The 57514-nt window shown below is 70.6% G+C and carries 46 protein-coding genes (2 of these 46 running past the window's edge); 23 read left to right on the top strand and 23 right to left on the bottom strand.

The genetic code is table 11. The features are described 5' to 3' along the window. The 6 genes from pglW to pglX all read left to right on the top strand — a co-directional run. A protein-coding gene (pglW, locus tag ACWD5O_RS16460) for a BREX system serine/threonine kinase PglW (protein ID WP_450085824.1) crosses the window boundary here: on the top strand, nucleotides 1–4091 show its 3' portion. The gene continues 37 nt to the left of window position 1, outside the view; 4091 of the gene's 4128 nt are visible here — the last part of the coding sequence; its start codon lies off the left edge, out of view; it ends in the stop codon at nucleotides 4089–4091. Then, on the top strand, nucleotides 4084–6165 hold the full coding sequence (locus ACWD5O_RS16455; RefSeq protein WP_450085823.1) for a prolyl oligopeptidase family serine peptidase: 2082 nt from the start codon (nucleotides 4084–4086) through the stop codon (nucleotides 6163–6165). The genes pglW and ACWD5O_RS16455 overlap by 8 nt, the downstream gene beginning before the upstream one ends. Before the next feature lie 70 nt (nucleotides 6166–6235). Next, nucleotides 6236–7495, top strand: a complete 1260-nt coding sequence (locus ACWD5O_RS16450) for an AAA family ATPase (RefSeq protein ID WP_450085822.1) — start codon at nucleotides 6236–6238, stop codon at nucleotides 7493–7495. Beyond that, a complete protein-coding gene (locus ACWD5O_RS16445; RefSeq protein WP_450085821.1) occupies nucleotides 7485–8342 on the top strand; it encodes a hypothetical protein in 858 nt (285 codons plus the stop codon). The genes ACWD5O_RS16450 and ACWD5O_RS16445 overlap by 11 nt, the downstream gene beginning before the upstream one ends. 13 nt (nucleotides 8343–8355) lie before the next feature. After that, nucleotides 8356–10062, top strand: coding sequence for a DUF262 domain-containing protein (locus ACWD5O_RS16440; protein ID WP_450085820.1), 1707 nt, complete (start codon nucleotides 8356–8358; stop codon nucleotides 10060–10062). Nucleotides 10063–10096: 34 nt separating this feature from the next. Beyond that, nucleotides 10097–13633 (top strand): BREX-2 system adenine-specific DNA-methyltransferase PglX, encoded by a 3537-nt coding sequence (pglX, locus tag ACWD5O_RS16435; RefSeq protein ID WP_450085819.1) that lies wholly within the window; start codon nucleotides 10097–10099, stop codon nucleotides 13631–13633. A gap of 46 nt (nucleotides 13634–13679) precedes the next feature. On the opposite strand, the gene ACWD5O_RS16430 is transcribed toward pglX, so the two are convergent. From ACWD5O_RS16430 to ACWD5O_RS16415, 4 genes are all read right to left on the bottom strand, one after another. Further along, nucleotides 13680–14960 carry a hypothetical protein gene (locus ACWD5O_RS16430; RefSeq protein WP_450085818.1) on the bottom strand — a complete coding sequence of 427 codons (1281 nt, stop codon included), beginning with the start codon at nucleotides 14958–14960 and terminating at the stop codon, nucleotides 13680–13682. Then, complete coding sequence (locus tag ACWD5O_RS16425; protein WP_450085817.1) at nucleotides 14957–15430, bottom strand: hypothetical protein; 474 nt, start codon at nucleotides 15428–15430, stop codon at nucleotides 14957–14959. Before ACWD5O_RS16425 ends, ACWD5O_RS16430 begins: the two co-directional genes overlap by 4 nt. Before the next feature lie 433 nt (nucleotides 15431–15863). Continuing rightward, a complete protein-coding gene (locus tag ACWD5O_RS16420) occupies nucleotides 15864–16064 on the bottom strand; it encodes a DUF397 domain-containing protein (RefSeq protein ID WP_450085816.1) in 201 nt (66 codons plus the stop codon). Next, entirely contained in the window at nucleotides 16057–16935 is an 879-nt protein-coding gene (locus ACWD5O_RS16415) for a helix-turn-helix domain-containing protein (protein ID WP_450085815.1), read from the bottom strand. Before ACWD5O_RS16415 ends, ACWD5O_RS16420 begins: the two co-directional genes overlap by 8 nt. A 368-nt stretch (nucleotides 16936–17303) precedes the next feature. Between ACWD5O_RS16415 and ACWD5O_RS16410 the strand changes: the two genes are divergently transcribed. The 6 genes from ACWD5O_RS16410 to ACWD5O_RS16385 all read left to right on the top strand — a co-directional run bounded on the left by ACWD5O_RS16410 (nucleotide 17304) and on the right by ACWD5O_RS16385 (nucleotide 28009). After that, nucleotides 17304–17618, top strand: coding sequence for a DivIVA domain-containing protein (locus tag ACWD5O_RS16410; RefSeq protein WP_450085814.1), 315 nt, complete (start codon nucleotides 17304–17306; stop codon nucleotides 17616–17618). Next, the gene (locus tag ACWD5O_RS16405) at nucleotides 17615–17869 is read left to right on the top strand and encodes a hypothetical protein (RefSeq protein ID WP_450085813.1); all 255 of its coding nucleotides are present in this window, start codon (nucleotides 17615–17617) and stop codon (nucleotides 17867–17869) included. Before ACWD5O_RS16410 ends, ACWD5O_RS16405 begins: the two co-directional genes overlap by 4 nt. A gap of 131 nt (nucleotides 17870–18000) precedes the next feature. Beyond that, nucleotides 18001–21846, top strand: coding sequence for a phage resistance protein (locus ACWD5O_RS16400; RefSeq protein WP_450085812.1), 3846 nt, complete (start codon nucleotides 18001–18003; stop codon nucleotides 21844–21846). Nucleotides 21847–21898: 52 nt separating this feature from the next. Next, entirely contained in the window at nucleotides 21899–24604 is a 2706-nt protein-coding gene (gene pglZ, locus ACWD5O_RS16395; RefSeq protein ID WP_450085811.1) for a BREX-2 system phosphatase PglZ, read from the top strand. Continuing rightward, the gene (gene brxD, locus ACWD5O_RS16390; RefSeq protein ID WP_450085810.1) at nucleotides 24601–25905 is read left to right on the top strand and encodes a BREX system ATP-binding protein BrxD; all 1305 of its coding nucleotides are present in this window, start codon (nucleotides 24601–24603) and stop codon (nucleotides 25903–25905) included. Before pglZ ends, brxD begins: the two co-directional genes overlap by 4 nt. A gap of 1 nt (nucleotide 25906) precedes the next feature. Further along, nucleotides 25907–28009, top strand: coding sequence for a DEAD/DEAH box helicase (locus ACWD5O_RS16385; RefSeq protein ID WP_450085809.1), 2103 nt, complete (start codon nucleotides 25907–25909; stop codon nucleotides 28007–28009). Nucleotides 28010–28286: 277 nt separating this feature from the next. Here ACWD5O_RS16385 and ACWD5O_RS16380 read toward each other — a convergent pair whose 3' ends face one another. Together ACWD5O_RS16380 and ACWD5O_RS16375 are read right to left on the bottom strand one after the other, a co-directional pair. Continuing rightward, nucleotides 28287–29351: a nucleotidyl transferase AbiEii/AbiGii toxin family protein gene (locus tag ACWD5O_RS16380; RefSeq protein ID WP_450085808.1), complete on the bottom strand. Its 1065-nt coding sequence runs from the start codon at nucleotides 29349–29351 to the stop codon at nucleotides 28287–28289. Beyond that, nucleotides 29348–29842, bottom strand: coding sequence for a type IV toxin-antitoxin system AbiEi family antitoxin domain-containing protein (locus ACWD5O_RS16375; protein WP_450085807.1), 495 nt, complete (start codon nucleotides 29840–29842; stop codon nucleotides 29348–29350). The genes ACWD5O_RS16380 and ACWD5O_RS16375 overlap by 4 nt, the downstream gene beginning before the upstream one ends. Nucleotides 29843–30161: 319 nt before the next feature. Here ACWD5O_RS16375 and ACWD5O_RS16370 point away from each other — a divergent pair, with 319 nt between their 5' ends. Then, nucleotides 30162–31067 (top strand): hypothetical protein, encoded by a 906-nt coding sequence (locus ACWD5O_RS16370; protein WP_450085806.1) that lies wholly within the window; start codon nucleotides 30162–30164, stop codon nucleotides 31065–31067. 65 nt (nucleotides 31068–31132) lie between these two features. Here ACWD5O_RS16370 and ACWD5O_RS16365 read toward each other — a convergent pair whose 3' ends face one another. Together ACWD5O_RS16365 and ACWD5O_RS16360 are read right to left on the bottom strand one after the other, a co-directional pair. Then, on the bottom strand, nucleotides 31133–31354 hold the full coding sequence (locus tag ACWD5O_RS16365; protein WP_450085805.1) for a hypothetical protein: 222 nt from the start codon (nucleotides 31352–31354) through the stop codon (nucleotides 31133–31135). Nucleotides 31355–31407: 53 nt separating this feature from the next. Next, the gene (locus ACWD5O_RS16360) at nucleotides 31408–32190 is read right to left on the bottom strand and encodes a hypothetical protein (protein WP_450085804.1); all 783 of its coding nucleotides are present in this window, start codon (nucleotides 32188–32190) and stop codon (nucleotides 31408–31410) included. 191 nt (nucleotides 32191–32381) lie between these two features. Between ACWD5O_RS16360 and ACWD5O_RS16355 the strand changes: the two genes are divergently transcribed. Then, nucleotides 32382–33020, top strand: coding sequence for an 8-oxoguanine DNA glycosylase OGG fold protein (locus ACWD5O_RS16355; protein ID WP_450085803.1), 639 nt, complete (start codon nucleotides 32382–32384; stop codon nucleotides 33018–33020). On the opposite strand, the gene ACWD5O_RS16350 is transcribed toward ACWD5O_RS16355, so the two are convergent. The 3 genes from ACWD5O_RS16350 to ACWD5O_RS16340 all read right to left on the bottom strand — a co-directional run bounded on the left by ACWD5O_RS16350 (nucleotide 33010) and on the right by ACWD5O_RS16340 (nucleotide 34080). After that, nucleotides 33010–33378, bottom strand: a complete 369-nt coding sequence (locus ACWD5O_RS16350) for a DUF4180 domain-containing protein (protein WP_450085802.1) — start codon at nucleotides 33376–33378, stop codon at nucleotides 33010–33012. The genes ACWD5O_RS16355 and ACWD5O_RS16350 overlap by 11 nt on opposite strands. Then, nucleotides 33371–33826, bottom strand: a complete 456-nt coding sequence (locus ACWD5O_RS16345; protein ID WP_450085801.1) for a helix-turn-helix domain-containing protein — start codon at nucleotides 33824–33826, stop codon at nucleotides 33371–33373. Before ACWD5O_RS16345 ends, ACWD5O_RS16350 begins: the two co-directional genes overlap by 8 nt. Before the next feature lie 74 nt (nucleotides 33827–33900). Continuing rightward, complete coding sequence (locus ACWD5O_RS16340) at nucleotides 33901–34080, bottom strand: hypothetical protein (protein WP_450085800.1); 180 nt, start codon at nucleotides 34078–34080, stop codon at nucleotides 33901–33903. Between the two features lie 185 nt (nucleotides 34081–34265). On the opposite strand from ACWD5O_RS16340, the gene ACWD5O_RS16335 reads away from it, so the two are divergent. Both ACWD5O_RS16335 and ACWD5O_RS16330 read left to right on the top strand, forming a co-directional pair. Continuing rightward, nucleotides 34266–35162 carry an aldo/keto reductase gene (locus ACWD5O_RS16335; protein WP_450085799.1) on the top strand — a complete coding sequence of 299 codons (897 nt, stop codon included), beginning with the start codon at nucleotides 34266–34268 and terminating at the stop codon, nucleotides 35160–35162. Nucleotides 35163–35458: 296 nt separating this feature from the next. After that, nucleotides 35459–38695 carry an ATP-binding protein gene (locus ACWD5O_RS16330; RefSeq protein ID WP_450085798.1) on the top strand — a complete coding sequence of 1079 codons (3237 nt, stop codon included), beginning with the start codon at nucleotides 35459–35461 and terminating at the stop codon, nucleotides 38693–38695. A gap of 114 nt (nucleotides 38696–38809) precedes the next feature. Here ACWD5O_RS16330 and ACWD5O_RS16325 read toward each other — a convergent pair whose 3' ends face one another. Continuing rightward, nucleotides 38810–39874: a glycoside hydrolase family 26 protein gene (locus tag ACWD5O_RS16325; RefSeq protein WP_450085797.1), complete on the bottom strand. Its 1065-nt coding sequence runs from the start codon at nucleotides 39872–39874 to the stop codon at nucleotides 38810–38812. Continuing rightward, nucleotides 39861–42866, bottom strand: coding sequence for a glycosyl hydrolase family 28-related protein (locus tag ACWD5O_RS16320; RefSeq protein WP_450085796.1), 3006 nt, complete (start codon nucleotides 42864–42866; stop codon nucleotides 39861–39863). The genes ACWD5O_RS16325 and ACWD5O_RS16320 overlap by 14 nt, the downstream gene beginning before the upstream one ends. A gap of 277 nt (nucleotides 42867–43143) precedes the next feature. On the opposite strand from ACWD5O_RS16320, the gene ACWD5O_RS16315 reads away from it, so the two are divergent. Beyond that, the gene (locus tag ACWD5O_RS16315; protein WP_450085831.1) at nucleotides 43144–44223 is read left to right on the top strand and encodes a LacI family DNA-binding transcriptional regulator; all 1080 of its coding nucleotides are present in this window, start codon (nucleotides 43144–43146) and stop codon (nucleotides 44221–44223) included. 64 nt (nucleotides 44224–44287) lie between these two features. Beyond that, nucleotides 44288–44530 carry a hypothetical protein gene (locus ACWD5O_RS16310; protein ID WP_450085795.1) on the top strand — a complete coding sequence of 81 codons (243 nt, stop codon included), beginning with the start codon at nucleotides 44288–44290 and terminating at the stop codon, nucleotides 44528–44530. A gap of 64 nt (nucleotides 44531–44594) precedes the next feature. On the opposite strand, the gene ACWD5O_RS16305 is transcribed toward ACWD5O_RS16310, so the two are convergent. Genes ACWD5O_RS16305 through ACWD5O_RS16295 form a run of 3 tightly spaced genes read right to left on the bottom strand, consistent with a single transcriptional unit; the run spans nucleotide 44595 to nucleotide 47048 of the window. Next, nucleotides 44595–45455, bottom strand: coding sequence for an ABC transporter permease (locus tag ACWD5O_RS16305; protein WP_450085794.1), 861 nt, complete (start codon nucleotides 45453–45455; stop codon nucleotides 44595–44597). Next, a complete protein-coding gene (locus tag ACWD5O_RS16300) occupies nucleotides 45452–46465 on the bottom strand; it encodes an ATP-binding cassette domain-containing protein (protein WP_449937936.1) in 1014 nt (337 codons plus the stop codon). The genes ACWD5O_RS16305 and ACWD5O_RS16300 overlap by 4 nt, the downstream gene beginning before the upstream one ends. A 28-nt stretch (nucleotides 46466–46493) precedes the next feature. Next, nucleotides 46494–47048, bottom strand: a complete 555-nt coding sequence (locus tag ACWD5O_RS16295; RefSeq protein ID WP_450085793.1) for an NADPH-dependent FMN reductase — start codon at nucleotides 47046–47048, stop codon at nucleotides 46494–46496. A 151-nt stretch (nucleotides 47049–47199) separates the two neighbouring features. Here ACWD5O_RS16295 and ACWD5O_RS16290 point away from each other — a divergent pair, with 151 nt between their 5' ends. Then, nucleotides 47200–47715, top strand: a complete 516-nt coding sequence (locus ACWD5O_RS16290; protein WP_450085792.1) for a GNAT family N-acetyltransferase — start codon at nucleotides 47200–47202, stop codon at nucleotides 47713–47715. 25 nt (nucleotides 47716–47740) lie between these two features. Here the strand turns inward: ACWD5O_RS16290 and ACWD5O_RS16285 are convergent, their stop codons facing one another. Then, complete coding sequence (locus ACWD5O_RS16285) at nucleotides 47741–48727, bottom strand: aldo/keto reductase (RefSeq protein WP_450085791.1); 987 nt, start codon at nucleotides 48725–48727, stop codon at nucleotides 47741–47743. An 80-nt stretch (nucleotides 48728–48807) separates the two neighbouring features. Then, the gene (locus ACWD5O_RS16280; protein ID WP_450085790.1) at nucleotides 48808–49563 is read right to left on the bottom strand and encodes an SDR family oxidoreductase; all 756 of its coding nucleotides are present in this window, start codon (nucleotides 49561–49563) and stop codon (nucleotides 48808–48810) included. Between the two features lie 102 nt (nucleotides 49564–49665). Between ACWD5O_RS16280 and ACWD5O_RS16275 the strand changes: the two genes are divergently transcribed. Next, nucleotides 49666–50502: a helix-turn-helix transcriptional regulator gene (locus ACWD5O_RS16275; protein WP_387329626.1), complete on the top strand. Its 837-nt coding sequence runs from the start codon at nucleotides 49666–49668 to the stop codon at nucleotides 50500–50502. Here the strand turns inward: ACWD5O_RS16275 and ACWD5O_RS16270 are convergent. Continuing rightward, nucleotides 50433–51467: a winged helix-turn-helix domain-containing protein gene (locus ACWD5O_RS16270; protein WP_450085830.1), complete on the bottom strand. Its 1035-nt coding sequence runs from the start codon at nucleotides 51465–51467 to the stop codon at nucleotides 50433–50435. The genes ACWD5O_RS16275 and ACWD5O_RS16270 overlap by 70 nt on opposite strands. A 130-nt stretch (nucleotides 51468–51597) precedes the next feature. On the opposite strand from ACWD5O_RS16270, the gene ACWD5O_RS16265 reads away from it, so the two are divergent. Continuing rightward, complete coding sequence (locus tag ACWD5O_RS16265; RefSeq protein WP_450085789.1) at nucleotides 51598–52128, top strand: nuclear transport factor 2 family protein; 531 nt, start codon at nucleotides 51598–51600, stop codon at nucleotides 52126–52128. A 78-nt stretch (nucleotides 52129–52206) separates the two neighbouring features. Here ACWD5O_RS16265 and ACWD5O_RS16260 read toward each other — a convergent pair whose 3' ends face one another. From ACWD5O_RS16260 to ACWD5O_RS16250, 3 genes are all read right to left on the bottom strand, one after another. After that, nucleotides 52207–52902, bottom strand: coding sequence for a hypothetical protein (locus tag ACWD5O_RS16260; RefSeq protein WP_450085788.1), 696 nt, complete (start codon nucleotides 52900–52902; stop codon nucleotides 52207–52209). A gap of 80 nt (nucleotides 52903–52982) precedes the next feature. Beyond that, nucleotides 52983–53834 (bottom strand): aldo/keto reductase, encoded by an 852-nt coding sequence (locus ACWD5O_RS16255; RefSeq protein WP_450085787.1) that lies wholly within the window; start codon nucleotides 53832–53834, stop codon nucleotides 52983–52985. A 133-nt stretch (nucleotides 53835–53967) separates the two neighbouring features. Continuing rightward, on the bottom strand, nucleotides 53968–54936 hold the full coding sequence (locus ACWD5O_RS16250; RefSeq protein ID WP_450085786.1) for a LysR family transcriptional regulator: 969 nt from the start codon (nucleotides 54934–54936) through the stop codon (nucleotides 53968–53970). A gap of 52 nt (nucleotides 54937–54988) precedes the next feature. On the opposite strand from ACWD5O_RS16250, the gene ACWD5O_RS16245 reads away from it, so the two are divergent. Continuing rightward, a complete protein-coding gene (locus ACWD5O_RS16245; RefSeq protein ID WP_450085785.1) occupies nucleotides 54989–55912 on the top strand; it encodes a serine hydrolase in 924 nt (307 codons plus the stop codon). Between the two features lie 154 nt (nucleotides 55913–56066). After that, nucleotides 56067–57044: an MBL fold metallo-hydrolase gene (locus ACWD5O_RS16240; protein ID WP_450085784.1), complete on the top strand. Its 978-nt coding sequence runs from the start codon at nucleotides 56067–56069 to the stop codon at nucleotides 57042–57044. 43 nt (nucleotides 57045–57087) lie between these two features. Here the strand turns inward: ACWD5O_RS16240 and ACWD5O_RS16235 are convergent, their stop codons facing one another. Next, nucleotides 57088–57514, bottom strand: partial view of a DUF1697 domain-containing protein gene (locus tag ACWD5O_RS16235; RefSeq protein ID WP_450085783.1) — the 3' portion only. Its footprint extends 113 nt past the window's final position; 427 of the gene's 540 nt are visible here — the last part of the coding sequence; the start codon falls outside the window, past its right edge; its stop codon occupies nucleotides 57088–57090.

Genomic DNA, 57514 nt, shown 5'->3' with positions numbered 1-57514 from the left:
CCAGCTCCTACACCTGGGAACAGGATGGGCTGCGCGAGCTGGCCAGCTACCTGCCCGACTCCGACCCTTACCACGTCTGGGCGAACGTCGAGTTCGTCGGCGCCGACGGCTCGATCAACGAGGTCGACGCCCTGGTGCTCACCCCCAGCGGGCTCTACGTGCTGGAGCTGAAGCACTGGCAGGGCGAGATCCGTGGCGACGGCACCCAGTGGGCGCGCCGGGCACCCAACTCCCGGCTCATCCCCGAGGACAACCCGTACATCCTGGCCAACCGGAAGGCGAAGCGGCTGGCCAGCCTGATCCGCTACTACGCCCGGCAGAACGGCCGCGAGGGTCAGTCCCCCTACGTCGGCGCAGCGGTGTTCCTGCACGCGCGAGGGATGCGGGCGAGCCTGGACGCAATCGGCAGCCAGCACGTCTACGGCCTGGAGGGGCACGACTCCGGGCTGCTCGGCCTCAAGGATCTGCTGCTCACTCCGCCCCGCAACCCGGCGCACCGGGTGGACGAGGTGCGCGGGCGGCAGATCGTCGAGCTGGTCCGCGGGGCCAAGATCCGGCCGTCGGTGGCGGACCGGAAAATTGGCCAACTGCTGCTGCACCCGAAGCCGTTCGCCGAGGGGCTCGGCTGGCAGGACTTCCTCGCCGGGCACGCGCTGGATACCTCGCTGGTGCGTCGGGTGCGGTTCTATCTGACCAGTCGGGCTGCCGAGCACGAGGTGCCGGCGATCCGCAAGGCGGCAGAGCGGGAGTTCCGCCTGCTGCAGGGCATCCACCACCCGGGGGTGGCCCGGGCGCACGACCTGGTCGAGCACGCCTGGGGTCCCGCAGTCATCTTCGACCACCAGCCGGACTGGGTACGCCTCGACCAGTGGCTGCTGCGTCGAGGTGACTCGCTGACCCTGGCCCAGCGGCTGCAACTGGTGCAGGATCTCGCCGAGATCATCGACTATGCGCACTCCCGCCGGCTGGCCCACCGCGCGCTGTCGCCCCGGGCGGTCTACGTCGGTGACCCGGACGGGCCGCGCCCGACGCTGGTGGTGACCGACTGGCAGACCGGCGGGCGACTGGCGGGCACCACCCAGCTCACCCGGCTCGGCCCGTCGAGCGATCCGGCCAGCCTGGAGCTGTTCTTCGACGACGAGGTCCGCCGCTACCAGGCGCCGGAGGCCGAGAACGCCGCCCGGCTGCCTGGCCACCAGCTCGACGTGTTCTCCCTCGGGGTGCTGGCGTACCGGATCTTCGCCGGGACGGCGCCGGCCGCCACGCCGGAGGAGTTGGTCAGCGCGGTCCGGGACAGCGGGCTGCACGTGGACGCGGCGGTTGACGGCATGCCGCACACCCTGGTCACCCTGGTCTACGACGCGACCCGTGGCGATCCGGCGCAACGGCTGCCCAGCGTCTCCCGGTTCCACAAGGATCTGGAGAAGGTCTGGGATGAACTGACCGCTCCGGAGCCGGAACCGGTGGCCGATCCGCTCTCGGCTCACCGGGGTGACCTGCTCGACGGTGGCCTGGAAGTGAAGGACCGGCTCGGTTCCGGTGCCACCGCAGTCGCCCTGTTGGTGACCCGGGCGGGGGAGTCCCGCGAGCTGGTTTTAAAGGTGGCCCGCGACGAGCAGCACGAGGAACGGCTGACCGCGGAGGCGCGTACCCTCGCGCAGTTGAAGCACCCCCAGGTGGCCGCTCTGGTCGACGGCCCGGTGCGCGTCGGCGGCCGCACCGCCCTGCTGATGGAGAGCGCCGGGCAACGGACCCTCGCCGAAGAGCTGCGCGGCGGCCGGCTCGCGCTGGACCTGCTGGAGCGGTACGGGCGGGACCTGCTCGACATCGTCAACTACCTCGACGGCCAGGGTGTCTGGCACCGTGACCTGAAGCCGGCCAACCTGGCGGCCCGGCCGAGACCGAAGGACAAGCAGCCACACCTGTGCGTCTTCGACTTCTCGCTCTCCTCCGCTCCCGCGGACCAACTCGGCGCGGGCACCGTCGGCTACCTCGACCCGTTCCTCGGGCCGCCGCGCCGGCTGCGCTACGACGCGGCGGCGGAGCGGTTCGCAGCGGCGGTCGTCCTCTACGAGATGGCGACGGGCATTTTGCCCCGGTGGGGCGACAACGCCAACCCGGCTGCCGTCAGCGATGAGGTGAGCCTCGACCCGGCGGTGTTCGACCCGGCGGTCGCCGACCGGCTGGTGGAGTTTTTCGGCCGCGCGCTCGCCCGGGACGCGGCGGCCCGGTTCGACACGGTCGACGAGATGACCGACGCCTGGCGGGCCATCTTCCAGCAGGTCCCGCAGCCGGCCGTGACTCCGGTCGGCCCGGTGCCGGCGGTGGGGCTGACCCGCGAGTCGCCGTTGGAGGTCACCGAGCTGACCGCCCGGGCGCGCTCGGCGCTGGAGCGACTCGGCATGCACACCGTCGGCGAGCTGCTGGACGCGGAGCCGTCGGCGCTGACCCGGGCCAAGGGGGTGCCGGACGCCACCCGCAAGGAGATCCTCGCCCAGGCGCGAGCGTTGCGCGCCGTGCTGCCCGGCGGCAGCGAAGCGGTCGCTCTCGAGGAGCAGCCGCAGGCCCAGGGCGTGGAAACCCTCTGCGCGACCCTGCTGCCCGCCTCGACCTCCCGCAACCACCGGACCCTCGCCGTGCTGCTCGGGCAGACGCCCACCGACGACGGCACGTTCCTGTGCTGGCCGGCGCAGAGTGAGGCGGCCCGGGCCACCGGCCGGAGCCAGCCGCAGATCTCCAAGCTGCTCGCTGCCCAGGCCAGAAACTGGCTGGGCGAGCCGGCGCTGGAGGCGGTGCGCAACGAGATCGTGGCGCTGCTCGACGCCCGCGGCGCCGTGATGTCCGCCGAGGAACTGGCCCAGGCGCTGATCGCCGCCCGCGGCTCCTACACGCCCGCCCCGAAGCGGCTGCCACAGGCGATCGGGCTGGTCCGCGCCGCCGTCGAGGCCGAGCTGAGCACCGGCGGGGACGCCCGGGTGGCCATCCACCGGTTCCGCACCTCCGGCACCGTCCTGGTCGGCCGGGAACCGGACGATCCGGCGTCCGATGTCACCGCCGCGGACTTCCTCGGGTACGTGGTGGAGCTGGGCGGCCGGGCCGCCGAGCTGGCCGCCGCCGATCCGCTGCCGACCCGGAAACGTGCCGTCGAGGAGCTGCGCCGGCTGCCAGTGCCGGCCGGGATGCCGGCCGTGGCCGACCTGCGGCTGTTGCAGCTCGCGGCGGCGGCCCGCAACGATCGGGTCGACGTCAACGCGCAGGGGCAGCTGTACCCGGTGGGGATGCCGGCGGAGCGGGCGCTGCGGTTGTCGGTGGGCAGCCTGATCGGCCAGCGGCTCAGCGAGGACCAGATCCGCGACCGGGTGCAGAGCCGCTTCCCCCGCGCCGAGCGGCTGCCGAAGCGGCCCACGCTGAACGGCCTGCTCGCAGCGGCCGAGGTACCGCTGACCTGGCATCCGCACGACCGGGTGTACGGGCCGGCGACCACGACGGCGTCGGTGACCGGTACCCGAATGGCCACCACCCACGCACCGCTGCTCGGGCTCACCGCCGCCGACGAGGTGGGGGACAAGCTCGCCTCCGCCATCGATCGGCGGGCCTTCCTCGCGGTGCTGGCGCCGCTGCGCCGGCTCGGGCCGGCCCGGCGGGCGCTGTTGGCCCGGCTGCGGCTGACCGAAGTGGACGTCACGGCGATCCTGCTGGACCGGCTGCGTGCGCTGGGCTTCCCGTGGGAGACGATCATGGCGGCCGACAACGGCTCGGCGCTGGACGCGGACTTCCGCAGCCTGATGGACCTGGTCCGACACCAGGTGGTCCCGGCGGTCAGTGTAGCGATCACCGCCGCTGACGGGCCGGTGCTGATCACCGAGGCGGCGCCGCTGGCCCGGTACGGGCAGCTCGGGCTGTTTCAGGAGTTGGCCGATCCGACCCGACCTCGGCCGGCGGCCCGGCTGCTGCTGGTGCCGGCTCGCCGGCCTGACCCGGCGGTGCTGGACGGGGTGCAGTTGCCGCTGACCTCACCGGCCAGCCAGTCGCTGTGGCTCGCCGACGACTGGATCGAGGCAGCCGGCGTGCCGGGTAGTCGCCGTGCATGATCCGTACCTGTGGTTGGAGGACCTTGAGGGGGCGGACGCTGGGGAGTGGGTGCGGGACCGCAACGCGGAGACAATCGCGGCGCTGACCGGCGATGAGACGTTCGCCGGTCAGCGGGCCGAGATCCGGCAGGTGCTCGACGCCGAGGATCGGATTCCCTATCCGGGCTGGCGCGGGGACGGCTTCTACTACGGCTTCTGGCGGGACGGGGCGCATCCTCGTGGGATCTGGCGGCGGACGACGCTCGACCAGTACCGCCGCCCCGAGCCGGAGTGGGATGTGCTGCTCGACGTCGACGTGTTGGCCGCCGAGGACGGCGAGAACTGGATCTGGAGTGGCGTGACGGTGCTGCGGCCCGGGTACGATCGCTGCCTGATCAGCCTCTCCCGAGGTGGCGCGGACGCGGTCGTGGTGCGCGAGTTCGACCTGGGCCGCCGTGCCTTCATCGCGGACGGCTTCACGCTTCCCGAGGCGAAGAGCAGAGTCTGCTGGATCGACGTCGACACCATCTACGTCGCCACCGACTTCGGGCCTGGCACCCTGACCACCTCCGGATACCCCCGCGTGGTGAAGCGCTGGCGGCGCGGCACCGCGCTGGCCGAGGCCACCGCCGTCCACGAGGCGCGAACGGACGACATCGCCGTGTACGCCTCGCACGACCCGACGCCTGGGTTCGAGCGCGACTTCGTGGGCCGCTTCCTGGACTTCTACCGCAGCGAGAACTACCTGCTGACGGGGGCGGGCGAGCTGACCCGGATCGCGGTGCCGGAGGACGCCCGCTGGGACGTACACCGGGATTGGTTGTTGATCCGGTTGCGGTCGGCGTGGGCGGCTGGAGGGATGACGTATCCGGCTGGCGCCCTGCTGGCGACTCGGATCGACGCGTTCCTGGCCGGCGACCGGGAGATGACGGTGTTGTTCCGGCCGGACGGTCACACGGCTCTGAGCTACCACTACTGGACCCGGAACCATCTGATCCTGGCCACCCTCGCCGACGTGAAGAGCCGGCTGGACGTGCTGACGCCTGGCGGGACTGGCTGGCAGCGGGAACCGCTCGCGGGGGTGCCCGAGTTCGACCACAGCCGGATCGTGGCGACCGACCCGGATCACAGCGACGACTACCTGCTCGCCTCGGAAGGGTTTCTTCAACCGGCGACGTTGCGGTTCGGACAGATCGGCGGGGCGATCGAGATCCTCAAGCGGGAACCGGCCATGTTCGACGCGGAGGGCTTGACCGTTCGTCAGTTCTTCGCCACCTCGACAGACGGCACGCGGGTGCCGTACTTCGTCGTGGGCGACCTGGACGCGCCCAGCACCCCGACGCTGCTCACCGGCTACGGCGGTTATGAGCATCCGATGACCCCGCACTACGGCGGTGTCATCGGGCGGGGGTGGCTGGCCAGGGGCGGCATGTATGCGGTGGCGAACATCCGCGGTGGCGGGGAGTACGGCCCCGAGTGGCACCGGGCCGCGCTGCGGGAGAACCGGCCCAGGGCATTCGAGGACTTCGCGGCGGTGGCGGCCGATCTGGTGACGCGCGGCATCACCACACCGGCACAGCTCGGCATCGAAGGCGGCAGCAACGGCGGGTTGCTGATGGGGGTGATGCTGACCCGCTATCCGTCGCTCTTCGGCGCGGTCGTCGCGCAGGTGCCGGTGCTGGACATGCGGCGGTACCACCGGCTGTTCGCCGGCGCATCGTGGATGGCCGAGTACGGTGACCCGGATCGAGAGGCGGACTGGGCGTACCTGCGCGGCTATTCGCCGTACCACAACATCCGCAGTGGCCAGTCGTACCCGCCGGCCCTGCTCATCACCTCGACCCGCGACGACCGGGTGCATCCCGGGCACGCCCGCAAGATGGCGGCCCGGCTGCGCGAGCACGGCCACGAGGTGGCCTACTACGAGAACGTCGACGGTGGGCACGGCGCAGCGGCGAACAACGAGCAGCGAGCCTTTCTCTGGGCGCTGACGCTGGGGTTCCTCTGGCGGAAGCTCTGCGGGCCGCAACCCGGGACCGCGGTGACCCCACGCCAGCAATCCCACACCAGAGAGCCGATCACCGAGGGACGCTGACCGTCCACGTGTCCAGGATGGCCATTCGGAGGGCACCAGCATAGTCACGCACTGTGGTAAGAAATTAGGAATGCCGCTGAGCAAGATCGTGCTGGAGAACTACCGCTGCTTCCGGGATCGGCAGGAGGTGGAGCTGGCCCCGGTGACGGTGGTCCTCGGTAAGAACAACTCCGGCAAAAGCGTGCTGACCCGCGCGCCGCTGGTGATCGCAACGGGCTTCGACACCACCAGCACCGCCCCACTCGACCTGGACCGGCTGGTGCCACAGCCGGTGGACGGCTTCCCCGACCTCATCTTCGAGCAGAGCCCGCACGGAAAGTTTTCGCTCGGGTTCACGGTGGACGGGCCGAGCCCTTTCGAGATGGCGGCCACGATCCGCTATGTCGACGAGGATCGCCGAGCCTACGTGTCCAGCCTGCACCTCGCCAGTCAGGGTGACACTATCGATTTCGAGCTGCTGCCGACGATCGAGACGACCGAGCACGGCGTCCTCTATGAGATCAGTTCGAAAGTCCACCCCCGCACGGTCACTCGACCGGTGGTCTTCAACGGCTTGTTGCCACGGGTGGCGGATGTCGCCGAGCTCTGGCCGTTCGACGGTCCGGTGACTTCGCTGGGGCCGATCCGCTTCCTCAGCGCCTACCGCGACCGGCCGGAGCGCCAGCACCGACTGCCACTGGGCACACCCCGTGCCGTCGGCGAGCGGGGGCAGGGCACCTCCGGCATCCTCGCCCACGACCAGGCGCGCGGGGACGGCGAGCTGCTGGGCCGGGTCAACGAGCGGCTTGCGGTGATCGTGCCGGGTTGGCGCATCGAGGAGATCGAGGCGGGTCCGCTCTGGTCGACGGTGCTGACCAGGAAGGGCAGCGGAGTCCGGGTCAACCTGGCCGACGCCGGCACCGGCCTGTCGCAGGTCCTGCCGATCCTGGTGCAGTGTGCGCTGGACGAGCGGCGTGGGGTCGACTCATCGCCGGCACTGCAGATCATCGAGGAACCGGAGATGCACCTGCACCCCGGCGCGCATGCCGAGCTCGCCGACCTCTATCTGAGTACGGCGCAGGCCACCGACACCCGGTTCCTGATCGAAACCCACAGTGAGACGCTGCTGCTGCGGTTGCGGCGACGGATCGCCGAGCAGCAATTCCCCGCGGAGATGCTCGCCGTTTACGTGGTGGAGCAGGCCGACGGCGTGTCGGTGATTCGCCGGGTCGGGGTCAACGAGCTGGGTGATCTGGGCGATGAGTGGCCGGAGGGCTACTTCTCGCAGGACTACCACGAGGTGCGGGCCCTCGCTTCCGCCCAGCTCAACCGGAGTGGCTATGCATCTTGACATCAAGGCGGACGTGTTCCACTCGGGTGACCAGCTCACCGTGGCCAAGCTGCTCGATCTGGCCATGTCGGGGCGGCACCGGTGGCGCCCCGATCGTGCCGTCGCGGAGAGCGCGGCGCGCTTCGCGGAGACGCTGCCGTTCAAGGCGGTGAAGACCTTTGTGGAGCACGCTCTGGTCGAGGCGTTCAAGCCGACGACGGCGGAGGACACCAGCGCGGTGGTCACCGCTGCCCGACTCAAGGACCTGGTGGAAGACCTCAGCCGCCCGGCCGTGCTGGTCGTCGAGGACGAGATCACCGAGGAGTCCTTCCTGCTGGCCGTCGCCGAGGCGTTTGGCGAGCACGCCATCGTGCAGGCCCTCGGCGCGCACTGGCTGCGGCTCAGCCACGCCGGCGGCAAGGACCGGATGGTGCAGTTCGTCGAGCGGCGGCGCCGCGAATTCTCCGTCCTGATCAGAGTGGCGGCCCTGATGGACAGCGACCGCGGGAGCGCCGGCCAGCGCACCAAGAACGACACCTACGCCCTGCAGATCCGCGCCCTGGACGGGGTCAGCGAGGTGCACGTGTGGCACTGCCGTGAGCTGGAAAACTACGTGCCGTGCCGGGTGTGGGAGGAAGCCTTCGTCGGCCGGGAGGCCGGCGAGCGGGACGCCAAGCTGGCGAGCCTTCGGCGCATGGCACACGAGACCCGGCACTACGTCGACGTGAAGAAGCACTTCGGCGGGTCGATGCCCAAGCCGCTGATCCCGCCGGACCTGCGGCTCACCGAGGAAGACTTCGACGAGCTCGGCCCGGTCGCCGTGGCGGACCTGCGGGAGCTGCTAGCCATGATTCGTCGGATCCTGTAGGACACTGACTTCCATGCGCACCGACCAGGCCGAGATCCGGCCCGACCCGACCATCGCGCTCGTCGCCGACCTGTTGGCGGACATCGGGCGGGGCACGATCCGGGTGCCGGCGTTTCAGCGCCCCTTCGTCTGGCGGCCGGCGCAGATGCTCGAGCTCTTCGACAGCATCGAACGCGGCTACCCGATCGGCAGCCTGCTGCTCTGGCAGACCGAGCTGCCGATCCCTTCGCTGGAGCGGATCGGTGGACTGCCGATCCCGTCGCCGCCCGCAGGGCAGCAAATCTCCTACCTGCTCGACGGCCACCAGCGAGTCTCCACTCTCTTCGGCGTGCTGAACCGGTCGCCGCGCCGTGGCCCGGCTGAGGACGACGGGGACTGGATCTGGCAGGTCTACCGGGACCTGCGCGCTGACCGGCACGGCTCGGAGCGCTACCGACACCATCGCTCGGGTCGCTGGTTGCCTCACCTGTTGCCGTTGGCGGCGGTGATGCGCACCCGGGACTTCCTCGGGCACTTCCGCGAGGTCGAGCTTGCCACCCGGGACATCGACCAGCTTGACTCGCTCACCCGCGAGGCCGAGGCGGTCGTGCAGCGGATCAAAAGCTACAAACTCACCGTCGTACGCCTCCAGGGTGCAAGCCTTGACCAGGCGGTCAACGTCTACGCCCGCCTCAACCGCACCGGCACCCGGATGGACCCGGACCAGATGGTCTCGGCGTTGACCTACCGGGAGGAGCAGCCGTCGCTGGCGAGCCGGATCGACGACATTGTCACCTCGATCGCCGAGTCCGGCTTCGGCGAGTTGCCTCGGCTCGCTGTCTTTCGCTCGTTGCTGGCGATCGCCGGCGAGTCGGACATCATGTCGCCGCGCTGGAGTCTGGTCGCCGACTATGTGCAGAACCGGTTGCACGACGACCTGCCACGCACCGCCCGAGCGGTGCGACTGGCAGCGGAGTTCCTGCGTAACGGAATCGGGATGCCGCACTTCCGGTTCCTGCCGTATTCACACCAGTTGGTCCTGCTGGCGATGTTCTTCCACACCTGCCGGGAGCCGAGCGGCCGGCAGTATGACGGGCTGCGGCGGTGGTTCTGGGTGACCTCCTGGTCGAGCGCGTTCGCCGGGGCGACCTCAACCATGCTGCGCCGCGCGCTGGCCGAGATGCGGCGTTTCGCCACCGGCGAGGCCGACCTATCGCTGGACGTAGCCGATTTGCGGCCGATGCCGGATTCGTTCAACCTCAACAGCGCGCGGACGAAGGCGTACGTGATCTGGGAGGCGTTGGAGTTTCCCCGGCGCTTCGACATGCTCGGCCAGCCTTTCGAGGTGGCGAACGTGCTCGCGACGGCGGACAACCAGATCTTCCGGCACGTGGTGCCGCGAGACACTCGCCCAGCCAACCGCTTGATCTTCCCCACCACGCCGAACACCAGCGTCCTCATGGCGCTCAAGGGGCTCGACATGCCCGTCGGGCCGGGTCTCTTTGACGGCAACCCGGAGCTCCGTCGGCTGGTGGGCCAATCGAAGACCGAGCAGATCCTGGAGAGCCATGGCATCCCGCTCAAGGCGTGGCGGCGGCTCTGCGACGGGGGCAACGGTGGGCAGATTTTCGTCGAGGATCGCACCGAGCTGCTGGAGCAACGGCTCCGCGCCTTCGCCGATCATCTGGACGTGCATGTGGGTGGTCAGGTGGCTGGTGCCGCCGATGACGATTCGGAGTAGTGGCAGCCGGGGCGACAGACCTTAGGATCTAGCGGTGATCGAGCTGAAGGCGTTGCAAGCGCAGGTCAAGACCCTGGTGGAGGATCTGCGTCGGCAGGTCGCGGAGGCGCCGGGCCTGCGGGCGGAGCTGCGCCAGGAGTACGCGGCGGCACAGGCCGCCCAGCGGGTCGGCGGCAGCTTCGAAACCTGGCTCGATGATGTGCTCGACCAGGCGGCGGTGGCCTGGGTGCTCGGCTGCGTGTTCGTCCGGTTTTGCGAGGACAACGGGCTGGTCGAGAAGCTCTGGATCGGCGGCGCTGACCCGGCCGCGCCGGCCGAGCGGGCCGTGCAGCACCGGCAGGCGTACCTGATCGCCAACCCGCGGCACAACGACCGGCACTGGCTGCGAGAGGCGTTCAGCTACCTGGCCGAGCTGAAGGCCACCGGCAAGATCTTCGACCAGCACAACCCGCTCTGGCGCTTCGACATCTCCGGCCCGGCAGCCGAGGAGTTGAGCGACTTCTTCCGGCGCGGCGCGGGCCAGGAGTCACTGCGCCGCGACGACCTGAACACTCGCTTCCTGGGCGACCTCTACCAGGACATGTCGACGCACGCGAAGAAGACGTACGCGCTGTTGCAGACCCCGGAGTTCGTGGAGGAGTTCATCCTCGACCGCACGTTCGAGCCGGCGGTCAAGGAGTTCGGCCTCGCCGCGACTAGCGTCATCGACCCGACTTGCGGCTCCGGTCACTTCCTGCTCGGCGCGTTCCACCGGCTGGTGGCTAAGTGGCGGGACCGGGAGCCGGCCACTGACCTGAAGGTGCTCGCCGAGAGGGCGCTCGGCCAGGTGACCGGGGTCGACATCAACGGATTCGCGGTGGCCATCGCGCGCTTCCGGCTGCTGATCGCCGCCATGAAGGTCTGTGGGCTGACCAAGCTGGAACGCACACCTGCCTTCCCGGTTCGAGTGGCAACCGGCGACTCGCTGCTGCCGTGGGGCCCGTTGTACTCCCGAGCTCAGGGTGACCTACTCAAGGTGTTGGAGAGCCAGGCGCAGGAGAACGACGAGGCTGAGGCTCCGAAGAAGAAAATCTTCGCGTATGAGAGCGAAGACGCCGACCTGCTCAAGGACTACCTCGCCGAGAATCAGTACACAGTGGTGGTCGGCAACCCGCCCTACATCACCGTCGCCGACTCGGCCCGCAACCAGCTCTACCGCAGCATTTACCCGACCGTCTGCCACCGGCAATACGCGCTTACCGTGCCGTTTGCGAAGCGCTTCTTCGACCTGGCTAAGTGGTCCGACGAGCACGGCGAGGGCGCCGGTCACGTCGGCCAGATCACTGGCAACGCCTTCATGAAGCGCGAGTTTGGTAAGAAGCTCATCGAGAGCTATTTCGCGCACGACGTCGAGTTGACCGAAGTCATCGACACCTCGGGCGCATACATCCCTGGCCACGGAACACCGACAGTGATCCTGGTCGGCCGCGCCAACAAACGCCGCCGTTCACCTGCTGTTCGTGCTGTACTTGGTGTCCGCGGCGAACCGTCCGCCCCGGATGACCCCGGTGAGGGGCTTGTGTGGCGGGCGATCGTTGCGCAGATTGAACGGCCAGGCTCTGAGTCTTTATGGGCGAGCGCAACGGATATGCCTCGTGGTCAATTTGCGGCTCATCCATGGAGCCTTTCTGGTGGTGGCGCTGTCGGGTTGATGACGATGGTCAATAACGCGTCGACGAGTGGTTTGCGTGAAATCGCGGACGCGATCGGCTTCTACGTAATTACAGGCGAAGATGACGCCTATCTGCTGAACGGTGAGACGACGGCTGTCCGACGGGGAGGGGTGCCCGTTAGGTCAATGGTCGAGGGAGATGAAGTTCGAGACTTCATTATTTCGCCGGAGACTGTGGCTGCGTGGCCTTATGGCGATGATCTGCAGCCCATTGACCTGGAATCCTCGAGCCTCAATCATTTCATGTGGCCCAACCGGAAACTACTTCTTACACGCAAGCGATTCGGAGTGGCTGTCGAGACCATCTCAGGATTCGCTTGGCATGAATATCGCGAGTTCTATCGCCGGCGGGTCGCTACCCCCTTGTCGATCGTCTTTTCTGACATTTCTACCCACAACCATTTTGTGCTTGATCGAGGCGAAAAGCTTTTCAATCGTCACGCGCCGGTGATCAAGTTGCCGGAGGGGGCCACGGAGGACGAGCACCTGCGGCTGCTCGGAGTGCTGAACAGCTCGACCGCCTGCTTTTGGCTGAAGCAGGTGAGCCACGACAAGGGCATCCGAGGTGAGGGCGGCGGTTTCACCAGCGACGACTGGGAACGGTTTTTTGAGTTCACCAGTACTAAACTTCAGGAGTTTCCGCTACCCGCAACGTACCCGTTCGGGCGGGCTCGGGAGATTGATCAGCTGGCGCAGCGGCTCTTCGGCTTGGCCCCGGCGGCGGTGGCCGCGTCGGGGGTGCCGAGCCGGCAGCGGCTCGTGGAGGCTGAGGCGGAGTACCACTCGGTGCGGGCGCGAATGATCGCCTTGCAGGAGGAGTTGGACTGGGAGGTCTACCGGCTCTACGGGCTGATCGACGAGGATCTGACCTGCGCCGATCCGCCGGAGCTGGCGTTGGGGGAGCGGGCCTTCGAAATCGTGTTGCACACCAGCGGGGCGCAGACCGAGTGGTTCAACCGGCATAGATCCAAGCCGATTGACCGGCCGCAGTCGCACTGGCCGGCGGAGTACCGGTCCCTTGTCGAGCGGCGGATCGCCACCATCGAGTCCAACCGGCACATCGGGCTGATCGAGCGGCCGGAGTGCAAACGGCGCTGGTCCACCGACGGGTGGGAGAAGATGCAGTCGGCCGCGCTGCGGGACTGGCTGCTCGACCGGTTGGAGTCGTCGGCGCTGTGGGCTGGGCAGCCGAAGCCCTTGTCGGTGGCGCAGCTCGCCGACCGAATTAGTGGCGATCAGGACTTCCGGGCGGTGCTGGACCTGTGGGTCGGGCACGACAGCTACGACCTGACCCGCACGCTGGGGCAGTTGCTCGCAGACGAGCATGTGCCGTACCTGCCGGCGCAGCGGTACAAGCCGGCCGGGCTGCGCAAGCGCGCTCAGTGGGAGCGGACCTGGGCGTTGCAGCGTCGGGAGGACGCGGGGGAGACGGTCACCATCGAGGTGCCGCCGAAGTACACGTCGGCGGACTTTGCCCGGCCGTCGTACTGGAAGGCGCGCGGCAAGCTCGATGTGCCGAAGGAGCGGTTTATCTCGTACCCGCAGGCGGGGCGGGACAACGACGGCAGCGAACTGCTCGGTTGGGCTGGGTGGGATCACCTGGAGCAGGCGCAGGCGCTAGCCACCGTCTACCTTGACCGGAAGACGCAGGAGGCGTGGCCGGCACACCGGCTGCTGCCGCTGCTCGCCGGGCTGGTCGAGATCGAGCCGTGGCTGCACCAGTGGCACTCGGGTGAGCAGGCCGGGTTCCCCGGGTCGCCCGCTGAGTTCTTCACCGACTTCATCAACGCTGAGCTGTCCCAGCTCAGCTCGGACCGCTCGGCGCTGACCCTCCTTCGCGGCGTGCCGGAGCTGCCCTAACCAACCGCAGAAGCAGGTTGAGCGGGCGGCAAGCCGGTACGGGCGTTCAGACGAGCGAGACGGACAGCATGCAACCGTCTGCCGACGTGACAACGGTGAGAGGCTCGTCCCGGCGACCTCGGGGACTGCCCGGCACCGGGATGTAGATCCCCGTCTCGTACTGTGCGCGGTAGTGCTCTCGACGGGGAGATGTCGCCTGACGGCTCAACAGGTCAAGGAACTCCTCGGCGACGCCCGTCCTGAGGTTCAGGCTCCGGGGGCCAACCGGAATTCGCGTGGTCTCACAGCGGAAAGCGCCGCGAGCGGTGTCGATCACCTCCAGTTGGCTGACCGCCTCCATGATCTCTCCAGGGCTCTCTCGGATGCCGGCAAGGGTGGACGGAATCCCGGCGAATGCGAGCAACCGCGCCTGGTCGAGGTCCTCCACCTCCACGGTCAGCCGTTCATGACTGACCTCGGTGTTGAAGTAGTCGTCGGCTTCGTCAATGTCGGCAAGTGTCTCGGGCGACGATCCCTCGTCTTCGGCCAGGCTCTCGAGGGCAACACGACGTGTCCGCGTGTCTGGGTCCGGGACCTCTACTGCAAATGCCTCAAGCGCGTCTCCTCGCAAGCACGCGCCGATGACGATGCGGCGCATGGTCGCCCCAGGAACGTTGACCGGCACGAGCACCTGCTGAACGCCGCGTGCGAGTTGTCGTACGGTCGTTTGCCTGCTGGAGCTGTTCCCCTTCACCTCGACCACGACCACGTCCGATACGCGGCCCGCATGGGTGTCGTACCAGAAGTAGTCGGGCTTGTGTGCCTTCAGGTTCCGCATCGCCTCGGCAAGTACGGGATCGAAGGTCACGGCGTCCGCGTCGACGACCTTTGCCGGGCGTCTGAGAATGAACTGTTCGACCAGATCCGTCGCTACGGCGATGCCGAAGTGCTCCGAGAGAAGCGTCCGCTGGTGGAACCTCACCTGCTCGGTCAGTTCGGACAGGTAGATTTCTGGCCGGTATTCGTGAAATGCCCAGAGGTAGCGAATGATGGCCCACCGGCTCGCGGTGCGGAGGGCAACAAGCCCCGGAAGCCCTGCAGCACCCGGCGAGTGAAGGCCGGGAAGGGCGCTGGTGGTCCTGCCGAGCCCGAACAACAGATCGAAGGGCCTAACGTTGGAGCGGACGGGCATGCCTGCCAGCTCAGGGACTGGGCGCACGTCGACGTCCAGCCAGGTCTTCTCATAAAGCGCGCGACGTACGGCCGTCGCCAATTCCTTGTCCGACCTCACGGCGTAGTCGCCCGGGTCGGTGAGTGCCGCTAACAGGCTGGCAGGAGAGGTCGTCATTGAGGTGACCTGTCTGGACAAGGGGATAGATCTGTCGTCAGCGAACCCTGGAGCTGTCCGCGCCGGCTTTTGATGCCCCATCGCGTGCACTCGTCGCGCTGCATCTCCCAGAATCGGGTGCAGGCGACCTGCGCCTCAGGTGTAACCCGCTCGCCGTGCGGATCGGCCTTGCCGTTGACACGGAAGTAGCCGGCACCGGGGAACCCTGCGCGCGGCCCGGCGACGTGGACCACGAGGGCATCCAAGGGCGGCAGCTGCCGTTCCTGGCAGCGGTGATGAAAGGCCGCCATGAACTGGGTGACTCGGTGTGACTCGCCGCTCTCGTGCAGATTCTGAGGATTCGGAAGGCCGGCTGCCTGGAAAACCCGTGCGTAGGAGATTGTCTGTCCACGGTCCTCCGCGCCGTTGCTGATTACGAAGTCGATCGCCGCATCGACATGGTCCATGGTGAACTCGTGTGAGGGGCTCATGAGCGGAACATACTGGTGTCCGACTCGTCTCAGCAGGGCCACAGGGCCAGATCTGTAGGCCGCGTGGGACGAATGATGAGGTCAGGTACGCGGCCAGCAGCGGCGGCACGCCCCTTTGCCCCGGACGCGAGCGGTGGCGGCCCTAACGTGCTCGACCTTGTTGATGGTGCGACCCTTCTTCTCCGCTTGGCGCACACCCTGCCGGTAACCGGGACAGTCGGTGTTCTTGTGGAAGGTCCTCCCCCCGATCGTGACCACGCCGGGAGTCCCACCCGGCGGCCAAGGATTCTCTAGCTGTACCTGCACAGCTTGGGCATCCTTACCCTGTTCTCCACGCCGTCCGCCGTTGCGTCGATCGCTGAGCCCCATGGGTCGATTGTTGCGACCGACGTGGACGCCGTCGAGCCCTTACCGGAGGCTGCACGGTCAGCCGTCAGTGGCGCACGAGGTCGGCCTTCGTGGCTCGAACAAAGGTGGCCCAGGCCACCGGGGTGAATGTCAGCATCGGGCCGGACGGGTCCTTGCTGTCCCGCAGCCCCACGATGCCGGGGAGGTTGTCGGCGACCTCGACACAGTCGCCGCCGTTGTTGCTGCGAGTCGACTTGCGCCAGACGGCACCGGTCAGGTCAGGCACGGGAGTACTCCTCTGCGACTTGCTGGATCAGGTTCTTCGATCGGGACTCGTTGAGGGCTCGGCCCGCCATATCGGCCCAGATGGCATCGTAGGCAGCGATCTCGTGCGGCTTGTCGAGGTAGATCGCCCCGGTCGCCGCCTCCAGGTACGCCACCGGCGGCTCCACCTCCTTGCCGCTGCTATCCCGGGGGAACTCCATGATCGAGAAGGCTCCGGCCATCGCCCCGGCATGCAGCCCGGCAGAAAAAGCCAGCACCTGCACGGTTACGTTGGGTAGTTCGGCGGCCTTCAGGATCTGATGTAGCTGTTCCGCCATGATCGTGGCGTTGCCGACTGGACGGCGCAACACCGCCTCGTTGATTATCACGCTGAGTTGCGGAGCCGAGAATCGGGTGAGAAGCGCCTGCCGCTCGATCCGGAGCTGGACGGCACGCTGCCGCTCGTCGTTGTCTTCGGCGTCGATCGAGCCGCCAGGCATGTCGAAGACCTGCTCAGCGTAGGCGCGGGTCTGAAACAGGCCGGGGACTAGTTCAGGCTGGTACTTGCGGATATTGGAGGCGGCTGCTTCGAGCCCAATGTAGAGCTGGAACCAGCGCGGCAGGCCGGAGCCGACGTAGTCGTGCCACCAGTTCTTGTTATCCCGGGTGGCTGCCGCCATCGCGAGGACCAGCTCGACGTCTTCATCCGAAGCGCCGTAGAGCTGGAGCATCTCCTTGACGTCCGCCGCGCGGAAGCGGACGTTCTCAGCGCCGCTTTCGATTCGGTAGAGGGTCGCTCGCGCTCGGTCCAGTTCCTCGGCCGCCTTCTCCATCGTCAGACCGGCGGCCTTACGAAGTGCTTCGAGCTTCCTGCCGAGCTGCCGCCGAAGCATGGTCGATCCCGTTACGGCCTGTGACACCCCTGCCTCCGATGGTCAGGTCGCGGTTGACACGCGTCTGTCCAATTTAACGCCTCCGATGTATCAGAAACAATAGACACGTCACGCTGCGTTCTTCTAGCAATATCTGATGCCCCTAAGACAGCGATTGTTAGACGTTGCATATAGCCCGATGCGGTGCTTGACTGCTCATGCGGCCACTTTGGAGTTCCTGCTGCTCAGCGGCTATGTGTGCCCTGCTGTCGTACCGCTGATTGAAGGCTGCGGGGGCAGGTGCCGGGGTGGGTCCGCCGGTGCGGGGCGGGCCGGTGGGCCCACCCCCTCCCACAGGTCAATCTCGACGGTGAGAGGCAGGTCCTGTCATGCGCGTCTTCTTCCGGCGTGCCCGGCGTCGCCAGCGGTCGGTCAGCGGTCCGACCTGCTACCGCTCGGCGGCCTACCATCCGCTGCGGCCGTGGCAGGTGCGCGAGCGGGGTTTCCGGCCGACCCCGCTGGGCCGGCGTGGGCTCGACCCGCAGGAGGTGCGGGAGTTCCTCGACCGGGTCGCCGGTGACCTGGCCGTCGTCTACGACGCGCTCGCGCAGAGTCGCCAGGAGACCGACCGGGTCAAGGACGCGCTGCGCCGATGGCAGTCCGAGCAGGCCCGCGCCCGCAACGAGCGGGGGTACGACCGGTGACCGAGCGCTGGGTCATCCACCTGCCCGTGGTCGCCAACGACCTGCTCTCCGCTCAGCGGCTCGCCCGGGTGGTGGCGCACTGGACGCACGTCCTGCCGCAGACCGACCCGGGCGGCACCACCGTGTCGGCCGAGGACGAGCAGAACGTACGCCACTGGGTCTTCTGCGATCGGCTCCTGCCCGGCGGCCGGCGCTGCCTGCTCCGGCCCGACCACGACGGCGGGTGTTCCCGGCGGTTCCGGCAGCGGTGAGCGCGGCGGTGGCGCTCCCGTGATACCTGCGGTCACGGGACCGGCGGGCTGGGACCTGCGGCGATGACACCTTAGGATCGGCGGGTTGCCGGTGACTCCGGCCTCACGGGGCGCAAGTGCGAGGAGCGGTGATGACCCTGCTACGGGACGTGATCGACATTCCGGCCTCGGTCGGGGACGGTGACTTCGTCGTCCGCGCCGCCGAGGGCGCCGACCTGCATCGGTACGTGCTCACCGACCAGCTCCGGGACAACTTCGCGGAGGCGCTGCGCCGGATCGGGCACGCCGTCACCACCGGCCGCTCCCAGGCGATGTTCCTGCACGGCTCGTTCGGCTCCGGCAAGTCGCACTTCATGGCGGTGCTGCGGGAGGTCCTCCAGCACAACCCGGCGGCCCGGGAGGTGCGCGGCCTGGCCGAGCCGGTCCTCGCCGCCGACCCGTGGCTGCGCGACCGGAAGCTGCTCACCCTCACCTTCCACATGCTCGACGCGCGCTCCGTCGAGCAAGCGGTCCTGGAGGGCTACCTCAACCAAATCACCAGGCTGCACCCGGAGGCGCCCGTCCCCGCCGTACACCGGTCAGACGCGCTGCTCGACGACGCCGCGCGGCTGCGCGAGCGGATGGGCGACGAGGCCTTCTTCGCCGCGCTGCGCGACGGCGGCGGTGCCCCCGCGGCGCCCGGCGAGGGCCTCGCCGCACGCGTCGCCCGGGCCGCCGGCTGGACCTCCGACATGTACGCCGCCGCTGCGGCGGCACCCCCCGGCACCGAACAGCGGGACCGGCTGGTCAGCGGCCTGACCAGCACATTCTTCACGGGCGCGGTCCGCAGCGGGGAATACCTCGACCTGGACACCGGCCTCGCCGTGATCACCCGGCACGCCAAGACCCTCGGGTACGACGCGCTGGTGCTCTTCCTCGACGAGCTGATCCTCTGGCTCTCCACGAAGATCAGCGACCACACCTTCGTCAACACCGAGGGCGCCAAGCTCAACAAGCTCGTCGAGTCGGCCGACGCCACCCGGCCGCTGCCGCTGATCTCGTTCGTGGCCAGGCAGCGCAACCTGGAGGACTTCCTCGGCCCGCAGGTCGGCGGCACCGAGCGCGAGGCGCTGGCGCACGTGATGCGCAGCGTCCAGGGCCGGTTCGGCGAGATCGCCCTCGCCGACACCAACCTGCCCGAGATCACCGAGAAGCGGCTGCTCAAGCCGCTCACCGACGAGGCTCGGGCGGTGATCGACAACGCTTTTGCCGCCGTCCGGGGTAACCGGGAGGTCTGGGACGCCCTGCTGCTCGGCGCCCAGTACGGCGACGCCGGCATCGGCTCCGACGCCGCCGCCTTCCGTAAGCTCTACCCGTTCTCGCCCGCGCTGGTCGCCACCCTGGTCGCGCTCTCGCAGGCGTTGCAGCGCGAGCGCACCGCGCTGAAGGTGATGACCGAGCTGCTCGTCGACCGCCGGGACACCCTCAAGGTCAACGACCTGATCGGGGTCGCTGCACTCTTCGACCCGCTGGTGCTGCATGGCGAGCTGCCCGACCGGCCCAAGCTCAAGCAGCTCTTCCAGGCCGCCCGCACTCTCTATACCCAGAAGCTGCGGCCGATCCTGCTCAACCTCAACGGCATCAGCGAGGAGCAGGCCGCCGGGCACCAGCAGTTCCAGCTCGACGACAAGCTGGTCAAGACGGTGCTGCTCGGCGCGCTGGTCCCCGAAGTGCCGGCCCTGCACAACCTCACCGCCGCCAAGCTGCACGCGCTGAACTTCGGCTCGATCACCTCGCCGATCCCCGGCTACGAGCGGCAGATCGTGCTCAACCGGCTAAACCGTGTCGCCGACGGCGCCGGTGAGCTGCACCTGACCAAGACCCCCGACCCGGTGGTCAGCCTCAAGCTGCATACCGTTGACTACGACAAGCTGCTCGACCTGGTGCCCGAGCGCGAGGCCACCACCACCGGCGTCCGGCAGCAGCTCATCCGGGAGTTGGTCACCGCCGAGATGGGCATCGCCGGCAGCGAGGGGCAGCTCGGCGAGCTGCTGCACGCCCGGGCCTGGCGCGGTCGGTCCCACACCATCCAGGTGAAGTTCGGCAACGTCCGCGACCCCGACACCATGCCGGCCTCCGCCCTGATCACCACCGGCGAGGCGTGGCGCGTCATCATCGACTACCCGTTCGACCCCGAGAGCTACGAACGCAGCGCCGACCGCGCCCGGATCGAGAGCCTAGAACGCGGCTCGCGGACCGTCTTCTGGCTGCCCTTCTACCTCACCGACGAGCTGCTGGGGAAGGTCGGTCAGCTCCTGAAGATCAACTATCTACTCGGCAACGGCACCGGCGACCGGCTCAACTCGTTGGCCGCCGACTGGCCCCTCGTTGACCGGCAACAGGGCCGGGTCTACCTCCAGCAGCGCCAGACCCAGCTGCGCGGCACGCTGATCAGCGCCATGATGCAGGCGTACGGGTCGGCCACATCGCGCGGCTCGGACGTGCAGGACGACACCATCGGGGTGTTCCACACCCTCGCCGAGGGCCTGCACGTCGGCGACCCCCGGGGCGGCACCCTCGCCGAGGCGTTCACCAACCTGACCGGGGAACTCCTGGCCTGGTCCTACCCGGGCCGGCCTGCCATGCCGGACGACGAGAAGCCCGTCACCCGCGGCGAGATGACCAAGATCCTCGAGTACGCCCGGCTGGCCGCCGCCGACCCCGCCCGCGGTGTCAGCGTGCCCAACCCGGTCGACCAGCGCATCCTCCGCCGCGTCTGCAACAACCTGCGCCTCGGCGAGCTGATCGAAGGCCGCTATGTGCTCAACATGAGCACCTGCCGGTGGAGTCAACACCTGCTCCAGGCCGCCGCCAACGAGGGCTACACCGACCATTTCCCGGTGCACGTGCTGCGCCGGCTCATCGACGAGCCCGCCGCGTTCGGCTTCGACCGCGAGCTGCAAAATCTGATCATCGTCGTCTTCGGGCTGGAACAGCAGCTCGCCTGGTACCAGCACGGCGGCAAGGTCGACGTGACCAACTTGGCTGCCGTGCGTGACGACCTGGAGCTGCGGCACCCGCCGATGCCCGACGAGAAGGCCTGGGCAGATGCTGTGCGTCGGGGCTCGGCGATCTTCGGCGGGGCCCTGCCCGTCTGGCGTACGCCGGCCAACCTCGGCGAACTCGCCGGCACGCTGCGCGAGGCAGCGCGCGCCCGGAAGAAGGGGGCAGGCGATCTCGTCGACGCACTGACCGCGCACGCCGACGTGCTTGGCCTGGACATTTCGGCCCCGACCGGTCGGCTCGCCACTGCGCGGCGGGCAGCCCGGTTCGTGACCGAACTGACCGCCGAGCGCGACGACGTGGTGCTGGTCGAGACGGTGGCCCGTGCCGATCTCGGCGAGGTCGACGACCAGGCCGTCGGCGAGGTGCTCAGCCAGGCGGGCAGGATCAGCGCCGAGTTGGCCCAGGCGCACCAGTGGCCCCTGCTCCAGGCGATAGCCGCCCGGGCCGCCCACGACGCGCGGGCAGAGGCGATCATTGGGCAGCTCCGGGACGTCGCCCGGCACGATCAGCACGGACAGGACCTGGTCGGCGCCCTCCAAACGGCGGCGGCGGCGTCGGCTGCACTGCTCGCCGCCGAGCAGCCGACGAAGCCCGTCCCGGTCGACCCGCTCGTGACGCCTCCGGTCGTCACGCCGCCTGGGGGGCACACGCCCCTGGCGAATCCTCCGGTCATCCCTCCGGCCAGGCCGCCGGGCGACTCCGATCCCGCTCTCGTGCCGGTCGGTGACGGCAAGGGTCCCGGGCCAGGTGGTGACGGGTCGGGCCCGCCTCGGGGTAGCGACGGCTCGGAGTCGGGGGGCGGCGGGGCGGTCGCTGTCGTTTCGCAGCGCCGTGAGGTCGCCGACGCGGCCAGCTGGGAGAAGGTCGCCGCCGAGATCGAGGCCGAGGTCACCGCCGGACGGCGGGTCACCGTCACCTGGGAGATCCGGTGACTGCCCGGGTCGCCAGGCCCGGGGCCAAGACCACGCCGAATCGGGCGGGATCGTGAGCGCGCCGGTCAGCGCGGCTCAGCCGGACGCCGTCCGCCGAAAGGTCGAGGCGTGGCTGGCCGAGGACGACTCGGCCTACGCCATCGCGCTTGCGGCCCGCCCGGAGCCACTGGCCGAGCCGGTGCTCACCGTCGGCGGCACCAGTGTCCGGGTCGTCCCCTGCCCCACCCCGCTGGCCGCCCGCGCGGCCCTGCACGACCGGGCCGACGGCGAGCGGCTGGTGCTGCTGACCGAGCTGACCGACAGCGAGCTGGGCGACGGGCTCCTTGCCCACCTCAGCAGGCAGACCGTGCGCAAGATCGACCCGTGGGATCTGGTCCGTCAGATGTTCGGCGGGGTCAAGGATCTCGATCCCACCCTGGTCCGGGTCGGACGCTGGGTGGCCAACGCGCTCAGCGACCACGCCCCGTCGGACGGCTGGCCCGCCCCGCCCGGTGCGATCCTCACCCGCGACCACGCGCTGCGCAGCCTCACCTCCGAACTGCTCGACCTGCCACCCGCCGAACTCGACGACAGCGGCCTGGTGCAGTGGAGCACCGACGCCAGCCGGCAACTGCGCTTCACCACCGTGCCCGACGTCGTCGCCGAGGGCGTCACGGCGTACTTGACTGGGACCGCCGGTCGCGCCGCCGTCCCGATAATGGCGGCCGTACGGGCCGGGCACGGGGTGGACGTAATCCCGTTGGGGCTGCTGGCCGGGCTCCTCTGGCCCGCAGGCAGCGAGCGGGCCGCCGAGGTGGAGGCCGCCGTCGGCCGGACCCGGCTGGAACCCCGCTTCGGCGGGTCCCGGCTCACCCCACAGCAGGCCGAGGCGCTGCACCAGGCCGCCGAGGCGTGGGTCTACCGGACGGTCGACTCCGGTGACGACGGCCGGGCCGAGGCGATGCGGATGCTGCGCCGGGCCGAGGCCATCGCCGCCGAGATCGGCATCACTGGGCTGCTCGGTGCATCGACGGTCCTGCCCAGCGGATTCGTCCAGCGGCTACGGGCCTTCGCCGACGCCGTACGACTCGCGGTGCCGGCCGGCGGGTCGGCGCTGCCGGCCGCGGTGACCCGGGCGCAGTCGGCACTCGCCACCGTGGAGGCGCATCGGGCCGCCGAGCCGCGCCGGGTGGAAACCGCCCGAATGGCCGTACGGCTGCTGCGCTGGCTCCACACCACCGACGGCCCACCGCCCGCCACCCTGCTCGACGCGCTGCACCGGCAGGTCCGTCAGGACGGGTGGGTCGACCGGGCCCGGCTCGACGTCTTCGCTGGCGATCCCGACCAGAAGGTCGCCGATGCGTACCGGCTGCTGCATTGCGCCGTGGACGCCCGCCGTGCCCGGCACGACCAACAGTTCGCCACGCTGCTCGCCGCCGCAACCAGCGCCGAGACCGAGCCGGGCGCCCTGCTGCTCGTCGAGGACCTGCTCGACCGGGTAGTTCAGCCGATCGTCGACCAGGGCCGCCGCATGCTGCTGCTCGTGATGGACGGGATGAGCGTCGCGGCGGCCACCGAGCTGGCCGAGTCGGTCACCCGCACCGGCGCCTGGGTGGAACTCACCCCCGACGGTGGGCCCCGTACCGGCGTGCTGGCGGCCCTGCCGACCGTTACCGAGGCCAGCCGGTGCAGCCTGCTGAGCGGGCGGATCATTGCTGGCGGCCAGCAGGCCGAGCGGAAGGCGTTCAGCGAGCGGTTTCCCAGCGGGCGGCTGCTGCACAAGGCGGCCTTGCGGGCCGGCGCCGGGACGGCACTGGACCCGGAGGTGCTGGCCGCGCTCGTCGACCCGTCGACCCCGGTGGTCGCCGCCGTCGTCAACACCATCGACGATGCCCTCGACCGCAGCGACCCGGGCACCACCGTCTGGGGCGAGGACACCGTCACCGCCGTCGGCGACCTGCTGGCGTCCGCCGCTGACCGGGTCGTCGTCCTCGTCTCCGACCACGGTCACGTCGTCGACCGGGGACCTGAGTCGCTCACCCTGCCCAGTGTCAGCAACGAGAACCGGTGGCGACCGGCGAGCGGCCCGGCCGGCGACGCCGAGGTCACCGTGACTGGCAGCCGGGTGGCGCTCGACGGAGGCACGGTCGTCCTGCCCTGGCGGGAGGAGGTGCGGTACGGGCCGCGCAAGGCTGGCTACCACGGCGGTGCCGCACCGGCGGAGGCGGTGATCCCGCTGCTCGTGCTGACCGCCGGTGACGACCAGGTTGTACCGGGATGGGCCGGTGCCCCGGTCGCCAGCCCCGACTGGTGGCGGGAACCGCTAGCCGATTCGCCCGCGCTGCCGGAACAAGGCACGGCGAACCGGCGGCGCCCACGCCGGCCCGTCGAGCAGCAGCCCGAGGGCCTCTTCGACCTTACTCCGGTCGACGCCGCGCCGGCCGCCGCCCCGCAGCCCGTCCCGACGGCCCCCGACCTGGTGACGGCCCTGCTCACCAGCGACCGGTACGCCCAGCGGCGCGACCCCCGGATGCCGCTCGCCGACCCGCGGGTCGCCGCGCTGCTCGGCACCCTGCTGGCCGGCGGTGACCGGGCGACTTTCGACACCCTCGCCGCCCGTGCGGGGATCCCGGCGCACCGCATCACCGGCGCCGTGGCCGCGCTGCGTCGGCTGCTCCAGGTCGAGGGCTACCCCGTGATCACCCTCGACCCGGACGGCCGCACCGTCCACCTCAACCGGGCGTTGTTGATCGAGCAGTTCGAGCTGGAGCCGCGGTGACCGTCGAGTTGTCCGCCCGCCGACGCCGGGACATCGTCGACGCGCTACGTCGCGGCGTCGTGCCGAGCAACGGACTCGACGCGCTCGCGGTCGGCCTGGACCGGTTCAGCGCCGCCCTCGACGACGATCTCGACCGGGTCGCCGGTGGCGGCAGCGTCTTCAAGGCCGTACGGGGCGAGTACGGCGCCGGGAAGACCTTCTTCACCCGCTGGCTGGCCGAACGCGCCAAACGGCGGGGCTTCGCCGCCGCCGAGGTGCAGATCTCCGAACTGGAAACGCCCCTGCACCGGATGGAGACCGTCTACCGCCGGTTGATCGAGCACCTCAGCACCGAACAGTTCGAGCCAAGCGCCTTCCGGCCCGTACTCGATGGTTGGATCTTCGCGTTGGAGGAGGACGTCCTCGCCGGCGGCACGATCGCTGAGCACGACGCGGAAGCACTCGACCGGGCGGTCAGCGACCTGTTGGAACGCCGGCTGGGTGACATCTCGCGCAGCACCCCGGGCTTCTCCGCGGCCCTACGCGGCTACCGGGCCGCCACCGCCACCGGCGACCACGCGACCGCCGATGGGCTCGCCGCCTGGCTGGCCGGCCAGCCCCACGTCGCCGCGTCCGCACGCCGGGCCGCCGGGGTGAAGGGCGACCTCGACCACTACGCCGCGCTGAGCTTCCTGCGCGGGCTGCTCACCGTCTTGCGTGACAGCGGGCACCAAGGGTTGCTGCTGGTGCTCGACGAGGTGGAGACGCTGCAACGGGTCCGCTCCGACGCCCGGGACAAGGCGCTCAACTCGCTCCGGCAGCTCATCGACGAGGTGCACGCGGACCGCTTCCCCGGCCTCATGGTGCTGATCACCGGGACGCCCGCCTTCTTCGACGGCCCACAGGGAGTCCAGCGGCTCGCGCCGCTCGCCCAACGGCTCGCCACCGACTTCGGCCCGGAGCCACGCTGGGACAACCCGCGCGCCACCCAGTTGCGACTGCCCGGATTCAGCCGGGACGCCCTCGTCGAACTCGGCAACCGGGCACGGGAGATCTACGGCAGCGCGGCCGTCGATTCCCGGGTCGATGACGCGTACCTCGCCACGCTGGCCCGAGCAGTCACCGGCGCGCTCGGCGGTCAGGTCGGCGTGGCACCCCGTATCTACCTCAAGAAACTGGTCGCGGACGTGTTCGACCGGGTCGACCAGTTCGCGGACTGGGATCCACGGCAGCATTACGCGCTGACCATGCGCGCAGACGAACTGACCGAGGTCGAACGCAACGCCGCCGCCTCGGCCGGCGACATCGAACTGCCGATCTGACATGCCCCCCGACCTCGACCCGGTCGTGCTGCATCACGTGGTCAACACCCTGGGTTGGCACGATCTGCGTCCAATGCAGCGAGCCGCCGTCGCGCCGGTACGCGGCGGCCTGGATGCCCTGCTCCTCGCCCCGACCGCTGGCGGCAAGACGGAGGCGGCACTCTTTCCGCTTTTGAGCCGGATGGCGGAACAGCGGTGGACGGGTACCTCGGTGCTCTACCTCGCCCCGCTGAAGGCACTGCTCAACAACCTCGAGCCCCGCATCGAGCGGTACGCCGGTTGGCTCGGACGCCAGGCCGCCATCTGGCACGGCGATGTCAGTGCCTCCCGCCGCCGAGCAGTGCTCTTCGAGCGGCCCGACATCCTGCTCACGACTCCCGAGTCGTTGGAGTCCATGCTGGTCAGCACGAAGGTCGACCACCGGCTCTTCTTCGCGGACCTGCACGCTGTCGTCGTCGACGAGGTGCACGCCTTCGCCGGTGACGACCGAGGATGGCATCTGCTGGCCGTGCTGGAACGGTTGAGCCGGGTGGCGGGCGGACCCTTGCAGCGAATCGGGCTGTCGGCCACCGTCGGTAACCCCGGGGAGCTGCTCACCTGGCTACAGGGATCGGGCGCGGGCAGCCGGCCGGCGCAGGTGGTGGCCCCGGATGTGGCCGAGGTGGTCGATCACCCGCCGCCCGGCGATATCGAGCTGGACTACGTCGGCTCCTTGGCCAATGCCGCGACGGTGATCGCCGGGCTGCACGGCGGCGAGAAGCGTCTCGTCTTCTGCGAGTCCCGACAGACCGTCGAAGAACTCGGTCAACTGCTACGGGAGAAGGGGGTGACCACCTTCCTCTCCCACGCGTCGCTGTCCGCCGACGAGCGCCGCCGCGCCGAGCAGGCCTTCAGCGAGGCGCGGGACTGCGTGATCGTCTCCACCAGCACGCTCGAACTGGGCATTGACGTCGGCGACCTGGACCGGGTAATCCAAATCGACAGCCCGTCGACGGTCGCCTCCTTTTTGCAGCGGCTCGGCCGCACCGGCCGACGGCCGGGGACTAGTCGCAACTGTCTCTTCCTGACTCTGGACGGCGAGGCGCTGACCGAGGCGGGTGCGCTTCTGCTGCTCTGGGCCCGTGGCTGGGTGGAACCCGTGAACGCGCCACCCGAACCGCGGCATATCGTCGCCCAGCAGGTGCTCGCGCTCTGCCTTCAGGAGCATCGGGTCGGCGACCAGCTGTGGACGCAGGCGTGGAACGGGTTGCATCCCTTCGAGGAGAGCGCCCAGCCGATCGTCCGTCATCTGATCGAGCACGGTTTCCTCGACCGGGATGGCGGGATGCTGTTCATCGGTCCGGCCGCTGAGGTGCGCTTCGGTCGTCGTCACTTCATGGAGATGACGGCAGTATTCACTGGGCCGCCGGAATTCACGGTCCTGCTCGGGCGAAACGAGCTCGGCCGGGTCGATCCGAGCCTCCTCACCGAGGAGGTCCGGGGCGACCGTCGGCTCCTGCTGGGCGGCAGGAGCTGGCGGGTGACCTACATCGATTGGCGCCGCCGACGGTGTTTCGTTGAGCCGGCTGACGACGGGGGACGGGCCCGCTGGCTGGGCACCGGCTGGGCAGGTCTGCGCTTCGAACTAGCGCGCGCCGTCCGAGAGGTCTTGCTCGGCGCTGGCCCTCCCGTGAAGTTGACCCAACGAGCCGTGAATCGGCTCGCTCAGGAGCGCGATGAGAAGCTCCACCTCGTGCACCCCGGCGGCTGCGTCATCGTGCGGGAGAAGGATGGCGACCTGCGGTGGTGGACGTGGGCAGGCTTCCGGGCCAACGCAACGTTGACCGCGACGCTTGGCCAGGCGATCGACCCGGTGGAGCGCTTCGATGACTGCAGCATTCGCTTACGGGAGAACTTGACGCCAGATGCCTGGGCGGTGGCCGCCGCGGAGGCGGATGCGCGGCTCTGCCTACCCGAGATTGACGAAAAAGCCCTCAACGGTCTCAAGTTCTCTGCGGCCCTCCCGAAGCGGCTGGCCATGGCCACGCTCGCGGCTCGCTCAGCCGATCTCGAGGCTGCCGCCGTCATCCTTCGTCAACCGACCCGCTTCGTATCTATTACCTGAGTGCCAGACAGAAGATGGCGTCAAGGCGTGTTCTTGGTGTGCTATGACGCTGCAGTAGGGCGGCGATTACCCGGCTTGGTACAGCGTGGCTCCCGCGTGATGGCACGGGTAGCCCACGGGATCTGGTTCGACGCACCCCTCCAGGACCCCGCTCGCTGCACTCAAGGCCCCCAGGGCACCAAAGCCGGACGACCTGCCTGAGGGCGGTCTCGGCGGTCGCCGGGGTCACCAGGCCCACTGTCTGGGCAGGCAGTCGGATTAGAAAATGGTGGGTCCGCTATCCGGGACGTCCACCGTCACGTAGTGTCCGCACGGCTCCAAGGCCCTGCGTTCCTGCGATGCGCGCGCTCGCCACGGGTGCGTGATGTCGCTGCTCTCGTAGGGGACAAGACCCTTGATCGGGGTGCCGCACTCCGGGCAGGAGTCGCCCTCGATAAGCTCCGCCACGGGTTGTCCTTTCATCGGGGATTTGGACGCCTTGCAGTATTGCAGATCCATTGTGCCCTGTCGGTTTAGACCCTGCCACCGGCCGGTTCGCCGGTGGCGGCGCGCTCATCCGCCGGCGGCCGACCCGGGCAAGCGTCAAATCGGCAGCCTGCCCTTGTAATACCAGGTAAGCAGATCTGCGGCGGATGTCTTTCGGTCGAAGTCGACGGTGTCCTGAGCGACCTCGGTGAGCTGCTCGCGGAGCCGCCACCAGATCGTCGCCGTCGATGTCCTGCCTGCGCGACAGTAGGTAGACGTCGGCGAAATCGCGCCAACGGGTGTTAGCCTCGCCGCGCTGCAACGCCGTCACCAGCTTCTCCGCGTACACCATCGGTAGTGGATAGCCGGTCACGACGATCTCGCCGTCGAGCAGACGTGGCAACTTGATCTGCAGCGGATCGGGCCAGATCGGGTCACCGACGTTGACGTCGACGTGGAACGTCAGTCGTGCGGCGGACAGGTTGCCTGTGAGGCTAACGCGCACGCCGGCGTAGACGTCGTCGTCGCGGATCGTTTCCGCCGAGGCGCTCGCCGTGTCGAAGACCAGACCGTCGTCGAGGTGCAGCGCCGCGATCGAACGAACAATTTCGAGCACCTGGTCCGTGCTATTGGAGATCCATCGGCCCTGTAGGTCTACGTCGCGGGTCGGCCGGCGCGCTGCGTAGGCGGCCAACAGCACTCCACCCTTGAGTACGAGTTTGTCCGCGTACGCGGACTTACTCAGGCGGGCAAGAAAGCCCTCGAGTGCGTAGACCTGGTGCAGCTCGTCGGTGGGCCGCCCGGTGCGGCGGGCCAGGTTCTGAAGGTCGAGGTAAGCGCGGCCGCCAACTGTGGCGCGGGTCGGACGTGCGGTCACAGCAGGATCTCCAGTGCATCTCGGAGCGGTCGCTCTGCCTTGGGGAACTCCCGAGCGATCGTCAACAGCTTTGATGGTGACGCGTCGGGTCGTCTCAACCAACGCCGCAGCGCTGCGTACGCCAGGTCTGGTCCCTCGCGGTGCCGTAGCCGGATCGCGTCAATGATGCTGCGCTCCGGGCCGTAGAGCCCGATCGAAGTCTCCGGATCAAGCGACAGCTCCGTACGCCCGATCTCGAAGGTTGTCGGGTCAAACCAGTGCCATGCGACGGGTGCCTTTGTAGCCGGCCGATGCCGCCCACGGGGAAGTGCGACATCGATGCGGGAGGGGATTTCGTCGGTGAGGCCGTGACGAGCTAGCGCGGTGGTCAGGCACAGCGTGCCTGAGGGGGCGCGGCGGGCGAGTTCTATGAGGTCGATGTCGGCAAGTGCGGCGTCGTGCCGTCGGTAGAGGCCACGACCGACAGATGCGATGAGCCCCTGATCCCTCAAACCGGTACAGCTGCCACTCAGAGAGGCCAGCGTCGAGGGCCTCGGAGTAGCTGAAGGTCATCGGGAGGGCGCTGAGGGGGGTGCGCCCGGTTTCCGATCCTTCGTTAGACCCCACAAGGAAACTCTATACACATTGCCACGACCTGTGCGGTATTTCCTTGGCTGGATCCATGTGGTCCGTTACACGACGTAGTCGGCTTGGAGATAATGCCTGGTCAGGCGACTACCTACCGTGAACCCGTCATCACGATCGGCCTCGGCGTCGGCACCGGTTCCCGAACCGAGCAGGTGCCGCCCAGGCCCCAGACGGGAGAAACATATGCGTGCTCAGAAGGAGTCCCAGCGGCTCAGCGCCCGAGCATCCGTACTCGTGCTCGGCCTCGTCGTGGCCGGTGCGGTGGTCGCCCCGGCGAGCCCGGCGTCCGCCGCGGTCCCCGGCCTGGTGCGGATCGCCGCGACCAGCGTCACCAACTCCGCCGACTTCCACAGCGCCACGGCCACCTGCCCGGTCGGGAAGGTGCTGACCGGCACGGGCTACGCGCTGAACGGCGTGACAGGTGAGGGCGTCGTTGACGACCTGCGCCCCAACGGCGGCCCGGCCACCGCCCCAACGGCGGTAACTGTGGGCGCCTACGAGACGGAGGCGTTCGCCGGCAACTGGTCGGTGACGGCGTACGCGATCTGCGCCAACCCGCTGCCTGGCCTGGTGCGGGTCTCCGCGACCAGCGTCAGCAACTCGGCCGACTTCCACAGCGCCACGGCGACCTGCCCGGTCGGGAAGGTGCTGACCGGTACGGGTTACGAGTTGAACGGTGTGACCGGCGAGGGTGTCGTCGACGACTTCCGCCCCAACGGTGGGGTCGCCGCCGCTCCGACCTCGGTGAACGTCGGCGCCTACGAGTCGGACGCCACTGCCCTGAACTGGTCCGCGACCGCGTACGCCATCTGCGCCAACCCGCTGCCCGGCCTGGTGCGGGCGTCCACGGTGGGCGCCAGCAACTTGCTCGACTTCCGCAGCGTCGTCGCGACCTGCCCGGTCGGGAAGGTGCTGACCGGTGCCGGCTACGAGTTGAACGGGGTCACCGGCGAGGGCATCGTGGACGACTTCCGTCCCAATGGTGGTCCCGCTACCGCCCCGACGTCGGCCGCTTCGGGTGCGTACGAGGAGGACGCCTTCGCCGGGAACTGGTCCGACACGGCGTACGCCATCTGCGCGACGGCGTAACGAGCACTCATCCGCTGTAGCCACCCCGCGATTCGCGCGGGGTGGCTACAGCGTTGACTGATCGGTCAGGAGCCGCCCTGGCGCTGGATCCGCTCGTCGCCCGAGACCTTGGCTCGGCCCAGGCCGCCTTCGGTGCCGGCCGGGCCGGTCGCGGTACGGCGGTTCCGTTGGTCGGGCGAGTGCTCCATGGTCGAGCCCTGGCGGCCCGGAGCGCCGCTGCCCGAATGCCGCCGGCCTCGCGCCGACTCGCCGCCGCTGTCGTGTTTGTTCTGCTTGTGGCTACCCATGCACCGCGCGTACCCGGTCGGCGGGCGGCTAGTCACGAGCCGACTTGCGAACGTCAGCCGTTGGGTGTCCGCGAGGTGGGCAGGATTGGGACCGTTCTTGGCAGTCGCTCGCGTTGCTCCAACGGGAGCCATTCCCCCTCGGGATCGAGCAGTTCGATGAGCTCGACGAGTTCGTTCTGTAGGCGTACCAGCCGCTCATTTCCCCGCTGGCCTCCGGCTTCCACGTCGTCCACCTCCTCCAGGAGGCGGGTGAACCAGGACGCGAACGTCGGGTCCGTTTCGAGGCGGTCGCAGAAGGCCGCGTACCCCAGCACCTCGGTCACCGCGCCCTCAGGCGACTCGACTCGGTTGAGCATGACTTCGCCAATGGCGCGCTGGTGTCCCCGGAACACGCGGAACGGGCCGGGCAGTGCGTCGGTCGCCAAGGGATGGTGAATCTTCTGGATTGCCGTGAAGAGCTCCTTGGTGCTCTTCACTGACTCAAGATCGAGGAAGCGCTGTTCCCGGCGGAGGACCTCCAGCCAGGCCAGGTGCTCGGCGAGGACGTACACGGTGTTGTGGCGGACGTAGTGCTGAGCTTCACTGTCGCCGGAGTGCAGGTACGTGCGCAGGAGGTTTCGGCTGAGCGCGTTGTGCAGCCGATCCTGCAGCGCCTCGGCTGACCACAGCAGTGGCACCCGGTAACGCCGGAACAACTCCTCGGCGAGTTCCGCCTTGTCGCGGCTGCGTGCCTGCTCCTGCAGGCGGTGGGTGACGACGGCAGTCCGATACGTCACCGCCACGCTGATCAGCGACACAGCCGCGGACACCACCGCGATGACGATTTCTGGCCCCATGGCGGACAGCTTGCCTGGCCCCTTCGCCGCAGGATGCGTTCGACTCGCCGATCTGACAGTGCTGTGGACGCGCGTATGGCAGGCAGGCGTTCGATACCGCGATATGCCGTCAGCGGACGGCGTGCGGGAGCACCCGACCGTAGCGTCCGAACGGCGCAGGTCCCGAAGCGCGCGACCTGAGGGAGGTAGCCATGCAGAGGCCGTTACCGAGGGAGCAGGCCCCGATCGCTGTGAACCTGGACCGCTGGCGGGCGGAGTTGCCGCCGGACGCCTGGCCGGACAGCTTTCCATCCAGCGGCGACGTCTGGCGGCGCGACGTCTTCGCGGTGGCCGACGCCTACCGGGCCGGCTCCGCGAGCCCCCGCCAACTGCTGACCGCCGTGCTGATCTGGGGTTACGGACCCATCGGGTACGGGCCGTGGCGCGCCGCCAGGTCGCTCGCCGCCGATCCGGACGGCAAGCGTCTGGCGTACGCGCTTGAGGAGGTGTCCGCGTCAGCACCCGACGAGGACGCGCTGCGCACGGCGTACCGCCGCCTCCGCGGCCCCAACCAGGCTCGCCTGCCGTGGCTGGGGCCGGGACTGTTCACGAAGGTCCTCTACTTCGCCGGCTACCGGCGAGGGGCGGGTGGTGTGCAGCCGCTGATCCTCGACCGCGTCGTGGCAAGCCGTCTCCCCAGCGAGGCCGGCGTCGGCCGTCAATCCGGCTGGTTGTCGGAGGAGTGGCTCGCGTACCTGCGCTGGGCGGCCGAGCAGGCGCAGGCCCGAGGCGTTGAGCCGGACGAGGTCGAAATGGCTGTCGGCAGGGACGCCGAGGCGGCTACGACATAGCGCGGAGGCGGGCGTCGAGGGCGTCGAGGTCGGGAACGAACCAGATGTGCCCGGCCCGGTTCGACTCGTGCACCAGGGCGCGCAGCGCTGAGCTCTCCGCCAGGTGAGCCGAGATGTCGCCGACCACGGCCAGTCGCATCCGGTAGTTGACGAACTTCTGCATCACCTCGCCGGCGAAGCGGGTGCCCAGCGAGAAGAAGCGTTCGTCGAACCGGGTGGCCGGCACGGCCACCACCTGGGCGCCGAGGAAGGCCGCGCCGATGAGGTCCAGCGCGTCCTGCTCGGTGGCGACCGGCGGGCCGGCCGGGTCGCAGACCAGCACCTGCACCCCGGCGCGTTCCTGGACCTCGTCAGGCATCGTGGACCTCCCGGTCAAGTAGGCCGTTGTCGGCGTTGAGTACGGCGTCGAGCAGGTGCAGCAGCTCGGCGGTTGCGGCGGGGTCGCCGAGGATGATGATCTTCATGCGGTGCCGCTCCTCGTCGTGCACGGTCTGCACCCGCAGAGGGTTGGCGGGGTCGTGGCCGGTGTTGGCGCTGGCGAGCACGAGCGTGCCGAGCCGGTCGGCCGCGGCCCGGTCGACCCCGTCGATCTGCACGATGCTCGACACCTCCGCCGGCCCGGCGGCGCTGCCGGTGATGGCTCGGGTCTGACCGGTGAACGTGTCCAGGTCACTGGCGGCGATCCGGTACTGCTTGCCGATCCGCACCGCCCTCAGCCGCCCGGAGCGGATGTAGCCGCGCACGGTACGTACGTGCAGCCCGAGCCGCTCAGCGACCTGCTCGACAGAGTACATGTCTTCCTTCATCGCTCCCCATCCTACTTGCATAGGGAAGGTTAGGGATCGATGGGGAGCGTGCGCAGCATGAGTCGTCGACGACATCAGCTCCAAAGGGCCTCCAGCACAGCCCGTCGGCCCGCCCCGGCGCAGGACAGGCGGCTGCCGGCGATGTGGACGAAGTCGAACTCGACCTGGAAGTCGAAGCGCCCCACGGATAGGCCGGGCGTTCCGCCGTGGTCGTCGACCGTCCGAACCTCCGCCAGGTAGACCGCTTCGACCAATTCATCCCGGTTGAATCAGTTATGGTCGAGGGTACCGATACGGACCCCGTCCGGCGGGTCGCCTCCTCCAGGGTGGCCTCCGCGCCCAGTTCGCCGAAGACGTCGCGGGCCGTGCGCAGGATGGCGTCGAAGTTGCGGGGCGGCGTCGGCGACGGGGCCGCCGGCGACCCAGAATCGAGATGACCATGACGTCTGGCTCCCCGTCCACCCCGCCCACGATCATCATTGGCGGCGACCTTCCGGTCGGACGGGTCGGCTTCGGGGCGATGCAGCTCACCGGCGACCAGGTCTGGGGCCCGTACCCCGACCACGAGCGTGGGCTCTCGCTGCTGCGCGCGGTGGTGGCGGAGGGCGTCACCTTCATCGACACCGCCGATGTCTACGGGCCGCACACCAACGAGCTGCTGATCCGCGAGGCGCTGCACCCCTACCCGGCGGGGCTGGTGGTGGCGAGCAAGGGCGGCTTCGTCCGGGGCGGCCACGACTACTCGACCCTGGGCTGGGTGGGCAACCCGAAGTACCTGCGGCAGTCAGCCATGCTGAGCCTGCGCCGCCTCGGCGTGGATCGGTTCGACCTCTACTACCTGCACAGCGGGTACGCGACCGACGCCCCGTTCGAGGACCAGGTCGGCGAGCTGAGGAAGCTGCAGGACGAGGGCTGGATCCGGCACATCGGGCTGTCCAACGTCACCGTGGCGCAGTTCGAACTCGCCCGGTCGATTGCGGAGATCGCCGCGGTGACCGCCCTGTACAACATCGGCAACCGCACCGGTGCGGACCTGCTTGCCGCGGCGGAGCGGACCAGAGCGGTGTTCTCGCCCTGGCACCCGGTCAGCCTGCGCGACGGGGGGGACAACGCCGGCCAGGTCGCCGCCGCCCTCGCGCCGATCGCCGCCCGGCACGCGGCCACGCCCCAGCAGATCGCGCTGGCCTGGCTGCTGCACCGCTCTCCGGCGATGCTGCCCATCCCCGGCACCACGAGCCTGGCCCACCTGCGGGAGAACCTCGCGGCGGCGCGGATCGCGCTGAGCGACGCTGAGGTCGCGGAGCTGACCGCCCTCGTTCCCGAGACCGCCGCCTAACCGGGCACCGCCTCCCGCAGCTGGACCAGCTGGATGCCGGGAAGCGACCGCCTCCCGCTCGGTGGTGAACTCGGCCGACCACTCGACGCCGTCTCGGTCTGGCCACACGGCGCGGTACCGATGCGGGCCGGTGTTGAGAACCCGGCCTAGCAGTCCGGCCCGGACCAGCGAGGACAGCCAGACCCGTCGGCTCACCCGCTACGTCATCGGCCTGGTCCAATCCGCCTGAGCTGCGGGCGGACACCCGTGCCGAGGATCCCCCGGGTGTCAGACGGGTCCAGTACCGTCTGGAAACCATGGACGCGCGGCTCGGCGACGCCATCATCGGGCGGGATCATCCCGCCGGTCTGCTGCGCGCTGAGCTGGACCGGGCCGCTACCAGCCACGGCGGCCTCGTCCTGATCACCGGCGAGCCGGGCATCGGCAAGACGACGCTGGTCACCGCCGCGGCTCGCGAGGCTCGGCAGCGCGGGGCACTGGTGCTCGGTGCCGCCTGCTGGGATTCCGACAGCGCCCCCGGCTACTGGCCGTGGGTTCAGGTGCTGCGCGGCCTGCAGCGCTCCGCTGACGACTGGTCGGTGGCGCGACCGACCGCGGAGCCGGCTCTCGCGGCCCTGCTGGGCGAGACCGACACCAGTAGCGAGCAGGCCGGCCGCACCGCCAGTTGGGCCGGCGTCGACCCGGGCGGGGACATCGCCGACCGGGAGGCGTTCGCCCTGTACGACGCGGTGACCGCCGCCCTGGTCGCGGTCTCCCAGCACCGGCCGGTCGTGGTGGTCCTCGACGACCTGCACTGGGCCGACCCGGCGTCGCTGCGGTTGCTGGCGTTCGCCGCCCAGCACACCTGGTTCGAACGGCTGCTGCTGATCGGCACCTACCGCGACGCGGAGGTCGAGTCGGGCGAGCACCCGTTGCGCCCACTGTTGATGCCGCTGGTCACGAAGGCGACCACGGTCACCCTCACCGGTCTGTCTCGGGACGAGGTGGCCGCGCTGATGGCGCGTACCGCCGGGCGGGAGCCCGACGCCGGCCTGGTCGACGAGGTGCACCGGCGCACCGGGGGCAACCCGTTCTTCATCGAGCAGACGGCCAGGCTGTGGCGCGCGGACGGTACGGGCGGCACGGTCGCTCCCGGCGTACGGGAGGCGGTGCGGCGCCGGTTGGCCCAGTTGCCGGCACCGGTGGTCGAGGCGCTCACCGTCGCCGCCGTGTTGGGCCGGGAGTTCCACCGTCAGGTCCTGGCGGCCAGCGCGGCTGCCCCGGTGGCGCAGGTCGATCGGCTGCTCGACCGGGCGGTGACCGCCCGGCTGATCGTCGGCCGGGGTGGCGGCCGGTTCGCCTTCGCCCATGACCTGGTCCGGGAGACGCTCTACGACGGCCTCAGCGATGAGGACCGGCGGGCCCGGCACGCCGCGGTCGTCCGGGCGGTCGACCCACCGGCGGAGCTCCGCGACCTGCTGATTCCGGCCGACCTGGCCCGCCACGCCTACCTGGCCGGCGCCGCGCTCGACCGGGCGCGGGTCACCGACCTGCTGGTCGCCGCGGGGCGGGACGCGCACGCCCGGCTCGCCGTCGACGAGGCGGGGGTGCACTTCCGCCGGGCGCTGGAGATCGTCGAGGACCGGACGAAGCGGGTGCGGATCCTCGTCGAGTTCGGTGAGGTGCGCTACCACCACGCGGGCCGGGAGGAGGCTGGGCAGCTCCTCGCCGAGGCCGCGACGCTGGCCCGTACGCTCGACGATCCGGTGCTGCTGGCCCGCGTCGCGCTCACCGTCCACCGCTCCCGCCAGGTGGCGACCGATCGCTCGGTCGAGGCGGCGGAGCTGGTGCGGGAGGCGTACCGGCGGCTCATCGGCGAGCCGGACGGGGCCGCGTCGGTCGGCACGTTGATCGCCGACCTGATCACCGCCACCGAGACGATCGCCCGTCGGGGTCGGGATGACGAGACGCTCACCTTCAGCCTGTGGGCCCGCCACGACACCACCTGGGGGTTGGGCACCGCGGCGGCCCGGGCGGCGCTCACCTCGGAGATCCGGGATGTGGCCCGTCGCACCGGCGACCGGGAGACCGAGCTGTGGGCCACCTCGCTGCGCTGGGTGGCGCTGCTGGAGTTGGGCGACCCCCGCTTCGTCGAGGAGTTCAGCTCCTTCGTCACCGGCGGCGACCAGGACGACCTGGCCAGATACCGGATCGCGGCTACCGTCGACAGTGGAATCATCGCGGCGTTCCGGGGTGACTTCGCCGAGGCCGACGAGCGGTTCGCCTTCCTCACCGACCTCGCCGACCCTGGGCACGCCGAGTTCGCGTTCATGGGCCATCACGTGCTTTGGTCCCGTCTGCTGCTCCAGGGCCGGTTCGACGAGGTCGACGTACTGCTGGACGGGTTGGCCCCGACCGACTACCCCTACCGGGAGCTGCTGCGGGCTATCACCGCGGCGGAGCGCGGCGACGACGAGACGGCGGTCCGGCTGACCGACGGTATCGAGGCCGCCGACATCCGGTACCCGCGTCCGGTGTCCCCGCTCTGGCTGCGGTTGCGCGCGCAGGCCGCTGCCGCATCCCGTGACCCGGGCCGCTGCGACGGCGCGCGGGCCGCGCTGGCCCCCTATCGTGGAGAGTGGACGGTGGGGCTCTTCGGCTGCGACATCAGCGGTCCCGTCGACCACTGGCTGGCGGTGGTCGACGCCGCGCAGGAGCGCTGGGACGACGCCATCGCCGGTTTCGCGGCCGCCCGCGACGCAGCCGACCGGATGGGCTCCCGGCCCTGGTCAATCATCGCCCGCGCCGGACTGGCGAACGCCCTGGCCGGCCGTGGCCACCCGGGCGACGCCGAGACGGTGGATGCGCTGCGTGCCACCACCGCCCGGGAGGCCACCGCCCTCGGGATGGCCCAGGTGCTCGACCGGCTGGCCAGCCCGACGCCCACCACCGCCGGCACCCCAGCCGTCGGGCTGCGCCAGGCCCCGCCGGCCGGAGCGCCGGTCGAGGAGTACGAGTTCCGCCACGACGGGCCGGTCTGGCAACTCGCCTACGCCGGCGCTGTCGTACACCTGCCCGACGCCAAGGGGCTGCACGACCTGCACCTGCTGCTCAGCCGGCCGGGCGGTGACGTCCCGGCGGTGGAGCTGCTCGACCCGGCGGCCGGGCCGGAGCTGGTCGCCGCCCGCCGGATGGGTGGCGACCCGGTCCTGGACGACGAGGCGAAGGCCCGCTACCGGCGGCACCTGGCGCGCCTCGACGAGGAGATCGACCGGGCCGCCGCGCGCGGCGACGACCGGAAGGTGGCCGCGCTGGACGGTGAACGTGGTGCGCTGCTCGACGAGTTGCGCGCCGCCGCCGGGCTGGTTGGCCGGACCCGCCGGCTGGGTGACGAGGCCGAGCGGGCCCGCAAGACGGTGACCGCGCGGATCCGGGACACGCTGCGCAAGCTCGACGATCGGCACCCGGCGCTCGCCGGCCACCTGCGCGAATCTGTCTCGACCGGCAGCACCTGCCGCTACCTGCCGTCCGAGCCGCTGCCCTGGCGGCTCTGAAAAGGGTGCCCGGCGCGCTGACCCTCTGCTGCCCCGGACCCGTCTGCTGAGCCCCGGGGCGGGCCGGCGTCGACCGTTCGTCGGCACCGGCCCGCCCCGACGGGACCGCACCGGTTACCGGCGGGCGCCCGGGCGCGGCAGGAAGTACGGGTCGTGCACCAGCTGGCGCAGTGCGGCCTCCGTACGGGGATTGCCCGGCAGGACCCAGTCGGTCTCGCCACTGCCCCTGGAATCGAAGTACACCATCGCCCGTACCAGTGGGAACGTCGTCCGCAGGTCCGTCCGGGCCTGGCGCAGCCAGTCAGCCTGCACCCCGGGTGCGGTGTCGTTGACGCCGACCTCGGCGAGGATCATCGGCTTGTCGTGCCGGATCCCGAAGTCGTAGAACCAGGGGAACAGCTCGGTCAGCGGTGCGTGATCGTTGCTCGGGCGGGCGTACCCGTCGGCGCCGACCCAGTCGACCATCGAGTCGCCGGGCCAGAAGGACGATACCCGCCCGGTCCTGAAGGCCAGCCAGGTCGGGCAGAAGACGAACGCGACGTTGTCGGCACGTTCCTCCCGGAAGATCGTCCGGACCCGGCGCCACGCCTCCTTGAAGGTCGCCGGGGTGTAGCCGCGCTGCGGCAGGTCCATCTCCCAGGTGAAGCGCAGCAGCACCGGCTGCCGCAGGGCCCGCAGCCATCCCGCCTGTTGCCGAACCAGTTCGTCGTTGACGCCCTGCGCGGTCGCGGCCAGCACGCTCTGCGGGCCGGCTCCCCAGGAGAGCAGCGGGGTACGCCCTCGGGCGATGTCGTCGGTGAGCCGGTCGGCGCGGAACGTCTGGCCCCAGTGCTGGAAGGAGTGGTCGATGCCGAGCAGCTCATGGGTCACCGACTCCAGCGCCTCCGGTTCGGAGATTCCCGGGTCGCGGTCCGGATCGTGCTTGACGAAGGCGCCGAAGAGGGCCCCGGCAGCCGGGACGAGCGACGCCGCCGGAACCACCTCCGACTGATCGACCGCGGTCGGACCGACGCCGATCGGGTCGGTGCCTGCTGCGGTTCCACCGGTGGTCGGGTCGGTCGCGCCGGCGGTGGCCGGAAGCGCCGGAAACAGCGTCGATCCCGCCGCGGCGGCCAGCAGACCCCGGCCGATCGCGCGCCGGCTCACCCGGCTGGTTCGCCACGGTTCAGCGGATGCCATGGATCTCCACCTCGAAGACTCGGGCCAACCCGTCGGTCGGGCTGGGTTCGGTGAACACGAGGCGGACCTGCCGGATCCCGGCCGGCGCGCCGCTGAGGTCGACCTGGGCCGGGCTGGCGGTGTTCGCCCCGGCGGACCCGATGGTCGTCCAGGCCCCGTCGACCAGGGCCTCCACCCGGAAGGCCCGCACCCGCAGGCTCTCCGAGCCGGCCACTCCGCTGTAGAGGTCGAGCCGTTGGAGGTCCGCCGGCCCACCGAGATCCAGGGTGAGCGTCGGCGTCGGGTCCACTGAGCCAGAGATCCAGCGGGCTCCGGTCCGGTTGCCGTCCACCGCGTTGTCCGCGACGTTGCCGGAGAGGACCGAACTGGCCTGCACGGCGGCGCCCCGGGCGAGGTTCTCCCCGGTCACGCGCACCCGCAGGGTCTGCGGAATCTCCTGCCGCTGACCGCCCCTGGTGAACGAGACGGTCAACCGGACCGTGCCGTCAGTCACCGCGTCGGTGGGGACCCGCACGCTGACCGCGACCGGCGTGGTCGCGCTCGCGGGCAGTCTCGTGGCCTCCGGGCGGGCCAGCGCCTGCCAGTCGGCCGGCGCCTCGGCGTCGACCGCCAGGCCGGTGACCGGGCCGGGGCCGTCGTTGCGTACCCGCAGCACGGTGCTGCCGGACCGGCCGGGCAGGACCCGGATCTCCGGCGTGTCCAGCGCGATGTGGGCGCCGGCCGGGGTGGGCGTCGTACCGGTCACCCCGACCCCCAGGTACGCCACCTCGATCTCGGGTACGGTCCGGCCGGTCGCCACGTCGGCGATGGTGGCGCCCCAGCGGGTGTTGGCCACGTTGTCCGGCCGGTAGCCCCGGGTGCCCCGGATCACGATCCCGGTGCTGTTGCGCAGCCCCACGGCGTACGGGTACGGGCCCTGCACCGTGGCCACCCGGAAGAAGACCGTGTTGCCGAACAGTACGTCGTGCACGTCGTCCAGTTCGACGGCCTGGGAGCGCCAGCCGTAGATGTGGTTTTCGGTCTGGAGCGCGTGCAGTTCCCAGTTGCGGACCCGGCGCAGCACGACCTCGCGGTGCTCGTGGTGCTCGACGGAGACCTCGTACATCCGGCCGCGCACCGAGGTGTCCTCGACCAGGAAGCCGTTGTCGGCCCAGCCGGCGACGCTCCAGATGTTGGCGAAGGTGCCGCCACCGCCCTGCACCCAGAAGCTGTACTTGTGCCTGCCCCGGTACTGGTAACCGGGGTCACCGGCGCCGGGATCGCCGGGCTCGGTCCGCTCCGGATGCCACTTCACGAACTGCGTGGCGATGTCGGCGAGGTAGCTCTGCGCGCCGGAGCGCCAGTGCACGTGCACCGAGCCCGCGGTTTGCTGCGCGGAGTCCAGGCCGAGGCCGGTCACCTGATTCCTCCCGCCGAGGGGGGTCTGGATCATCGCCTTCGGCTGGTCCGGGTCGGTGAATCCGGCGGCACTGTCCGGCAGCTTCAGCCAGGTCTGCCGGGGATGCAGGCCGATCAGGTTGCTCTGTGGCCGGAGCCGCAGGGTGTTCCCGATCAGGTACTGCCCCATCGGCACGTACACGGTGTCGTGCTCGTCGATGGCCTGCTGGAAGATGGCGTAGTCGTCGCTGGTGCCGGTGCCGACTGTGACGCCCCTGGCGGCGGCGTATTCGACCACGTTGACCCAACCGCCGGTGGCCGGTGGCAGGGGCGCATCGGAGCGCAGGAGCCGGGCGAAGCTCGCCGGTGCGGCCGGTGTCGCCGAGACCAGGACGCCGTCGCTGCGCCGCTCGGCGGCGCCCAGCGCGTCGTCGACCCGAAGCCCGAGCGTGGCGTCCCGCACCAGATAGGACGCGCCGGGTCCGGCCCAGGTACGCCCGCTGGGCACGGTGGTCAGCAGCGCGCCGGTCCCGGTGACTCCGGTGTCGACCACGTTGAGCTGGTTCTGGGCGCGGACGAGTTCCGGCTCGCCGCCACCCGGGACGGATTCGCTGTCGTTGAGGGTGATCGCCGACCCGCTGATGTTCTGGAAGACCGAGTCCTGCACGTAGAGGCGCTGGGTCTGGTCGGGGGTGGCGACGATGCCGGTCGGGGAGTCGGCGATGCGGTTGCGGATCAGGCTGAGCTTGCTGTCCGTGTGCAGCTTGATGGCCGCCTCGCGCTGGCCGGTGAAAGTGGTGTCCAGCAGGGTGGTCTGCCAGCCGGGCGAGGCGGCGAAGGCCAGCATGCCGACCGTGCCGCCGTGCACGTTGACCCGCTGGATCAGGTTGGCGTTGTGGTCGATCCCGGCGTAGCCCGTACCCACGTGGATGTCGAGGTCCTGCAGGACGAACATCTGCGCGCCGCTGAAGCGTACGGCCACTGCGGCGGGGTTGCCGGGCGCGATCCGGATGTCCAGGTTGATCAGGCCGGTGCCGAAGGTGTCGTTGTTGCCGAAGCTGCGGGGCGTGTCCGGCTGGAACGGCCGGCGCAGCGCGGCGAAGAGGAAGGACTGGTTGCCGTCCTGGAAGCCGGGGGTGGATTCGCCGAGGACGAACTCGGGCCGCTCGGCACCGAACCCGACCAGGCGTACCGAGGCGTGCAGATCCACCTGCCGGGAGAGGCGGTAACGCCCTTCCGGCACGAAGACCACACCACCGCCGTCCCCGACGGTGACGTTGCGTGCCCCGCCGACGATGTTGCCCAGCCAGTTCCTGCCGCCTCGGCGGGACGCTTCGTCGATGGCGGCCTGCACCGAGGCCGTGTCGTCACCGATTCCGTCGCCGTGCACCGGGAACTGTGCGCTGCCGAGGACGACGGCGGTCGGGTCGGCCGGCATGCTTTGGTAGACCGAGGTCGAGGTGGCCGGCTCGGTGGCGGCTGTCGCCGATTGGGAGACGACTGCCGGCGCCACCGCCGTGGTGGCCAGGAGGAGGGAACCGGCCAGCATGCCGACCCGTGCCCGGCCCGGTAAGGGTCGGCGGCCGGCTGCCTGCCGGGGTGGAGCTTGGATCATCTGGTACGCCTTTCCTGCCCTGGTGGGACCGGTCGGCGACCATGTGGTCATGCGCATAACCAGAATGTTTCCGCAGCCTCCGGGTGTCAATAGCCGGTCCCCAGAATCTGAAACCGCCGCGAAACATTGACAAAATGCGGCTGATGGGCCGACCATCCACGCCAACCCGCTCCCGAGACGTTGCCGTGTGCGATCGTGTGGTCATGCGCATGACCAGCCGGGGCGACGGCCCGGGAGCGGGCCACCGGCCACCGGCGGGGACACGGAGGTGACGACGATGCCAGGCGCCAACGGACGGGCCACCCAGGCCGATGTGGCCCGGGTTGCCGGGGTCAGCCAGGCGACCGTGTCCCTGATCCTCAATGGGGGCGACACGGGCCGCCGACGGGCCGGTGAGCAGACCCGTCGGCGGGTGCTCGACGCCATCCGGATGACCGGGTACGTCGCGAACCCGGCCGCCCAACGCCTGGCCGGGGGACGGACCCGGATCATCGGCGTCTTCACCTACGAGCCGGTCTTCCCGCGCGACAGCCGGGACTTCTACCACCCGTTCCTGGTCGGGGTCGAGGCGCAGACCGAGGAGCTCGGATGCGACCTGCTCTTCTTCACCAGCACCCCGTCGCGGGAGGGGCGGCGCCTGCTCGGTGGCGGCTTCCGTCGGCTCGGTATCGCCGACGGCTGCGTCCTGCTCGGCCGGCACGACGACAAGCGCGACCTGGCTGACCTGCTCAGCCGCGACTTCCCCTTCGCCTTCATCGGTCGTCGGGAGTCCGACGCCGGCACCGTGCCGTACGTCGGAGCCGACTACGTGACCGCCACCCGGGAGGTGGTCGAGCGATTGTTCGCCCTCGGCCACGAACGGGTCGGATTTGTCGGCGACCTCCGCCGGGACGAGCCGTCGGTGGACCGCGCGCAGGGCTACCACCAGGCGGTACGGGCCGCCGGGAGCCGTCCGGTCGTGCTGAACGGGACCGGGCTGACCGGCGGCGAGGCGCTCGACTTGATCGGCGAAACCGGGCTCACCGCGGCGGTGGTCTGGCCGTCCGGGTTGGCCCCGGACATCCGGGCGGCGGCGCTGGCTCGGGGGATGTCCGTACCCGGCGATCTGTCGCTGGCGCAGCTCGGTGACGTCGAGGACGGCAGCCCGGACGACATCGACTGGACCGGGTTCCGGATTCCTCGCGAGCAGATGGGCGCGGCGGCGGTGCGGCTCCTCTTCGAACAGCTGGTCAGCCCCACCCTGCTGCCGGCCGACGCGCTCCGGCGCAGCCTGCCCTGCACCATCGTGCCCGGCGCCACCACAGGAGCACCGGCCCGCACCCGGTCACGGTCCGGCGGCGGCGGCGGCGTCAGGTGAACCGGCTGCCGCCGGGGTGGCCGGTACCAGGCGACGGGTGATCCACAGCGGCGAGGTGACCGCGTTGCCCATCACCACCGAGTGGGCGCCGGCGGCGAACGCCTGCCCGATCTGTTCGGCGTCGCGGTACCGCCCCCTCGGCGATCACCGGCACCGCCAGCGCGCCGGCGAGCCGGGCCACCAGCGTCAGGCGCGGAGTTGTTGCAGGCTCAGCCGTGAATGCCGTCGCCAGTTCGGCGCGCCTCCCAGCCAGGACGCGGCCCGCCTGCACGGCATCACCCGAGCCGATGTGCCGGCGGTCGTCTGACCGCCGGCACTCACCGGGCTTCCGCAAGTGTGCAAGGGCTGGAGCTCTGTCGGAGCGGGCAGGGTCAGCGGCGGTTGTAGCGGTACATGGTCAGGGTGCCGAAGACGACCACGAACCCAACGCTCCACGCCAGCAACCACATGGTGCTGGACGGGTCCGACGAGCCGGCCATCGCCGCGCGGACCGCGGCCACCAGCTGCGCCACTGGGTTGACGTTCACGAACGCCTGGAGCCAGCCGGGCATGGTGCTCGGCTCGACGAAGACGTTGCTCAGGAACGTCAACGGGAACAGCACCATCATGCTGACGCCCATCACCGACTTCTCGCTGCGCAGGACCAGCCCGAAGAACGTCCACACCCAGGAGAAGGCGAACGAGAAGACCACCAGCAGCCCGATCCCGATGGCGACGCCGGCCATCCCGCCGTCGGGCCGGAACCCGAGCGCGAGCCCGACGCCGAGGATCACCAGGGCGGCGAGGATGTAGCGCAGCACGTCGCCGAAGATCATGCCGACCAGGGCGGCCGGCCGCCAGACGGGCAGCGTCCGGAAGCGGTCGAAGATGCCCTTCTCGATGTCGGTGTTGAGACCGACGCCGGTGTACATGGTGATCATCACGACGCTGGTCACCATGATGCCGGGCAGGAAGAACTGCAGGTAGTCGCGCGGGCTGTCGGCGAGGGCGCCACCGAACAGGTACGTGAACATCAGCACCATGATGATCGGGAAGGCGGTGACGTCGAAGAGCTGCTCCGGCACGTGCTTGATCTTCAGAATGGCCCGCCAGCCGAAGGTGAGCGACGCACCCAGCGCGCTGGGCCGGGGCGGTCGGGCACCGGGCGCGAGCACGGTCGCCAGCGCCTCGGCGGACGGGACGTAGACGGACGGCGCCCGTTCGGTCGTGGTGGTGGTGGTGGCGTTGCTCATCGGGCTGCCTCCAGCTGGTCGTCCCGCTCGTCGGCGGGCACGGCGGGGTGGTCGGTCAGGGCCAGGAAGACCTCGTCGAGGCTCGGCTGGCCGAGGGAGAAGTCGTCGACGACGATGCCGGCGCGGGCCAGGTCGCCGAGGGCGCGGGCGGCCTGCGCGCTGGCGTCGAGGTCGCTGCCGGCCTCGCCGACGCGGGCGAGCAACGCGACCGGGTCGGCTTCGAGCTGCACCGGTACGCCGAGTGCCGCCTGGAGCACCTTCTCCGCCTCGGGTCGCTGCCCGGGGTCACGCAGTCGCAGGTGGACGGTGCCGGAGCCGACCGACGACTTCAGCTCGCCCGGGGTGCCCTCCGCGATCACCCGGCCGTGGTCGACGACCGCGATCCGCCCGGCGAGCTGGTCGGCCTCGTCCAGGTACTGGGTGGTCAGCAGCACCGTCGTGCCGTGTGCCACCACGGCCCGGATGATCTCCCACACCTGGTTGCGGCTGCGCGGGTCCAGGCCGGTCGTCGGCTCGTCGAGGAAGAGCAGGTCCGGGGTGTTGAGGATGCTGGCGGCGATGTCGATGCGCCGCCGCATGCCGCCGGAGTACTTCTTCACCTGGCGGTCGCTCGCCTCGGTCAGGCCGAACGCGGCGAGCAGGGCCGCCGCGCGCTCCCGGGCGGCCGGTTTGCGCAGGCCGAGCAGGCGGGCGAGGAGCACCAGGTTCTCCGTGCCGGTCAGGTCCTCGTCGACCGAGGCGTACTGGCCGGTGAGGCTGACCCGGGCGCGGACCGCGTCCGCCTCCCTGACCACGTCGTGCCCGAAGACCCGCGCCGTGCCGCCGTCGGGCCGCAGCAGCGTCGCGAGCACCCGGACCGCGGTGGTCTTGCCCGCCCCGTTCGGGCCGAGCAGGCCGTAGACGGTGCCGGCGGGCACCTGCAGGTCGATGCCGGCCAACGCCTTGGTGTCCCCGAAGGAGCGGGTGAGCCCCTCGGCCTCGATGGCCAGGCCGGTGGTGCGTCTACTCATGATCCTTACCTTTCGTCAGTCGTCATGTTCAGGAGGCGTAGGGCCGGGCTGCGCGGCCGTCGCGCAACGCCAGACCCCACCAGCGGAGCTGATCGAGCAGGACACGGGTGTCCCGGCGCAGCTCGTCGGTGCACTGCGGCGTCGGCTCGCCGGCGAGCAGGTCGATGCCGACGACGTCGCGCACCGTCATCGAGTGCAGCGCCGTGAAGACGGTGCGCAGCTGGTCGACCGCGTGCAGTCCGGTGGACCGGCAGCCGTACGACACGAAGCCGACCGGCTTGGCCTGCCACTCGTCGTACGCGTAGTCGATCGCCTGTTTCAAGGGTGCCGGGAAGCTGTGGTTGTACTCGGGGGTGACCACGACGAACGCGTCCGCTTGGCTCACCTCGCGGACGAACGCCCGGATGGACGCGGTCGGCTCGGCGGGGTAGCTGGCCGGAAAGTCGTACTCGGTCAGGTCAACGACCGTCACCGCGAGGTCGTCGTGCCGCTCGGCCTGCTCGACGAACCAGCGGGCGATCCGGTCCCCGGCCCGCCCTTCCCGGGTGCTGCCGATGATCACGGCGATTCTGAGCGGCGTCATCGTTTCCCCCTCCCGGCCTCTCGGTCTCACCTTTGAGGCGCGAGAGAGCGGCCGGCGGCCCGCTAGATCGGATCTAGCGGCGCGGGCGGCGTTTCAGGGACGCGATGTCGGTGGCATCGGTTTGACTGGGCCCCGACGATCAGGGGGCGGGATGGCGCAGGTACGTATCGAACCGTGGCACGAGGGCGACCTCGACCTGCTGCGTCAGCTCAACTCACCGGACACGCGCAAGCACACCGGGGGGCCGGAGACCGACGAGCAGGTGCTCGCGCGGCACGACCGCTACGTGCACTTCGCCGAGGGCGGCCAGGGCTGCATGTTCACCGTGGTGCTGCCGGACGGCGCGCGGGCGGGCAGCGTCGGCTACTGGGCGCGGGAGTGGCGCGAGCAGCCGGTGTACGAGATGGGCTGGGCGGTGCTGCCCGCGTACCGGGGGCAGGGGCTGGCGACCGCCGCGGTGCTCGCGGTCGTCGAGGTGGCCCGCGCCCGGCGGACCCGCCGCTACGCGCACGCGTACCCCTCGGTCGACAATCCCGCCTCGAACGCGGTCTGCCGCAAGGCCGGCTTCACCCTGCTCGGCGAGACGGGCTTCGAATACCCGCCGGGGCAGATGATGCGGGCCAACGACTGGCAGCTCGACCTGACCGCCCCACCGGCGGCGGGCTGACGCCGGCGGGGCGGTTCATCGCGGGTCACCAGGTGGTGTCGAGGCGGTGCCGCTGCTCGGCGGTCAGCTCCAGGTCCACCGCGGCCAGGCTCTCGTCCAGCTGAGCCACCGAGGAGGCGCCCACCAGCGGGATCGACGGCAGGTCGCCGCCCAGCAACCAGGCGAGCACCACCTGGTTGAGCGTCGCGCCGGTCTGCTCGGCCACCTCGCGCAGCGTGGCCAGCCGGCGCGGCGCGCTCGGCAGGTCGTACGCGGCGCTGAGCGGCTTGTCCGCCCGGGTGAAGGCCCCCTTGAGCAGCGGCGAGTACGCCACCAGGGTCAGCTCGGGCTCGGCGCGCAGGTAGCTGAGCAGGTCGCCGCTGACGCCGCCCGGCTCGCCGTCCGGGTCCAGCGCGCTGGCCAGGTCGGTGCGGTTTGGCAGGTAGCTGCGGTGGTACTGGAGCACCTCGTACCCCGGCAGGCCGGCTGCGGCGGCCAGCGCGCGGGCCCGCTCGACCCGCCACGTCCGGTGGTTGCTCGCCCCCAGCAGACCCACCGTCCCTTCGGCGACCAGCTCGGCGAAGCCCTCCACCGTCTCCGCCAGTGGCACCGTCCGGTCCTCGATGTGCGCGTAGAGCAGGTCCAGCCGCTCCACGCCGAGCCGGTCCCGGCTGCGCTCCGCAGACTCGCGGATCACCTTCGCGGACAGGCCCTCGGCGTTGTCCAGGTAGCTGGTCCCCGGGGTCAGCGGGCGGGCGCCCAGCTTGGTGGCGATGACGATCTCGGAGTCGACGCCCCGGCTGCGCCGCCAACGGCCGAGCAGCTCCTCGCTCTGCCCGCCCTGCCCGTCGTCCATCCAGAACGCGTAGTTGTCCGACGTGTCGATGAAGGTGCCGCCGGCCTCGACGTACCGGTCGAGGATCGCGTAGGAGGTGGCCTCGTCGGTGGCGCTGCCGAAGAGCATCGCGCCGAGGCTGAGCACGCTGACCTCGCGCCGGGTCGCCGGGTCGGTGCCGATCGTTCGGTACCGCATGGGGGATCTCCTCTCGTGCGCCCGACCGGTGGGCGCCCGCGTGCCACCCTGCCGGCTGGAGCGCACTCCAGGTCAAGCGTTCACCAGGGCAGCACCCCGTACCCGCCGCCGGCGTCCATCTGGAAGCCCCAGAGCAACCCGCTTGGCCCGTCCGCCGGCAGCGTCGCCAGGTGCACGCTCACCTCGGCGCCCTGCTCCGGGGTGCGGAAGCCGCTGTTGCCGTTGAGGTCGGTGGCGCAGTAGCCCGGGTTCGCCGCGTTTACCTTGATCGGGGTGTCCCGCAGTTCCTTGGCGTACATGGCGGTGAGCATGTTGAGCGCCGCCTTCGACGACGGGTACGGCACCGAGGTCAGCGCGAACAGCGCGCCGTCCGGGTCGGTCATCACCGCGATCGAGCCGACCTCGCTGGAGACGTTGACGATCCGGGCCGCCGGTGCCCGGCGCAGCAGCGGCAGCAGCGCGTTGGTCACCGCCGCCACCCCGAACACGTTCGTCTCGTACACCCGGCGCAGCGTCGCCACGGTCGTGTCGCTGGGCAGCGCCCGCGCGCCGTCGCCGAGCACGATGCCGGCGTTGTTGACCAGCACGTCCAGCCGTCCGTACTCCTGCTCGACCAGCTTCGCGGCCGTCGCCACCGACTCGGCGTCGGTGACGTCCAGCGGCACGAACCGGGCGTCCGCGCCGCCGTCGCGCAGCTCCCGCTCCGCTGCCCGGCCCCGCTCGGCGTCCCGCGCGCCCACCAGCACGGTCATTCCGAGGCTGCCGAGCTGCCGGGCGGTGGCGAGGCCGATTCCCTTGTTGGCCCCGGTGATCAGGGCGATCATGTTCGTCGTCATGTCCTCGACGCTGCCCGTCCGGCCTGCCCGGCGGGAGAGACCGGCCGAGGCTGGGACCGGCGGTACCACCCTCGCCGCCGCCGGCTGAGGCACGCTTGACGCATGACCGACCTGCGTCGTGACGAACTGGCGGCGTTCCTGCGCACCCGCCGCGCCCGGCTGCGCCCCGCCGAGGTCGGGCTCCCCGAGGGCGAACGCCGACGCACCCCCGGGCTGCGGCGGCAGGAGGTGGCCCAGCTCGCCGGGATGTCGATCGACTACTACATCCGGTTGGAGCAGGGCCGCGGCCCGCACCCGTCCCGGCAGGTGCTCGCCGCGATGGCCCGGGCACTGCTGCTCAGTCGGGACGAGCGCGAGTACCTCTTCCGGGTCGCCGGGGAGACCGCGCCGCCGGCCGGCGGGCCGAGCCGGGTGGTGCCACCCGGGCTGCGGCACCTGATCGACGCGATGACCGAGACACCGGCGTACCTCGTCGACGCCGCGTACCAGGTGCTGGCCTGGAACCGGCTGGCCACGTACTTCGTGGGGGATCTCGCCGCCGTGCCGGACGCGGACCGCAACATGATCCGCTGGACCTTCCGGCGCCCGGCGACCGACAGCCACTGGACCGACGCCGAGACCATCTGTTTCGTCCGCAGTACCGTGGCGGACCTGCGGGCCGCCTACGGCCGTTACCCGGCCGACCCGGCGATCCGCGAGCTGGTCACTGAGCTGCTCGGCACCTCGCCCCGGTTCGCCCGGCTGTGGGCCGAGCACGACGTCGAGCAACGCCGGCCCATCGTGAAGCGGGTGCCGCATCCCGAGCTGGGGTCGTTGGAGTTCGAGTGCCGGGTGCTGCACGTGCCGGAGACCGACCAGCGGATGATCGTCTACGTTCCCGAGCCGGGCTCGGCCACCCAGGCGGTGTTCCGCCGGCTCGCCGAGCGCGTCGCGCCCTGACCCGGCCGGCAGCCGACCAGCTCGTCCCCGTGGGCGGATCGCCGGTAGAGCACGCTGTGCCGTTCCCGCGCGCGGACCACCAGGCCGGAGCGCAGCAGCACCCCCAGGTGGTAGGAGACGGTGGCCGGTGCGAGCCGGTGCCGCTCGCTGAGCTGTCCGGTGGACCGGGGTACGTCCAGGTCGGCCAGGATCGCCGCCCGGCTCGCGCCGACCAGGTCACCGAGCCCGCCCGCCCGGCGCTGCTCAGCCCGCCCGACGCCGATCGGGTAGACCAGCACCGCGTTGCCCTCGTCGCAGAGCTGGGTGGACAGCTGGGGCCAGGCCAGCGCCGACGGCGCGAGCACCAGCTCCGCGCCGGTCAGCGCCGTGGTGATCCGGTACGAGCTGTCGATGGTCAGCGACCTGCCGGTCCAGCCGACTTTCGGGTGCAGGCTGTTCAGCATGCTGCCCACCCCGGCGGTGGCCATGGCCGTGGCCCGGACCGCCAGCTCGGCCTCCAGCGTGGCCCGCACCGACGGCCACTGCTCGGCGAGCGCGGCCAGCCAGAAGTGCCGCAGCCCGTCGGTGACTCGCCGGGCGAGGGTGCCGTCCTCGACCGCCGCGCGGACCCGCGCCGGCATCCCGCCTGCCGGGAACCGCTCGTGCACCTGCGTCGCCACCTCGTCGGCCGGGGTCGCCGCGATGGCCGCCAACTGCTGGTCGAAGGTCGCGTCGAGCGGGCCCAGCGGCGGCTTCGGCGTGAGCAGGTCCGGCGTGTAACCGAGCCGGCCGGGTGGCGTCACCAGCGCCGCGACCAGGGCCACGTCGGGATGCCGCAGTGCGGCGCGGGCGGTCGGACCGGGATCGCCGTGCACCGGATGCCCGAACCGGGACAGCGCGGCCCGCAGCCAGGACGCCGCCTCCGAGGCCGGCGAGATCGCCAACCGGAGCCGGGCGAGGCTCGGGCCGTCCAGATGCGCGACCATCACAGCGCGGATCGTACAAGCGGTGGCATCGATGTGCGGTCCGCATTCGAGCTTGTTCGAATCACTACCGGGCGGATCGCCTGGCCGGGTTGGCTGCGACGGCACAGCCACTCGTCCTGAGGAGAACCCGATGCGCCCACCTGCCTCTGCCCGCCCCGCCGGCCGGCTCGGCCGCACGATCGCCCTGCTCGGGCTCACCGCCGGCCTGCTGGCGGCGGCTCCCGCCGCGGTGTCGGCCGCCACCCCCGGTCCGGGTGACACGACAGCCGGCGACGCGACGGCCCGCGGCTGCGAGCGCGCCTTCGACCGCGCCGTCCGGGCGTACGTGGAGACCACCGCCCGGCGTGACCTGGACGGCTTCGCCGCCCTGCTGCACCCCGACGTGACCTCCGTCTTCGCCTCCGACGGCGAGGTGCTCGACGGCAAGCGGGCCACCGTGGACTGGCTGCGCGGGTTCTTCGCCGACGACTCCTGGACGCAGTCGTTCAGCGTGGCCAAGCAGACCGTGGTGGGCTGCCAGACCGGCTTCGTGCTGTTCGACTCCGTCTACGCGGTGCCGGCCACCGGCACCCGGGTGCCGCTGCTGATCGGGGTCAGCTACACCTACCAGCACGGCCGGTGGCTGGTGCTGCAGAACCAGGACTCGGTGGGCCGCATCTGACCAGGGGGCTGACCGGGGGGTCGTCGGCCGGGGGGAGGGGCGGGCGCCACAGCAGCGGCGCCCGCCCCTCGGCGGCGTTCACGCGATCTTCTCCAGGGCGGCCACCGCGAGCGGCGCGATCTTCGCGATCAGCGCGGTGCCGGCCGCCAGGTCGCCGTTGCTCGCCGAGGCGTCCACCTCCATGACGAAGTTGCCGCGCACCAGGAGGAGCGTGCACTGGTGCCGGGTCGCCTTGCCCTTCAACCGCTCGCAGAAGGTGATCACGTCCGGGCCGTTCGGCACCGGCGGGGGTGAGGGCCGCAGGATTATCGACGTGCGCCCGTCGTCGGGCACCTCGTACTGCTTGCACGTCGAGAGGACGGACCGCAGCTCGTCGGCGAGCTTGCGGCCGGGCACCTTCAGGTAGCCGACCACGTACTGCCGGACCCACACGCTCTCGCCGTCCCAGGTCCGCTCCCGGTAGGCGGTGCGTTTGATGTCCGACGGCAGGCTCGCCCTGCACAACGAGATCAGCTTCCAGGCGTCGGTGTTCTCGTCGGTGTACTGGGCGGTCTCCGGGTTGAACTTCGCGTCCAGGTCCAGCATCGCCCCCGTCACCCGGCTGCGGACCTCGGCGGTGGAGGTCGGCGCCGGGCGGGGCTTCGGCGGGGTCGGCGAGGCCGACACCGCCGGCGCGGACCAGCGGGGGGCCTCGGCGGCCTGGCTCGGAGCGCAGGCCGCCGAGCCGAGCAGGAGCAACGACAGCGGAAGCAGGATGGTACGGCGGAGCGACATCGCCGGGGGCGGTCCTTTCACGCGAAAAAGGGGGGCCCGACCGGGCCCCCCTTCCAGTGGCGTCGTCGCCGGCCGTCGCGTTACGCCGGCAGGTACGCGAAGGTGTCCGGGTTCGGGCCCTGCCGGCCCGCCTCACCCTTGTCCAGACCGGTGATCCGCTCCATCGTCGCGTCGTCCAGCTCGAAGTCGAAGATCCGGGTGTTCTCCTCGATCCGCTTCGGCGTGGTCGACTTCGGGAAGATGATGTCGCCGCGCTGCACGTGCCAGCGCAGCACCACCTGCGCCGGGGTCCGGCCGAGCTGCTCGGCGATGTCGGCCACCGTCGGGTCGCCCAGCACCTTGCCCTGCGCGATCGGCGACCACGCCTCGGTGAGGATGTTGTGCTCGCGGCCGTAGGCGCGAACCTCCTCGTTGCCGAAGTACGGGTGCGCCTCGACCTGGTTCACCGAAGGCACCACGTCGGCCTCGGCGGCCAGCCGCTGCAGGTGCGACACCTGGAAGTTCGACACGCCGATCGACCGGGCCCGGCCGTCGCGCTGGAACTCCTCCAGCACCTTCCAGGTGGAGACGTAGTTGCCGTCGTACAGGGTCGGCAGCGGCCAGTGGATCAGGAACAGGTCGATGTAGTCCATCTTCAGCGCCGCCAGCGTCGAGTCGAAAGCCCTGCGGGCGTCGTCAGGGCGGTGGAAGGCGTTGTTCAGCTTGCTGGTGATGTAGACCGCGTTCCGGTCGAGGCCGGACTCGCGGACCGCCTGGCCCACCTCGGCCTCGTTGCCGTACATCTCCGCGGTGTCGATGTGCCGGTAGCCCACCTCCAGCGCCTTGGTCACCGCCGCGACGGTGTCCTTCGGCTCGATCTGGAACACCCCGAAGCCGAGCTGCGGGATGGTCGTGCCGTCGTTCAGGCTGATGTCGGGAATCGTGTTGGCCACTGCGGCTCCTTCGCGTCTTCGTTCAGGGCACCCGGGCGCGGAATCACGTCCACCCGTGCCACCTGTCATCCCTACCCGCGCGGGAGGCCGAATCACCGTTCGTCGCAGCGTGACGAGCGCAACGGTGGCTTTTTCACCCCGTGGTGTCGAACAGCACCGGCCAGGGTCGCGCCGCGGGTACCGACGGCGGGGTGCCCGGCGCGGGCAGCGCCGGCTCGGCGCCAGCCAGCACCTCGGCGGCGAGCTGCCCGAACATGGGTGCCGCCGGATGCGCCGACCGGTCCGGCCAGGCCGCCGAGGTGCGCTTCGCCAGCGGCGCGCCGGCGATCGGCCGCCAGGCGATCCGGGGCTCCCGGCGGGCCACCGTCGCCGGCTCGACGGCCACCGCGCCACCGGCCAGCACCAGGCCGAAGAGGAACTCCGGGTTGCGCGCCGGTCGGACCCGGGCCGGCCGGTAGCCGTGCAGGCGGCACACGTCCAGCAGGTGGTCGTGCCAGCCCGGCGCGGTGGCCCGGGGCGCGGCCACCAGGTCCAGGCCGGCCACCGCGGCGAGCGTCACCTCCCGGCCGCGGGCCAGCGGCGAGGTGCGCGGCAGCAGCACCCCCAGCGGTACGTCGACGGGGGCGCCGAAGCGCAGCCCGTCCGCCGCCACCGGGTGGTGCACCAGACCCACGTCCAGGGTCCGCTCGGTGAGCATCCGCACCTGTTCGCTGCTGGTCAGCTCGTGCAGCTCCACGTCCAGGCCGGGCGCCCGGGCGGTGAGCGCGTCCAGCAGCAGGCGCAGTGTCACCGCCGGCGTCTCGGGTGGCACCCCGGCCCGAAGGACGCCCAGCTCGCCCGCGCGGACCTGCCCCATCAGGTTGCGCAGCCGGCCCTCACCGGCGAGCAGTTCCTCCGCCTCGCCGAGCAGCAACTCACCGGCGGTGGTGAGGCGCACCTGGCGGCGGGACCGGTCGAACAGCTCGACGGTCAGCTCCCGCTCCAACCGCTGGATCGACTGGCTGAGCGGCGGCTGGGCCATCCCGAGCAGCTCCGCGGCCCGCCCGAAGTGCAGCTCGTGCGCGACCACCACGAAGTGCCGCAGGTGCCGGAGCAGATCCACCGCCCGGACCCTACGCCAGCGCCGGCCCGGCGCCGCTGGATACCGTGCCGGGGTGAACGTGGGGGAGCGCATCGAGGCCATCTTCGCCGAGGTCGGGGTGACGGCCAGCCTGCACGCCGTCGACCTGGACGCCGTCGACCTGACCGTCGAGCACCACGGCGGCCCGGCCGGCGGTGGTCGGGAGGTCGGGGTACGGGCCGACGAGCAGGTGGTGATCGCCTCGATCTTCAAGATCCTGCTGGTGTTGGAGTTCGCCCGGCAGGTGGATGCCGGTCAGCTGGACCCGACCGAGCGGGTCCTGGTCACCGCCGCCGACCGGCTCGGCGGGTGGGGGCTGGCCGGCTGCACCGACGACGCCGAGGTGTCGCTGCGCGACCTCGCGTACTTCGCCATGTCGGTCAGCGACAACACCGCTGCCGACCTGCTGCTGCGCCGGGTCGGCCCGGACCTGCTGCCGATGCTCGCCGCCGAGCTGGGGTTGACCCGTACCCGCGTCCTCGGCGGCCCGCGCGACCTGGTCGAGGGGATGCTCGCCGACGTGGGCGCGCGGAACGAAACGGAGTTCGCCCGGATCTTTCCCACCCTGCCGGCGGACCGGGTCTGGGCCATGCGGGTCTTCGACCCGACGCGCACCACCTCCAGCACGGCCCGGGAGATCACTCGACTGCTCACGCTGATCTGGCGGGACGAGGCCGGGCCGCCGGAGGCCTGCGCGATGGTCCGTACCTGGATGGCCCGGCAGATCTTCTGGACCCGGCTGGCCGCCGCTTTCCCGCCCGGCGTCCGGGTGTCCGGCAAGACCGGCACCCTGCCCGGCCTGCACCTGGAAGCCGGGGTCGCCGAGTACCCCGACGGCGGCCGGTACGCCATTGCCGTCTTCGCCCGTGCCGACCGGCTGACCCCTCGCCGGATCGACGTGGACCTGGCGATGGGGCATGCGGCCCGGACGGCCGTCGAGGCGCTGCGCGGCGACTGATTTTCAGCCGTCCGAGCATCGGCGCATCGTCGCTGAGCAGGCCCGATATGCGGCGGCGTATCGGAGCTGGCGGCCTTCGATCTTGGACCTGGGCGCGGTGGCGCTGATTGGCTCCTGTCGAACCAATCGCCCGACCACGGGGAGTAGATCCGTCATGCCCAGTCTCGACCGCCGCCGCTTCCTCCGCGACGCCGCCGCCACCACCGCCCTGGTCTCCGCCGGCGGCCTCGCCGCCACCTCCTCCGCCCCGGCCCAGGCCGCGCCGCCGACCGCCGCCCCCGCGCCGACCAGCCGCCGCCGCGGCGCGGTCAGCTTCCGCTGGTGGGGTACGGCCGGCTGGCGCATCGACATCGGCGACCGGACCGTGCTGGTCGACCCGTTCCTCAGCCGGATCGACACCGGGCTGTTCACCGGGCCGTTCAACCCGGCCAAGGCGTTGACCGTGCGCACCGACGTGATCGACCCGCGTGTCGACCGGGCCATGACGGTGCTGGTCACGCACACCCACTGGGACCACTTCATGGACGTTCCGTACATCGCCAAGCGCACCGGCGCGCGGGTGTTCGGCACGCTGACCGCGTACCACCTGGGCTTGGCCTACGGCCTGCCGTCGACGCAGCTCAGCGCGGTGAAGGGCGGCGAGGTGCTGGACTTCGGCGACCACAGCGTCGAGGTGGTCGGCTCCCTGCACAGCCGCAACGCGACGTACTCGGTGGCCTTTCCCGGGGTGCGGGTGAGTCAGCCGGCGCAGCCCGCGACCATCGCCGACCTGCCGGAGGGGGACACCCTGGGCTACCTGCTGCGGGTCGACGGCGGCCCGTCGGTCTACTTCACCGGGGCCAGCGACGTCGCCGAGCGCAACCTCACCGGCCTGGCGCCGGACGTGGCCATGGTGGCCATGCAGAGCGCCACCACCACCGGCGACTACCTGCCCCGGCTGCTGGCCGGGCTCGACTATCCGAAGGTCGTGGTGCCGGTGCACTGGGACAACTTCGAGACCGAGCTGCAGAACCCGCCGGTCGTCGCACCCGCCGACCGCCTTCGGCTGGACGACATGGTCGCGGCGGTGCGCCGGATCTCGCCGCGCAGCCGGGTGCTGGTGCCCGAGTACGAGACCGCGTACCACTTCTGACCAGCCCGGGCGGGGGTCGCGGTCTTGCGTGACCCCCGCCGGGTCAGCCGGCCGCCAGCTCGGCGAGGGCGCGCACCGACTTCCAGTTCCGGGTGGTGGCCACCACGCCCAGCTTCTTCTCCAGGTAGGCGTTGGTGAACTTCGACCGCCCGTAGCCACCGTCGGGGAAGTGCAGGTAGACCTCCCGGCCGGTCACCGTGAACGCCACGTTCTCGCCGCCGGGCACGGTCAGCGCGTCCACCGTGGACCGCTTCGCGGCGGTGGCGAGGAAGGCCACCAGCAGCCTCGTCGGGTCGTCCTCCCGCTCGGCGTACGGGTTGCCACCGGCCACCGCCGCCAGCTCCCGGGCGCTGCGTACCAGCACCGGCACGCTCAGACCCAACTCGTCGGCGAGCGCCCGCTCGATCCCGCCGGCCAGCTTCTCGGCGTCGCGTACGGTGCTGCCGAACACCACGTTGCCGCTCTGCAGG

The sequence above is a fragment of the Micromonospora sp. NPDC005161 genome (genome assembly GCF_053599855.1).
The sequence above is the reverse complement of the archived record's forward strand: the minus strand, read 5'-3'. Positions and strand labels throughout refer to the sequence as shown.

Bases quoted from the DNA above. Each gene is read 5' to 3' on its own strand.
- ACWD5O_RS16450 (WP_450085822.1), top strand. From the start codon at position 6,236: ATGCCGCTGAGCAAGATCGTGCTGGAGAACTACCGCTGCTTCCGGGAT.
- ACWD5O_RS16445 (WP_450085821.1), top strand. From the start codon at position 7,485: ATGCATCTTGACATCAAGGCGGACGTGTTCCACTCGGGTGACCAGCTC.
- ACWD5O_RS16440 (WP_450085820.1), top strand. From the start codon at position 8,356: ATGCGCACCGACCAGGCCGAGATCCGGCCCGACCCGACCATCGCGCTC.
- ACWD5O_RS16430 (WP_450085818.1), bottom strand. From the start codon at position 14,960: ATGACGACCTCTCCTGCCAGCCTGTTAGCGGCACTCACCGACCCGGGC.
- ACWD5O_RS16425 (WP_450085817.1), bottom strand. From the start codon at position 15,430: ATGAGCCCCTCACACGAGTTCACCATGGACCATGTCGATGCGGCGATC.
- ACWD5O_RS16415 (WP_450085815.1), bottom strand. From the start codon at position 16,935: ATGCTTCGGCGGCAGCTCGGCAGGAAGCTCGAAGCACTTCGTAAGGCC.
- ACWD5O_RS16410 (WP_450085814.1), top strand. From the start codon at position 17,304: ATGCGCGTCTTCTTCCGGCGTGCCCGGCGTCGCCAGCGGTCGGTCAGC.
- ACWD5O_RS16400 (WP_450085812.1), top strand. From the start codon at position 18,001: ATGACCCTGCTACGGGACGTGATCGACATTCCGGCCTCGGTCGGGGAC.
- ACWD5O_RS16385 (WP_450085809.1), top strand. From the start codon at position 25,907: ATGCCCCCCGACCTCGACCCGGTCGTGCTGCATCACGTGGTCAACACC.
- ACWD5O_RS16370 (WP_450085806.1), top strand. From the start codon at position 30,162: ATGCGTGCTCAGAAGGAGTCCCAGCGGCTCAGCGCCCGAGCATCCGTA.
- ACWD5O_RS16365 (WP_450085805.1), bottom strand. From the start codon at position 31,354: ATGGGTAGCCACAAGCAGAACAAACACGACAGCGGCGGCGAGTCGGCG.
- ACWD5O_RS16360 (WP_450085804.1), bottom strand. From the start codon at position 32,190: ATGGGGCCAGAAATCGTCATCGCGGTGGTGTCCGCGGCTGTGTCGCTG.
- ACWD5O_RS16355 (WP_450085803.1), top strand. From the start codon at position 32,382: ATGCAGAGGCCGTTACCGAGGGAGCAGGCCCCGATCGCTGTGAACCTG.
- ACWD5O_RS16350 (WP_450085802.1), bottom strand. From the start codon at position 33,378: ATGCCTGACGAGGTCCAGGAACGCGCCGGGGTGCAGGTGCTGGTCTGC.
- ACWD5O_RS16345 (WP_450085801.1), bottom strand. From the start codon at position 33,826: ATGAAGGAAGACATGTACTCTGTCGAGCAGGTCGCTGAGCGGCTCGGG.
- ACWD5O_RS16335 (WP_450085799.1), top strand. From the start codon at position 34,266: ATGACGTCTGGCTCCCCGTCCACCCCGCCCACGATCATCATTGGCGGC.
- ACWD5O_RS16330 (WP_450085798.1), top strand. From the start codon at position 35,459: ATGGACGCGCGGCTCGGCGACGCCATCATCGGGCGGGATCATCCCGCC.
- ACWD5O_RS16325 (WP_450085797.1), bottom strand. From the start codon at position 39,874: ATGGCATCCGCTGAACCGTGGCGAACCAGCCGGGTGAGCCGGCGCGCG.
- ACWD5O_RS16320 (WP_450085796.1), bottom strand. From the start codon at position 42,866: ATGATCCAAGCTCCACCCCGGCAGGCAGCCGGCCGCCGACCCTTACCG.
- ACWD5O_RS16315 (WP_450085831.1), top strand. From the start codon at position 43,144: ATGCCAGGCGCCAACGGACGGGCCACCCAGGCCGATGTGGCCCGGGTT.
- ACWD5O_RS16305 (WP_450085794.1), bottom strand. From the start codon at position 45,455: ATGAGCAACGCCACCACCACCACCACGACCGAACGGGCGCCGTCCGTC.
- ACWD5O_RS16300 (WP_449937936.1), bottom strand. From the start codon at position 46,465: ATGAGTAGACGCACCACCGGCCTGGCCATCGAGGCCGAGGGGCTCACC.
- ACWD5O_RS16295 (WP_450085793.1), bottom strand. From the start codon at position 47,048: ATGACGCCGCTCAGAATCGCCGTGATCATCGGCAGCACCCGGGAAGGG.
- ACWD5O_RS16290 (WP_450085792.1), top strand. From the start codon at position 47,200: ATGGCGCAGGTACGTATCGAACCGTGGCACGAGGGCGACCTCGACCTG.
- ACWD5O_RS16285 (WP_450085791.1), bottom strand. From the start codon at position 48,727: ATGCGGTACCGAACGATCGGCACCGACCCGGCGACCCGGCGCGAGGTC.
- ACWD5O_RS16280 (WP_450085790.1), bottom strand. From the start codon at position 49,563: ATGACGACGAACATGATCGCCCTGATCACCGGGGCCAACAAGGGAATC.
- ACWD5O_RS16275 (WP_387329626.1), top strand. From the start codon at position 49,666: ATGACCGACCTGCGTCGTGACGAACTGGCGGCGTTCCTGCGCACCCGC.
- ACWD5O_RS16270 (WP_450085830.1), bottom strand. From the start codon at position 51,467: ATGGTCGCGCATCTGGACGGCCCGAGCCTCGCCCGGCTCCGGTTGGCG.
- ACWD5O_RS16265 (WP_450085789.1), top strand. From the start codon at position 51,598: ATGCGCCCACCTGCCTCTGCCCGCCCCGCCGGCCGGCTCGGCCGCACG.
- ACWD5O_RS16260 (WP_450085788.1), bottom strand. From the start codon at position 52,902: ATGTCGCTCCGCCGTACCATCCTGCTTCCGCTGTCGTTGCTCCTGCTC.
- ACWD5O_RS16240 (WP_450085784.1), top strand. From the start codon at position 56,067: ATGCCCAGTCTCGACCGCCGCCGCTTCCTCCGCGACGCCGCCGCCACC.